This is a genomic window from Pseudomonas sp. KCJK9111 (assembly GCF_046231935.1).
GTDB classification, from domain to species: Bacteria; Pseudomonadota; Gammaproteobacteria; order Pseudomonadales; family Pseudomonadaceae; genus Aquipseudomonas; species Aquipseudomonas parafulva_B.
In genome coordinates this window covers 112,911-170,581 of record NZ_JBJJMO010000003.1, presented here as the reverse complement: position 1 = coordinate 170,581, position 57,671 = coordinate 112,911, and the positions used below count along the sequence as shown (strand labels likewise).

Annotated in this window: 49 protein-coding genes and 1 pseudogene (2 of these 50 cut by a window edge); 28 read left to right on the top strand and 22 right to left on the bottom strand. The window is 62.8% G+C overall.

What is annotated here, in order from left to right; genetic code table 11:
- A protein-coding gene (locus ACK59L_RS02710; RefSeq protein ID WP_409271692.1) for a putative bifunctional diguanylate cyclase/phosphodiesterase crosses the window boundary here: on the top strand, positions 1–19 show its 3' portion. It extends 1,928 nt beyond the left edge of the window; the window shows 19 of its 1,947 coding nt (coding positions 1,929–1,947); its start codon lies beyond the left edge, outside the window; the stop codon is at positions 17–19.
- 54 nt (positions 20–73) lie between these two features.
- Here the strand turns inward: ACK59L_RS02710 and ACK59L_RS02705 are convergent, their stop codons facing one another.
- On the bottom strand, positions 74–1,009 hold the full coding sequence (locus ACK59L_RS02705; protein ID WP_409271690.1) for a LysR family transcriptional regulator: 936 nt from the start codon (positions 1,007–1,009) through the stop codon (positions 74–76).
- Positions 1,010–1,147: 138 nt separating this feature from the next.
- Here ACK59L_RS02705 and ACK59L_RS02700 point away from each other — a divergent pair, with 138 nt between their 5' ends.
- The 3 genes and pseudogenes from ACK59L_RS02700 to ACK59L_RS02690 all read left to right on the top strand — a co-directional run bounded on the left by ACK59L_RS02700 (position 1,148) and on the right by ACK59L_RS02690 (position 4,552).
- Complete coding sequence (locus tag ACK59L_RS02700) at positions 1,148–2,377, top strand: FAD-dependent oxidoreductase (RefSeq protein WP_409271688.1); 1,230 nt, start codon at positions 1,148–1,150, stop codon at positions 2,375–2,377.
- Between the two features lie 174 nt (positions 2,378–2,551).
- Positions 2,552–3,433: pseudogene (locus tag ACK59L_RS02695) on the top strand (cache domain-containing protein); the annotation flags it as partial.
- Complete coding sequence (locus ACK59L_RS02690; protein ID WP_409271723.1) at positions 3,419–4,552, top strand: methyl-accepting chemotaxis protein; 1,134 nt, start codon at positions 3,419–3,421, stop codon at positions 4,550–4,552. The pseudogene ACK59L_RS02695 and the gene ACK59L_RS02690, both read left to right, overlap by 15 nt.
- Before the next feature lie 296 nt (positions 4,553–4,848).
- Here ACK59L_RS02690 and ACK59L_RS02685 read toward each other — a convergent pair whose 3' ends face one another.
- Positions 4,849–5,742, bottom strand: a complete 894-nt coding sequence (locus ACK59L_RS02685) for a LysR substrate-binding domain-containing protein (RefSeq protein WP_409271686.1) — start codon at positions 5,740–5,742, stop codon at positions 4,849–4,851.
- Between the two features lie 142 nt (positions 5,743–5,884).
- Here ACK59L_RS02685 and ACK59L_RS02680 point away from each other — a divergent pair, with 142 nt between their 5' ends.
- Positions 5,885–7,285 (top strand): amidohydrolase family protein, encoded by a 1,401-nt coding sequence (locus ACK59L_RS02680; RefSeq protein WP_409271684.1) that lies wholly within the window; start codon positions 5,885–5,887, stop codon positions 7,283–7,285.
- A gap of 11 nt (positions 7,286–7,296) precedes the next feature.
- On the top strand, positions 7,297–7,770 hold the full coding sequence (locus ACK59L_RS02675) for a DMT family transporter (protein WP_409271682.1): 474 nt from the start codon (positions 7,297–7,299) through the stop codon (positions 7,768–7,770).
- A 170-nt stretch (positions 7,771–7,940) separates the two neighbouring features.
- Here the strand turns inward: ACK59L_RS02675 and guaA are convergent, their stop codons facing one another.
- The 4 genes from guaA to ACK59L_RS02655 form a co-directional block, all read right to left on the bottom strand.
- Positions 7,941–9,518: a glutamine-hydrolyzing GMP synthase gene (guaA, locus tag ACK59L_RS02670; RefSeq protein WP_058604467.1), complete on the bottom strand. Its 1,578-nt coding sequence runs from the start codon at positions 9,516–9,518 to the stop codon at positions 7,941–7,943.
- 110 nt (positions 9,519–9,628) lie between these two features.
- Positions 9,629–11,098 (bottom strand): IMP dehydrogenase, encoded by a 1,470-nt coding sequence (gene guaB, locus ACK59L_RS02665; RefSeq protein WP_058604466.1) that lies wholly within the window; start codon positions 11,096–11,098, stop codon positions 9,629–9,631.
- Between the two features lie 132 nt (positions 11,099–11,230).
- Positions 11,231–11,782 carry a sugar ABC transporter ATPase gene (locus tag ACK59L_RS02660; RefSeq protein WP_409271679.1) on the bottom strand — a complete coding sequence of 184 codons (552 nt, stop codon included), beginning with the start codon at positions 11,780–11,782 and terminating at the stop codon, positions 11,231–11,233.
- A 47-nt stretch (positions 11,783–11,829) separates the two neighbouring features.
- Positions 11,830–12,591 (bottom strand): sulfite exporter TauE/SafE family protein, encoded by a 762-nt coding sequence (locus ACK59L_RS02655; RefSeq protein ID WP_058638593.1) that lies wholly within the window; start codon positions 12,589–12,591, stop codon positions 11,830–11,832.
- 100 nt (positions 12,592–12,691) lie between these two features.
- Between ACK59L_RS02655 and ACK59L_RS02650 the strand changes: the two genes are divergently transcribed.
- The 4 genes from ACK59L_RS02650 to leuA all read left to right on the top strand — a co-directional run bounded on the left by ACK59L_RS02650 (position 12,692) and on the right by leuA (position 17,966).
- Positions 12,692–13,627: a LysR family transcriptional regulator gene (locus tag ACK59L_RS02650; RefSeq protein ID WP_409271677.1), complete on the top strand. Its 936-nt coding sequence runs from the start codon at positions 12,692–12,694 to the stop codon at positions 13,625–13,627.
- Positions 13,628–13,675: 48 nt separating this feature from the next.
- The gene (gene xseA, locus ACK59L_RS02645) at positions 13,676–15,055 is read left to right on the top strand and encodes an exodeoxyribonuclease VII large subunit (protein ID WP_058638594.1); all 1,380 of its coding nucleotides are present in this window, start codon (positions 13,676–13,678) and stop codon (positions 15,053–15,055) included.
- Positions 15,056–15,058: 3 nt separating this feature from the next.
- Positions 15,059–15,886 carry a peptidoglycan DD-metalloendopeptidase family protein gene (locus tag ACK59L_RS02640; protein WP_409271675.1) on the top strand — a complete coding sequence of 276 codons (828 nt, stop codon included), beginning with the start codon at positions 15,059–15,061 and terminating at the stop codon, positions 15,884–15,886.
- A gap of 406 nt (positions 15,887–16,292) precedes the next feature.
- A complete protein-coding gene (leuA, locus tag ACK59L_RS02635) occupies positions 16,293–17,966 on the top strand; it encodes a 2-isopropylmalate synthase (protein ID WP_409271673.1) in 1,674 nt (557 codons plus the stop codon).
- Positions 17,967–18,160: 194 nt separating this feature from the next.
- Here the strand turns inward: leuA and ACK59L_RS02630 are convergent, their stop codons facing one another.
- From ACK59L_RS02630 to zwf, 3 genes are read right to left on the bottom strand one after another with little or no spacing between them, the layout of a single operon-like run.
- Entirely contained in the window at positions 18,161–18,841 is a 681-nt protein-coding gene (locus tag ACK59L_RS02630; RefSeq protein ID WP_058637547.1) for a bifunctional 4-hydroxy-2-oxoglutarate aldolase/2-dehydro-3-deoxy-phosphogluconate aldolase, read from the bottom strand.
- A 17-nt stretch (positions 18,842–18,858) separates the two neighbouring features.
- On the bottom strand, positions 18,859–19,599 hold the full coding sequence (gene pgl / locus ACK59L_RS02625) for a 6-phosphogluconolactonase (protein ID WP_409271721.1): 741 nt from the start codon (positions 19,597–19,599) through the stop codon (positions 18,859–18,861).
- On the bottom strand, positions 19,571–21,040 hold the full coding sequence (gene zwf, locus ACK59L_RS02620) for a glucose-6-phosphate dehydrogenase (RefSeq protein ID WP_409271671.1): 1,470 nt from the start codon (positions 21,038–21,040) through the stop codon (positions 19,571–19,573). Before zwf ends, pgl begins: the two co-directional genes overlap by 29 nt.
- 210 nt (positions 21,041–21,250) lie before the next feature.
- On the opposite strand from zwf, the gene hexR reads away from it, so the two are divergent.
- On the top strand, positions 21,251–22,114 hold the full coding sequence (gene hexR, locus ACK59L_RS02615; RefSeq protein ID WP_178091267.1) for a DNA-binding transcriptional regulator HexR: 864 nt from the start codon (positions 21,251–21,253) through the stop codon (positions 22,112–22,114).
- Here hexR and ACK59L_RS02610 read toward each other — a convergent pair.
- The 11 genes from ACK59L_RS02610 to edd all read right to left on the bottom strand — a co-directional run bounded on the left by ACK59L_RS02610 (position 22,107) and on the right by edd (position 35,396).
- Positions 22,107–22,961, bottom strand: a complete 855-nt coding sequence (locus ACK59L_RS02610) for a D-hexose-6-phosphate mutarotase (RefSeq protein ID WP_100852149.1) — start codon at positions 22,959–22,961, stop codon at positions 22,107–22,109. The two genes, hexR and ACK59L_RS02610, sit on opposite strands and share 8 nt — an antisense overlap.
- A gap of 116 nt (positions 22,962–23,077) precedes the next feature.
- Entirely contained in the window at positions 23,078–24,370 is a 1,293-nt protein-coding gene (locus ACK59L_RS02605) for a carbohydrate porin (protein WP_409271718.1), read from the bottom strand.
- Positions 24,371–24,470: 100 nt separating this feature from the next.
- Complete coding sequence (locus tag ACK59L_RS02600; protein ID WP_409271668.1) at positions 24,471–25,625, bottom strand: ABC transporter ATP-binding protein; 1,155 nt, start codon at positions 25,623–25,625, stop codon at positions 24,471–24,473.
- A gap of 3 nt (positions 25,626–25,628) precedes the next feature.
- Positions 25,629–26,474 carry a carbohydrate ABC transporter permease gene (locus tag ACK59L_RS02595; protein WP_023533435.1) on the bottom strand — a complete coding sequence of 282 codons (846 nt, stop codon included), beginning with the start codon at positions 26,472–26,474 and terminating at the stop codon, positions 25,629–25,631.
- Positions 26,467–27,375 (bottom strand): carbohydrate ABC transporter permease, encoded by a 909-nt coding sequence (locus tag ACK59L_RS02590; protein ID WP_058604453.1) that lies wholly within the window; start codon positions 27,373–27,375, stop codon positions 26,467–26,469. The genes ACK59L_RS02595 and ACK59L_RS02590 overlap by 8 nt, the downstream gene beginning before the upstream one ends.
- Positions 27,376–27,596: 221 nt before the next feature.
- Positions 27,597–28,883 (bottom strand): ABC transporter substrate-binding protein, encoded by a 1,287-nt coding sequence (locus ACK59L_RS02585; protein ID WP_409271665.1) that lies wholly within the window; start codon positions 28,881–28,883, stop codon positions 27,597–27,599.
- 103 nt (positions 28,884–28,986) lie between these two features.
- Entirely contained in the window at positions 28,987–30,237 is a 1,251-nt protein-coding gene (locus ACK59L_RS02580) for an AGE family epimerase/isomerase (protein WP_409271663.1), read from the bottom strand.
- 141 nt (positions 30,238–30,378) lie between these two features.
- Positions 30,379–31,833 (bottom strand): ATP-binding protein, encoded by a 1,455-nt coding sequence (locus ACK59L_RS02575; protein ID WP_196136717.1) that lies wholly within the window; start codon positions 31,831–31,833, stop codon positions 30,379–30,381.
- Complete coding sequence (gene gltR, locus ACK59L_RS02570; RefSeq protein ID WP_058604449.1) at positions 31,814–32,539, bottom strand: two-component system response regulator GltR; 726 nt, start codon at positions 32,537–32,539, stop codon at positions 31,814–31,816. The genes ACK59L_RS02575 and gltR overlap by 20 nt, the downstream gene beginning before the upstream one ends.
- Positions 32,540–32,610: 71 nt before the next feature.
- On the bottom strand, positions 32,611–33,573 hold the full coding sequence (locus ACK59L_RS02565) for a glucokinase (protein ID WP_409271660.1): 963 nt from the start codon (positions 33,571–33,573) through the stop codon (positions 32,611–32,613).
- Positions 33,570–35,396 (bottom strand): phosphogluconate dehydratase, encoded by a 1,827-nt coding sequence (edd, locus tag ACK59L_RS02560; RefSeq protein WP_409271658.1) that lies wholly within the window; start codon positions 35,394–35,396, stop codon positions 33,570–33,572. The genes ACK59L_RS02565 and edd overlap by 4 nt, the downstream gene beginning before the upstream one ends.
- A 263-nt stretch (positions 35,397–35,659) precedes the next feature.
- On the opposite strand from edd, the gene gap reads away from it, so the two are divergent.
- The 6 genes from gap (at position 35,660) to ACK59L_RS02530 (ending at position 42,384) form a co-directional block, all read left to right on the top strand.
- Entirely contained in the window at positions 35,660–36,661 is a 1,002-nt protein-coding gene (gene gap, locus ACK59L_RS02555) for a type I glyceraldehyde-3-phosphate dehydrogenase (protein WP_027913781.1), read from the top strand.
- 205 nt (positions 36,662–36,866) lie between these two features.
- A complete protein-coding gene (locus ACK59L_RS02550) occupies positions 36,867–37,382 on the top strand; it encodes an RNA polymerase sigma factor (RefSeq protein WP_196136720.1) in 516 nt (171 codons plus the stop codon).
- A gap of 79 nt (positions 37,383–37,461) precedes the next feature.
- Positions 37,462–38,424: a FecR family protein gene (locus ACK59L_RS02545; protein ID WP_409271655.1), complete on the top strand. Its 963-nt coding sequence runs from the start codon at positions 37,462–37,464 to the stop codon at positions 38,422–38,424.
- Positions 38,425–38,592: 168 nt separating this feature from the next.
- A complete protein-coding gene (locus ACK59L_RS02540; protein ID WP_409271653.1) occupies positions 38,593–41,181 on the top strand; it encodes a TonB-dependent receptor in 2,589 nt (862 codons plus the stop codon).
- 144 nt (positions 41,182–41,325) lie between these two features.
- Complete coding sequence (locus ACK59L_RS02535; protein ID WP_409271651.1) at positions 41,326–41,919, top strand: biliverdin-producing heme oxygenase; 594 nt, start codon at positions 41,326–41,328, stop codon at positions 41,917–41,919.
- A gap of 51 nt (positions 41,920–41,970) precedes the next feature.
- A complete protein-coding gene (locus ACK59L_RS02530; protein ID WP_058604441.1) occupies positions 41,971–42,384 on the top strand; it encodes a YbaN family protein in 414 nt (137 codons plus the stop codon).
- Here the strand turns inward: ACK59L_RS02530 and arcD (ACK59L_RS02525) are convergent.
- Positions 42,364–43,791: an arginine-ornithine antiporter gene (gene arcD / locus ACK59L_RS02525; protein ID WP_196142812.1), complete on the bottom strand. Its 1,428-nt coding sequence runs from the start codon at positions 43,789–43,791 to the stop codon at positions 42,364–42,366. The genes ACK59L_RS02530 and arcD (ACK59L_RS02525) overlap by 21 nt on opposite strands.
- 426 nt (positions 43,792–44,217) lie before the next feature.
- Between arcD (ACK59L_RS02525) and arcD (ACK59L_RS02520) the strand changes: the two genes are divergently transcribed.
- The 7 genes from arcD (ACK59L_RS02520) (at position 44,218) to gltS (ending at position 52,386) form a co-directional block, all read left to right on the top strand.
- The gene (gene arcD / locus ACK59L_RS02520) at positions 44,218–45,645 is read left to right on the top strand and encodes an arginine-ornithine antiporter (protein WP_058604439.1); all 1,428 of its coding nucleotides are present in this window, start codon (positions 44,218–44,220) and stop codon (positions 45,643–45,645) included.
- A gap of 31 nt (positions 45,646–45,676) precedes the next feature.
- Positions 45,677–46,930, top strand: a complete 1,254-nt coding sequence (gene arcA / locus ACK59L_RS02515) for an arginine deiminase (protein ID WP_409271648.1) — start codon at positions 45,677–45,679, stop codon at positions 46,928–46,930.
- Positions 46,931–46,996: 66 nt separating this feature from the next.
- Complete coding sequence (locus tag ACK59L_RS02510) at positions 46,997–48,007, top strand: ornithine carbamoyltransferase (protein WP_058604437.1); 1,011 nt, start codon at positions 46,997–46,999, stop codon at positions 48,005–48,007.
- Between the two features lie 88 nt (positions 48,008–48,095).
- Positions 48,096–49,025, top strand: a complete 930-nt coding sequence (gene arcC / locus ACK59L_RS02505; protein ID WP_409271645.1) for a carbamate kinase — start codon at positions 48,096–48,098, stop codon at positions 49,023–49,025.
- 48 nt (positions 49,026–49,073) lie between these two features.
- On the top strand, positions 49,074–49,442 hold the full coding sequence (locus ACK59L_RS02500) for a DUF5064 family protein (protein ID WP_409271643.1): 369 nt from the start codon (positions 49,074–49,076) through the stop codon (positions 49,440–49,442).
- A gap of 71 nt (positions 49,443–49,513) precedes the next feature.
- The gene (locus ACK59L_RS02495) at positions 49,514–51,022 is read left to right on the top strand and encodes a sigma-54-dependent transcriptional regulator (RefSeq protein WP_058604434.1); all 1,509 of its coding nucleotides are present in this window, start codon (positions 49,514–49,516) and stop codon (positions 51,020–51,022) included.
- A 164-nt stretch (positions 51,023–51,186) separates the two neighbouring features.
- Complete coding sequence (gltS, locus tag ACK59L_RS02490; RefSeq protein WP_100852163.1) at positions 51,187–52,386, top strand: sodium/glutamate symporter; 1,200 nt, start codon at positions 51,187–51,189, stop codon at positions 52,384–52,386.
- A 79-nt stretch (positions 52,387–52,465) separates the two neighbouring features.
- On the opposite strand, the gene ACK59L_RS02485 is transcribed toward gltS, so the two are convergent.
- Positions 52,466–52,546 carry a bacteriocin immunity protein gene (locus ACK59L_RS02485; protein ID WP_145255828.1) on the bottom strand — a complete coding sequence of 27 codons (81 nt, stop codon included), beginning with the start codon at positions 52,544–52,546 and terminating at the stop codon, positions 52,466–52,468.
- A 265-nt stretch (positions 52,547–52,811) separates the two neighbouring features.
- Here ACK59L_RS02485 and gcvH point away from each other — a divergent pair, with 265 nt between their 5' ends.
- The 4 genes from gcvH to ACK59L_RS02465 all read left to right on the top strand — a co-directional run.
- A complete protein-coding gene (gene gcvH, locus ACK59L_RS02480) occupies positions 52,812–53,195 on the top strand; it encodes a glycine cleavage system protein GcvH (RefSeq protein WP_100852164.1) in 384 nt (127 codons plus the stop codon).
- Positions 53,196–53,206: 11 nt separating this feature from the next.
- Positions 53,207–56,062 carry an aminomethyl-transferring glycine dehydrogenase gene (gcvP, locus tag ACK59L_RS02475; RefSeq protein ID WP_409271640.1) on the top strand — a complete coding sequence of 952 codons (2,856 nt, stop codon included), beginning with the start codon at positions 53,207–53,209 and terminating at the stop codon, positions 56,060–56,062.
- A gap of 81 nt (positions 56,063–56,143) precedes the next feature.
- The gene (gene gcvT, locus ACK59L_RS02470; RefSeq protein ID WP_409271638.1) at positions 56,144–57,265 is read left to right on the top strand and encodes a glycine cleavage system aminomethyltransferase GcvT; all 1,122 of its coding nucleotides are present in this window, start codon (positions 56,144–56,146) and stop codon (positions 57,263–57,265) included.
- 358 nt (positions 57,266–57,623) lie between these two features.
- Positions 57,624–57,671, top strand: the 5' end (the start) of a protein-coding gene (locus ACK59L_RS02465; RefSeq protein WP_023533319.1) for a cold-shock protein. Its footprint extends 165 nt past the window's final position; the window shows 48 of its 213 coding nt (coding positions 1–48); the start codon lies at positions 57,624–57,626; the stop codon falls past the right edge of the window.

The following is a 57,671-nucleotide window of genomic DNA, read 5'->3' as shown; positions in this document are numbered from 1 at the left end:
CAGGGTGCAGGCGATCTGACTGGCCGCGCTTTGGGCCGTGACAGCCTGCCGGTGTAACCGCGCTTCTCGCCGATCAACCTGCGCTGACAGAACCGCTTGGCGAGCTGTGCAACGCCTCCAACCGCTCCTGAATGAACGCCAGCAGGGCTCGCACCCGCGCCGTCACTGAATGGCGGTGGCTGTATGCCGCCAGCAACTGCAAGGGTGCCGGGCACAGGTCCAGCACCACCTCCTGCAACCGGCCAGCCGTCAGATCCTCCTGGCAGGGGTGAGCCGCCACAATCGCAAAGCCTATCCCCTGCCGCGCGCCTGCCACGGCCAACTCACCGCTGTTGACGCGGTAACGGCTGCGCACCGGCACCTTGACCGTTTCGCCCCTGGCGCCCTGAAACTGCCAGGGCTGACCTCCGAGCGCGCTGAGCGTGGTGATGCAAGGCAGCGACTTCAACGCTCGCACGTGCTGCGGAATACCCGTGCGCGCGAGCAGAGACGGGGCAGCGACCACGATGCTCGGCAAGCAGGCGAGCTGGCAGGTGATGAACTCGCTGTCTTCCTGGCGGCCACGGTGAAAGAGGATGCACAGGTCCACGTCCTCACGCAGCACTTCCAGCCCAGTCACGCGGGTATCGCACTCAAGCTCGATGCCAGGGTGCAGGCTGCAGAATTCGGCCAGGATGGGCGCCAATAGCCTGGGGGCCTCACCCGGCATGCACAGCTTCAGTGGCCCCCGCAGCTCGCGCTGTACAGCACCGAGTTCTTCCTGGGTGCAGCGCAAGGCGTCGAGCAAGGGCTTGGCTCGCGCGTACAACAGCCGCCCCGCTTCGGTCATGCGCAGATGCCGGGTGCTGCGCTCAAGCAGGCGCGTACCGAGCTGTCGCTCCAGTGAAGCGACATGGCGACTGACATTCGAAGACGGCATGGCCAACACACGCGAGGCCCCGACAAAGCTCTGCTCATCCACCACTGCTGCATAGACACGGACTGCATTCAGATCGAGCTCATTGCGCACTGACTATCCCACCTGAGGTATGAAAACGTCCCATTTTTGCACGCTAGTGATCTGGGAAGGGGAAATCTACGATGATCCTTTGCCCCAGGCGTCCAGTGACCTGGCGCGGGGCAGCGGATGAACAAGGAGGGCTGGAACGTGGACATTGCGATAGTGGGTGCAGGCATTGCAGGGCTGAGCGCAGCGTTGGCGTTGCGCAAGCAGGGCTTCAGCCCGCGGGTCTTTGAGCGTCGTAGGGTGCCAGCAGCCGGAGGCGCCGGTGTGACGCTTTGGCCCAATGCCAGCTTTGTGCTGGAGCAGCTCGGCGTGTTGCAGGACATCCAGGCCGTTGGCGGCAGGCCCCTTGCCATGCGCCGGTACGATGCAGCCGGCAATGCGTTGGGAGGCCTGGACATCGAACTGCTGGACCGAACCATGGGCTACCCCACCGTTACGGTGCTGCGCCGGGATTTGCAGGACGTGTTGCTCTCCCATGCACGACGGATGGGGATTGCAGTCGAATTCGGGCACCAGGCAATGGCCATCGACCTGGATGCCCAGGGCAAGGCGGTGGCCCGCTTCGAGACGGGTACACGCATCTGCCCGGAGGTGCTGATCGGTGCAGACGGGCGCATGGCCTCGGTGACGCGCCAGTTCGTCGCGGGTGACAACACCCCGCGCTATCAAGGGTTCGTGAACTGGATCGGCGTGGCACAAGGGTCGGGGGCGCTGGTGGGCGATGTGTCGATCCAGGATTACTGGGGAACGGGGCAGCGCTTTGGTGCGGTGGCAGTTCGACCGGACCTGGTGTATTGGGCCGCAGCGCAAGCATGCCCGTTGAACGAAGGGGCTGGCCAAGCCGATGATCGGGCGCAGGTCGAGCACAGGTTCGCCCAATGGCCCGAGCCCGTTTCACGCATCATTCGGGCAACCCCCGAACAGGCCATCCGGCGCATCGCGGTCCACGACCTGGAACCGCTGCACACGTGGAGCCGCGCGAACGTGCTGTTGATCGGCGACGCCGCGCATGCGCCATTGCCTACCTCCGGGCAAGGCGCCTGCCAGGCCCTGGAAGACGCCTGGCACCTGGCTCGCTGCCTGGCCGTTGCCGGCAACGAACCCACCGAGGCTTTTGAGGTATTTACCACGATGCGCGCCCCTAAGACCGCACGGCTTTCGGAACAGGGCCGGGGCTTTGCGCGTGCCTTGTTCGCGACAGACGCCGAGACGTGTCGGTTGCGTGATGCGAGGGTCAGTGCGTGCGACCCAGCGCGGGACGTGCAGGTATTGGCTGCGGGGTGGGCGCAGGGTTTGCCGATGGCAGGAAGGGTGCTCAATTCGCCATGGACGGAAGACGGCCGGGACAGCGTTTATCGTTTGAGAGGATGACGATGCTTCATGCACATCAGAAGGTGTGCGCGGATTTGGCTGATTCCCCCTCGATTCATCGCCTTTTTGTCGCCATCGGTCGTCCGCTCATGCGAAACATGATGTAGCACCTCATCTATCGGGCTGGGCTGCCGTAATCATTGAAAGCCAACCTAAATTTTGTGGAGCTTCAGCATGTCGCTACTTCCCAATCGCATCTCCGGGCGCATGACGCTGGGAATCCTGACGTTGCTGGCACTCACCGCCTTGGCGATCTATTCGGTCATGACCCTGGGCGGCAAACCTGAGTTGGTGGCAGCCGGCACCGAGGCGGCCGAACAGTCGGCCAGCGCCATCACCCGCCAGCTGGCCATGCAGGTGAACCGCATCGAGGGCACCGCGACAGCCATGGCGCATCTGGCCGAGACCCTGCCCCGCGACGAAAACCTGATCAAGGCCAACCTGCCCAATGTGATCGACAGCCAAGGCGATACCGCCATCGCAGGCGGCGGGCTGTGGCCAGAGCCCAACGGCTTCGTTGCCGGTACCGAACGCCGCAGTTTCTTCTGGGCACGCAACGCCAGCAACGGGTTGGATTACTCGGACGAGTACAACGCTGCGCAAACGGCGCCGTATCAGGCTGAGTCGTGGTACACCGGCGCCAAAGCCGCGCCCTTGGGTCGCTGTGTCTGGTCGGACGGGTACCAGGACCCGGTCAGCGGCGTAGCCATGACGACCTGCAGCGTGCCCTACCACGCCCAGGGCGCGTTTGCCGGGGTCGCCACCATTGACCTGAAGCTCGACGGTCTTGCCGCCTTCCTCAAGGCCAACGGCAATGTCACCGGTGGCTACGCCTTTGCGGTGGACGCGTCCGGTAATTTGCTGTTCTTCCCCGATGCAAAGAGCGCCAAGGGCTTGCCGACCATTACTGGCCTGAGCCAGGAACAACCGTGGTTCAAGCCAGTGGCCGATAGCCTGGCGAGCAAGCCGGCTGGTACCACCACCCTCTACCTGGATAACGATGCGCGCCTCGATGGGCCGGCCTACGTCACCTTGGCCACCATGGAAGGTACGGGCTGGCGCATTGGCCTGGTCACCCCCGAGGCCCGTGTGGTCGGCCTGGCGAACAAGCTCACTGGCCAGATCCTGCTGTTTCTGCTGCCATTGCTGGCCGTTTTGCTGGGGCTGGCATGGTTGGCTGGCAAACGGCTGCTCACCCAGATCGACGAAACCACGGCGCAAATCGAGAGCCTGGGTCAAGGCGGCCAGGCGGGTGCTCAACTGGAGGTTATGCGCAATGACGAGCTGGGCGCGCTGCGCACGGCCGTCAACCAGTACGCAGGCTCTCTGCAGGCCATGCTCCGTCACATTGCCGAGGAGTCGGTGTCACTGGAAGAGCGAGCCAACGAGCTGGCGCAACTGTCCACCGGCCTGGCCGATCGGGCGGAGGCGCAACGGGTGGACAACACCCTGCTCGCTACCGCCATCACCGAAATGTCGGCCAGCGCCAATGAAGTCGCGCGCAACACCACGGACTGCTCGGACACGGCCCGCAGCTCATTGGTCGAAGCGCAGAAGAGTCAGGACCAGGTCAACCGCAACGGTGAATCCATCGAAAGCCTGGCGACCGACATCTCGGGCGCGGCCACCGCGATCACCCAGCTGGGCGAAGACATCGAGCGCGTAGGCGGCGTGCTGGAGGTGATCAAGTCGATCTCCCAGCAGACCAACCTCTTGGCGCTCAACGCTGCCATCGAGGCCGCACGCGCTGGCGAACAAGGTCGCGGCTTTGCAGTGGTAGCCGATGAGGTGCGCACCCTTGCCGGCCGCACGCAGACGTCTGCCAACGAAATCCAGGAAATGATCACTCAGTTACGCGAGGCATCGAACGCTGCCGTCACCACCATGCAGAACGGCGCGCAGCGCACCCGCGAGTCGGTGCAGCAAGCCGTGGGCGTGGCCACTACCCTGGGCACCACAGTGGGCAGTTTCGACGACATCGTCCAGCGCGCCCAGCAGATCGCCGTCGCCGCCCAGGAGCAGAGCCACGTAACGCAGGAAATCAACGAGCTGGCGGTACGGATCCATGCAGCCAGCGAGGAAGGTGCCCGGGATGCAAGTGCGCTCAGGGAATTGGGCAAGGGGATGCAGTCGATTTCGGCGCGGCTGGGCGGGTTGAGTCGAGGTGGTCGTTAGGGCCTAGGGCCTGACCGTCAGGCGTTGAGGGCGCTAGCCTACCGCGCAGTGCTCAGGCGCTGCCAGGTATACGTGAACAGGGTCGCTAAGCGGCCCTTTCCATTCTGAATAGGGCTCGGACAAACTACCGCTGCCAATGAAGCTAACTGCCGGCACCGACCACTGCATGTCATCTGCCTGAGCCCGGCAGATTCAGAATACGTTCTCGAGATCGTAGCTCGAGCCTCCCATAGCGGGCAAAGCAGCAACTCGGCAAGACGACTGCAGGACTCAGGGTACTGTGAAGGGGCAATCACTCATTTGTTTCCGATCAGCCCGCCTATCCAATCAGCGAACGAACTCACAGCGGGCGAAAGAAATCGCTGGTGTGGGTATAGCAGGCTCACCTGCACCGGAGCCGGCTGCCAATCGGCGAGCACTTCAATCAACCGCCCTTGCTGCAGATGCTCGCTCACCACGTTCTCGGCGAGCTGAATCAACCCGAACCCATCAAGGCACATTTTGATGTAGAGCCCGGTCTCGTTGACGGCGGCCGTACCGCTTACCAAAACCGAGAGCTTTTCCGTATCGCGTGCGAAGCGCATTTCACCTGCGTGTTTCGCGCCACCCGAAAAGTAGTGAATAGCTCGGTGGTGCGATAAGTCATAGGGTGTTTGCGGAACACCGTTTTCCTTGAGGTAGGCGGCTGACGCACAGGTTACCCAACGAAATCGGCCGAGTGGGCGCGCAACCAAGGTTGAGTCATGGAGCTCACCTGTACGAATAACGCAATCGATACCCTCCTGAAGCAGATCAACCTGTCGATCGTTCACGCCGATCATCAGATAGATATCCGGATAGCGCCGATAAAAGTCGCGCAGGTTCGGCATGACAATGGAGTGCGCAACGCCACCAGGCATGTCGACGCGCAAACGCCCCTGCGGTCGTTTTACGGAATCCGCCAGGCTGCTCTCCGTGTGTTCGATCAGTTCAAGAATCTCCCGGCATTGCGCCAGATATTGTGCGCCTTCAGGTGTAAGGCTGACCCGCCGCGTTGTTCGGTTGAGCAGACGCACCTGCAAGTACTTTTCCAGGTTCTTGACACTGCTGGTCACAGTCGAAGCGGATAAGGAGAGCGTCTGCGCCGCTTGGGTAAAGCTTCCCGCTTGCGCTACGCGTACGAAAATCTGCATCGCCTGAATTCGATCCACGACGGTTAATAACCTCAAACAGTGATCAAGGACGGCCTTATTATTCGTCCAAATTGAATAATAAAAACAGTTTATCCATCTTTTTCCCGCAGTGTTGCCTTGCGTACATTTCTTGCAATCACATTTGAAGAGGTGTACCTCAATGGCTGAATACAATCGCGGCATCGTACAGGCGCAGACCGCACCGGTTACCCGCACACTCATCCAAGGCGCCACTGTACTGAGTATGGATGGCGACATCGGCAATCTGGTACGCGGCGACATTCTCATCGAAGGCAGCACCATCAAGGCCATTGGTGAACATCTCGAAGTTGGCGACGCTATGGTGATCGATGCATCCGGCATGATCGCCATGCCCGGCATGGTCGACACGCACCGCCACTCGTGGGAAGGGCAACTGCGCCGGATCAATCCCAACGCAGCCACATTGGAAGACTACTGCAACGCCACTCACTTCTCGTTCGCCAAATACTATCGCCCGGCGGACATGTACATCGGCAACTTGCTGAGTGCGTTAGGGTGCATCGATGCCGGCATCACGACCTTGGTGGACAACTCGCATAACAGCCGCACCGGTGCACACTCCGACGCCGCCGTCGAGGCGCTGCTTGATGCAGGTATACGCGCCGTACATGCCTCCGGGGCGCCGGTGGCGGGTGAGTGGGATAAAGCCCACTGGCCGGGCAACCTGGAGCGTTTGCAGGAAAAATACATCAAGCACGGTGATAACCCGTTGCTTTCGCTGGCGGTGATGGCGCAGCTGGAACCTGAGCTGTGGGCTGAAGCCAGACGCCTGGGGCTGCCGATCATCACCGAGTTTTTTGGTGGGGGCATGGCGGCGCAATTGCCAGAATTGCATCGTAAAGGTCTGCTGCGATCCGATAACATCTTCAACCACTGCACCGCGCTGCCGGACGCCGGCTGGGAAATCCTTCGCGAAGCTGGGGTGCGAGTCAACGTATGCCCACGCTCAGATGCCCATTACGGCATTGAAGATGGAATGTTCGCCATGCAGTCGGCCCAGCGTCACGGCATCAGCCCGGGACTGAGTGTTGACAACGAAACCTCCTACAGCGGCGACATGTTCATGGAAATGCGGGTGGCGTTCTACCTGCAACGTGTCATAGGCATGCACCAGCAACGTTGCTGCGGTGAGGACCATCATCCGGTGGTGACGCTGCCCGCCCACAGTCTGCTCAAATCCGCGACTATCGACGGCGCCTTCTGTGCCGGCTTGCAGGACAAAGTCGGTAGCCTGGTTGCGGGCAAACAGGCAGACCTGATCCTGATCAACGCACAGGACATCAACCTCTACCCTGTAGGCAATGCCTTCGGCACCGTGGTACATGCCGCCGAGCGCAGCAATGTCGATACGGTCATGATTGGCGGGCGAATCGTCAAACGCGACGGCAAGGTATTGGGCGTGGACAGTGAGAGGCTGCGTGCGGCGATCGATGAGTCACGTGAGCATCTGTTCGCTGCAGCAGGCTATGCGCCGGATATGTTTGCCGAGACGTTCCTCCCGCTCGACTCAGCCAACTAAGAGGGCACGAGATGAACGTAGCCTACTATGTGTTGGCCATCGCTGCGGGGCTCGGCATTACCCTGCAGACCACACTCAACGGCCAGCTCGCTAAAGGTGTAGGTGGAGACTCCGTTGCGGCGGCACTGTTCTCGTTCACTGCCGGCGCAGTGTGCCTGTGCATTTACGCATCGATGCGCGGAGGAATAGCGGCCTCACTGGCCGCGATTCCTGCCCAGCCCCTGTGCAGCCTGCTGGGCGGTTTGCTAGGGGCGAGTGCGCTGCTTAGCTATGTGGTGCTTGCACCGAAGATAGGCCTGTCCGCCCTGCTCGGCCTCGCTATCGCCGGGCAAATCGTTTCATCACTGGTCATCGATCATTTCGGCTTGATGGGGGCATTGGAAAGGCCAGTGTCTCCCATCAAGTTGGCTGGGGCGGTGGTGATGCTCGCAGGCTTGGCTATCGCGTTGTTCGGTGACAGGTGGTCAGCGGTTTTCTCTAACTGAGCGTCTTGATTACGCCGGATCCAGCTGGTATCCCGCACCATGCCAAAAAATCATGCTGATGCTGGGAAACATTGCCTGAACTTGCCAGACCCAAAAAGCCAAAAGCCCGCAATTACGCGGGCTTCAGGGCATTTTTTGCTAGATTGTGCCGGACAGTGCCGGACGCGGGATCATTCCCACTCAATCGTCGCCGGCGGCTTGCTCGACACGTCGTAGGTCACCCGCGAGATACCGTCGATCTCGTTGATGATCCGGCCGCTGACGGTCTCCAGCAGTTCGTAAGGCAGATGAGCCCAGCGAGCAGTCATGAAGTCTACGGTCTCGACGGCGCGCAACGCGACGACCCAGGCGTAGCGACGGCCGTCACCGACCACACCGACCGATTTCACCGGCTGGAACACCACGAAGGCCTGGCTGGTTTTGTGGTACCAATCAGCCTTGCGCAGTTCTTCGATGAAGATGTGGTCCGCGCGACGCAGAATGTCGGCGTACTCTTTCTTCACCTCACCCAGGATGCGCACACCCAGGCCCGGGCCTGGGAACGGGTGGCGATAGACCATGTCGTAAGGCAGGCCGAGCTCCAGACCGATCTTGCGCACTTCGTCCTTGAACAACTCACGCAGCGGTTCGACCAGCTTGAGGTTCATTTCCTCCGGCAGGCCACCGACGTTGTGGTGGGACTTGATCACGTGGGCCTTGCCGCTCTTGGCGCCGGCCGATTCGATCACGTCCGGGTAGATGGTGCCCTGGGCGAGGAACTGGATGTTCGGCAGCTTGCTGGCCTCGGCATCGAAGATGTCGATGAAGGTGCGGCCGATGATCTTGCGCTTCTTCTCCGGGTCGGCCTCGCCGGCCAGGTTGTCGAGGAACTGCTTTTCAGCGTCGGCACGAATCACCTTGACGCCCATGTTCTCCTTGAACATGGCCATCACCTGGTCACCCTCGTGCAGGCGCAGCAGGCCGTTGTCGACGAAGACGCAGGTCAGCTGGTCGCCGATGGCCCGGTGCAAGAGGGCCGCGACCACCGAGCTGTCCACGCCGCCGGACAGGCCGAGCAGGACGTTGGCCGAACCCACTTGCTCACGCACCTGGGCGATGGCGTCCTCGACGATGTTGGACGGGGTCCACAGGGCTTCACAGCCGCAGATGTCCTGCACGAAACGGGACAAGATGCGACCGCCCTGCTTGGTGTGGGTCACTTCCGGGTGGAACTGCACGCCGTAGTAGCCGCGTGTGTCGTCGAACATGCCGGCGATCGGGCAGCTCGGGGTGCTGGCCAGCACGTGGAAACCGGTCGGCAGCTGGGTGACCTTGTCACCGTGGCTCATCCACACGTCCAGGCCCAGTACGCCGTCGGCGTCGATATGGTCCTCGATGCCGTCGAGCAGGCGGCTCTTGCCGACCACGTCTACGCGGGCATAACCGAACTCACGCAGGTCAGACCCTTCGACCTTGCCGCCCATCTGCTCGGACATGGTCTGCATGCCGTAGCAGATGCCCAGCACAGGCACATTCAGGTCGAACACGGCCTGGGGTGCACGGGGGCTGTTGGCTTCGTGAACCGACTCGGGGCCACCGGCGAGGATGATGCCGCGCGGGTTGAATTCGCGGATCGCTTCATCGTCCATGTCGAACGGGTGCAGTTCGCAGTACACGCCGATCTCGCGCACGCGGCGGGCGATCAGCTGGGTGTACTGGGAGCCGAAATCGAGGATGAGGATCCGGTGAGCGTGAATATCGAGGGCCATGGGGAATCTCTGATTCAGCTGCGAGCTTGAAGCTGCAAGCTGCAAGTTGATCGGGGAAAACGCAGTGGCTGCGCGAACGCAGCCACCGTCTGGAGCTTACCGCTGAGCTATCAGCCAACCCGGTAGTTGGGGGCTTCCTTGGTGATCTGCACGTCGTGAACGTGGGATTCGGCCATGCCGGCGCCCGTGATGCGCACGAACTCCGGCTTGGTGCGCATCTCGTCGATGGTGGCACTGCCGGTGTAGCCCATGGACGAACGCAGGCCGCCCATCAGCTGGTGAATGATCGCAGCCAGTGCGCCTTTGTACGGCACACGGCCTTCGATACCTTCGGGGACCAGCTTCTCGGCACCGGCCGAGGAGTCCTGGAAGTAACGGTCGGAGGAGCCTTGCGATTGCGCCATGGCGCCCAGCGAACCCATGCCACGGTAGGCCTTGTAGGAGCGGCCCTGGAACAGCTCGACTTCGCCTGGGGCTTCTTCGGTACCGGCGAACATCGAACCCATCATCACGCAGCTGGCACCGGCGACGATGGCCTTGGACAGGTCACCAGAGAAGCGGATGCCGCCGTCGGCGATCAGTGGCACACCGGTGCCTTCCAGGGCAGCGGCGACGTTGGCGATGGCGCTGATCTGCGGCACGCCAACGCCGGCTACGATACGGGTGGTGCAGATCGAGCCAGGGCCGATACCGACCTTGACCGCATCCGCGCCGGCCTCGGCCAAGGCCTTGGCAGCAGCGCCGGTGGCGATGTTGCCGCCAATCACCTGCACCTGCGGGTAGGTTTGCTTGACCCAGCGCACGCGCTCGATCACGCCTTTGGAGTGCCCGTGAGCGGTGTCGACCACTACCACGTCAACGCCAGCGGCTACCAGGGCGGCGACACGCTCGCCGGTGTCCTTGCCGGTGCCGACCGCTGCGCCAACGCGCAGACGACCCTGGTCGTCCTTGCTGGCCAGTGGGTAGGCCTTGGCCTTCTCGATGTCCTTGACGGTCATCATGCCCTTGAGGCTGAAGTGCTCGTCGACGATCAGCACTTTCTCGAGGCGGTGCTTGTGCAGCAGCTCGCGCACCTCGTTCTTGTCCGCGCCCTCGCGGACGGTGACCAGGCGTTCCTTGGGCGTCATCACTTCGCGGACCTTGGCGTCCAGGCGGCTTTCGAAGCGCACGTCGCGGGAGGTCACGATACCGACCAGGTCACCGTTTTCCAGCACGGGCACGCCGGAAATGTTGTTCAGGCGCGTCAGGTCGAACAGGTCGCGCACGGTGGCGTCGGCCTCGATGGTGATCGGGTCCTTGACGACACCAGCCTCGAACTTCTTGACCTTGCGTACTTCGCCGGCCTGCTGCTCGATGGTCATGTTCTTGTGGATGATGCCGATGCCGCCTTCCTGGGCCATGGCGATGGCCAGGCGCGCTTCGGTGACGGTGTCCATGGCAGCGGAGACCAGCGGGATGTTCAGCTCGATGCCACGGGTCAAACGGGTCTTGAGACTGACTTCATTGGGCAGTACCTCGGAATAACCAGGTACAAGGAGAATATCGTCGAAGGTCAGGGCTTCTTGGCTGATACGCAACATCGCGGGGGCTCCCGGGCGGGAAAAATGGAAGCGCGCCATTATACTCATGCGTGCCCTGCCACTCAATGTAAATCAAGCCTGAAGTTACAAGTGGCCGTTGCCGCCCTGCGCACCAAAGCCCTGCCCCCCTCGTCAGGCGAGCCGGACCTGCACCACGGCCACCGGTTGGTCCAGCCAGTCGGCGAAGCTGTCGATGAAGGCCTGGGTGAACCCGGCATCGCCCCAGTTGTTGAAGATGAAGCCCAGGTTGGAGAAGGCGCAGGGTTGCAGGAACAAAAAACCGTTGATGTCGTCTTCGAACCCGCACAGCGGGCACGTGAAGTTGTCACTGACCCCGGGCATCCACTCTTCCAGGCTGTCGAACAACGGCTCGCCCACTTCCCGCCGGCACTGCGGGCAGCCCGCCTCCTCCTTGAAGCCTTCGGTGGGCGTATAGATGCAGCGCTTGAGCATCACCTCAAGGCCGTTGACCGGCGCATCGAAGGGCAGTTTTTCGGGGTGCAGCGCCACCTGGCGGGCACCTGGCCCAAGGGCATGGGCCATACGGTTGCCGGTACGCCCGCAGGTGGTCAGCTGCTCTTGCACGATCTTTTCGCGGACCAGCCAGCGCAGGATGGCGCGGGCGCGGGCCTCGTGCACCGGGACGGTGGACTGCCTGGGAACGATGATGATTTGGGTATTCATGAGCGGACAAGCCTTGGATCGGGTAGTCGGCCAATTCTAACCCCTGCTCAAGCGCTCACATAGCGAGCGATGAGCGCCAGGCCGCTGGCCAACACCAGCCAGGTGACCAACCGGACGAAGGCCTCGCGTGACAGCCTGTGCGTGAGCCTGCGCCCAGCCCATAGGCCGATGACCATCACCGGCAGCAGGCAGGCCGCCATCAGCAGCAGTTGTCGATCGGCGTAGACACCGGCGACAAGGAACAGCGTCAGGCGCACCAAGGTGCTGCAACTGATCAACGCGCTCTGGGTGGCGCGCACCTGCTCCTTGTCGGGCAGGCGGGCGCTCAGGTAAAGGGCGTAGAGAAACCCGCCGCTGCCGAACAAGGCGCCGAACAACCCGCCCACGGTACCCATCGGTGCCGCCCACCACCCGGCAAGCGACGCCGGGCGTACCTTCAGCGCCAGGCTATAGAGGGCATAGGCCGTGATGAACAGGCCCATCAGCAGCATCAGCAGGTCCGACTTGAGCTGCAGCAGGAACGCAACGCCCAGGGTGCACCCCAGCGCCATGAACGGCAGCAGGCGCAGCAGTTCGCCCCGTACCACATCGCGCCGTGAGGGCAACAGGTTGCCGAACGCCGCTACGAAATCGAGCAACACCAGCAAGGGAATGATCTGCGACAGCGGCATGAAATGGATCAGCACCGGGCCTGCCACTAACGCCGTGCCGAAGCCGGCGATGCCGAACACCACATAGGCTGCCGCGGTACCCAACACGATGGGTAGCCAGTCAAGCCCCGAGAACGGTATAGCGAGGTCAGCGAGCATTGGCGCATTGTCCTTGAAGGTTCAGCGCACCATAACCAAACCCGCGCCATCCCGGCTAATATGCAATCTCGCCCTGATCCATCTCGAAATGGCATCGCTCATGATCTCGACCCGCCAGCTGCGTTACTTCGTGGAAATCGCCGAATGTGGCAGCTTCAGCGCCGCCGCCGAACGACTGTATGTCGCCCAGTCCGCCCTCAGTCGCCAGGTGCGCGAGCTCGAACTGCAGCTGGACACCGCGTTGTTCGAGCGCACGGCCAGGTTGCCTCGCCTGACCGATGCGGGCCGGGCGTTCCTGCCGCGCGCGCGCAACCTGCTGCTGGACCTGGACAAGGCTGGCGAGTTGGCCCGAGCCGTCGGCCAGGGCCTGTGCGGCAGCCTGAACATCAGCCACTCCAGCACGGTGCCGCTGACCGGTCGGCTGCTCGAGCACCTGGGTGATTACCTGCGGACAAACCCTGATGTGAGCATGGAGATCGCCCAGTTGTCCTCCGAAGGGCAGCTTGCAGCACTGGCCGAAGGTCGCCTGGACATCGGGCTGCTGAGGCTGCCGGTGCTGCGCCAGCACGATGGGTTGAGCATCGAGCCGTTGTTCGAAGAGCCCCTGTTGCTGGCGCTCGCCCCTACCCATGAACTGGCGGGGCGCGATTGCATTGCCTTGGCGGAGCTTTCCAGCCAGCCGTTCATCTCCATTCCCCACCACCAACGCGGTGGCCTGAGCTACCTGTCTGCCGAGCTGTGCATGGCGGCGGGGTTCTTTCCCCAGCCTGCGCGGGTGGTGTCGCGCAAGACCACCCAGTTGCAGCTGATCCAGGCGGGGTTCGGGGTGGCCTTGCTGCCACGCTGCATGCAGGACATCGCCCCTGCGGCGCTGCGGTTCATCCCCCTGACGGACCCCGGCTGCGTCAGCACCGTCGCCATCGCCCACCGCCGCGATGCCGGGCCACTGGTGAGTCAGTTCGTCGAGCACATGACCTGCGCAGCGTCGGCAATCGGTACGCCAGGGCAGGCACCGGCGACCCAGGCCAGCTCCTGATCGACCGGGCACGACACCCGGCCCCCTCATCCTTTATAGTGCCTTCCCATGATCAAAGACCCTTTCGAACGCCTCGGCCTTGACCGTGATGTGCTCACCGTCAGCCAACTCAATGGCCGCGCCCGGGTGCTGCTGGAAGACGTGTTCCGCAGCGTATGGGTGGAGGGCGAGATTTCCAACCTGGCCCGGCCGGCCTCCGGCCACATGTACTTCACCCTCAAGGACAGCGGTGCCCAGGTACGCTGCGCCCTCTTCCGGCAGAGCGCCACGCGGGTGCGCCAGGCGCTGCGTGACGGCCTGGCGGTACGGGTGCGCGGCAAGGTGTCCCTGTTCGAAGGCCGTGGCGACTACCAGCTGATCCTCGATACCGTGGAGCCTGCCGGCGATGGTGCACTGCGCCTGGCCTTCGAGGCGCTCAAGGAAAAGCTTGGCGCCGAGGGCCTGTTCAGCACCGACAGCAAGCGAGCGCTGCCTGCACATCCCCAGCGTATCGGCATCATCACCTCCCCGACCGGGGCCGTGATCCGCGACATCATCAGTGTGTTCGCCCGCCGCGCGCCCCAGGTGGAGTTGAACCTGATCCCCACCGCCGTGCAGGGCCGCGAAGCCATCGCCCAGATCGTGCGGGCCATTCGCCTGGCCGACAGCCGCGGTTTCGACGCCTTGATACTGGCCCGCGGCGGCGGTTCACTGGAGGACCTGTGGTGCTTCAACGAGGAAGCCGTGGCGCGTGCCGTGGCCGCGTGCAAAACGCCGATCGTGAGCGCCGTGGGCCATGAAACGGACGTGTCGATCAGCGACTTCGTGGCCGATGTGCGTGCCCCGACCCCGTCTGCTGCGGCCGAGTTGCTTGCGCCCGACAACAGCGGCCTGCAGCATCGCCTGGACGGCCTGCAACGGCGCCTGACCCTGCGCATGCAGAACCGGTTGGTGCATGATCGCCTGCGCCTGGAGTCCCTGATTCGCCGCCTGCGCCATCCGGGCGAGCGCCTGCGTCAGCAGGCTCAGCGCCTGGATGACCTGGACATGCGCCTGCGCCGTGCCTTCCTGCATAACCTCAATCAACGCCGCGAGCGCCTGGTGCGCCTGGAGACACGTCTGGCCGCGCAACATCCCGGGCGTACTCTGGCTTTGCTGGGCCAGCGCCTGGACAGCCTGGCCGAGCGACTGCCCCGGGCCATGCGTGACGTGCTCAAGGACCGGCGCCAGCGCTTCCAGGCCCAGTTGCAGACCCTGCAGATCGTCAGCCCGCTGGCGACGCTGGCGCGCGGCTACAGCATCCTGCTCGACGAACAAGGCCAGGCCATCCGCAGCGCCGAACAGACGCGCAACGGCCAGCGCCTGACTGCACGCCTGAACGAAGGCGAGCTGCAGGTGCGGGTCGAAGACAATCACCTGACTCCGGTCACGCTCTCACTTCTGGACTGACACATGCCCCGCTTGCTCACGTCACTGCTCGCCCTCGCCTTCACCGTCCTGAGCGCCACAGCCCAGGCTAGCTACATCACGCGCACGCTGAACAAACCGGTGCCCGGCGGCGTTGCCGTGGTCGACCTGGGGCCGGCAGCCAGTGCTCCCAGCGCGCGCTTCGACGGCAAGCCGGTGCTGGTGGTCAAGGAGCAGGACAACTGGCTGGCCATCGTCGGTATCCCCCTGACCCAGAAGCCTGGACAGGCGGTGGTGCAGCAAGGCAGCCGAAGCCTGCCCTTCACCGTGGGGCACAAGCAGTACCCCGAACAGCGCATCACCTTGAAGAACACCCGCCAGGTCAACCCCAATCCGGCCGACCTCAAGCGCATCGATCGCGAACTGGCCGAGCAGATCAAGGCCTACCGCAGCTTCAGCCCGGCCTTGCCAAGCAACCTGATCCTCGACAAGCCGGTCAACGGGCCGCTGTCGAGCAAGTTCGGCGTGCGCCGGTTCTTCAATGGCGAGGAACGCAACCCCCATGCGGGGCTGGATTTTGCCGTACCAGCGGGGACGCCGATCAAGACGCCTGCCAACGGCAAGGTGATTCTGGTGGGCGATTACTTCTTCAATGGCCGCACGGTGTTCGTCGATCACGGGCAGGGCTTTATCAGCATGTTCTGCCATATGTCCCGTATCGACGTGCAGAACGGGCAGTCGCTGCGCCGTGGTGATGTGGTCGGCCGCGTGGGCTCAACGGGGCGCGCTACCGGGCCGCACATGCACTGGAACATCAGCTTGAACGATGCGCGTGTTGACCCGGCGATCTTCATCGGTGCCTTTCAGCCCTGAGGCAGGGCTGACACTGCGTTGAGCGACGTTTGAGCCGCCCCGCAATACGGGCGGCGCTTGCCCACACTGCAGGACTCAGGAGGCTTTTGCGGCGACTGACACACCATTGCGCCAAAGAAAAATACCGCGCAACAAAACCTAAGTATTTTACTGCTATCAACAAGCAGATCTCGCAATATCACTTTTTTTAAGCATTCCTCTCAATTTTTTTTCAACGCTTGCCAACCCTCAGTCCACTGGTTAGGGTTGAAACCATGAAAACCTTCAGCACCCTCATCTTGCTCCGACAACATCGCAGCCTCTGCCTGGTCAGCGCTCGACTACCAGGCTGAATCGCGTCGCCTCGCCCCCACCTCGTTACTGCTCGGCAGGCCCGATCTCGGCCGCACATAAAAGGATTGCTTCCATGACCATGCTCAAAGACCCTTCGAAGAAATACCGCGCCTTCCCTATCATCAATCTGCCTGATCGTACCTGGCCGTCCAAGACCATCACCGAGGCGCCGATCTGGTGCAGCTCGGACCTGCGTGACGGCAACCAGTCGCTGATCGAGCCGATGGATGCGGAGAAGAAGCTGCGGTTCTGGAAGACCTTGGTGCAAGTGGGCGTGAAGGAAATCGAAGCCTCCTTCCCTTCGGCCTCGCAAACCGACTTCGACTTTGTCCGCACCTTGATCGAAGACGGTCATATTCCAGAGGACACCACCATCCAGGTGCTGACCCAGGCGCGGGAAGACCTGATCGCCCGGACCTTCGAGTCCCTGCGCGGGGCCAAGAAGGCCATCGTTCACCTGTACAACGCCACCTGCCCGGCCTTCCGCCGCATCGTCTTCAACCAGGACAAGCAGGGCGTCAAGGACATCGCGGTCAATGCAGCCAAGCTGTTCGTCAAATACGCCGCACAGCAGCCCGATACGCACTGGACATTCCAGTACTCGCCCGAAACCTTCAGCGCTACCGAGATGGAATTCGCCAAGGAAGTGTGCGATGCGGTGATCGAGGTGTGGAACCCCACGCCCGAGCACAAGATCATCCTTAACCTGCCGGCCACCGTCGAGGTCGCCACGCCCAACGTGTATGCCGACCAGATCGAATGGTTCTGCCGCAACATCAATCGCCGTGACAGCGTGATCATCAGCCTGCACTGCCACAACGACCGGGGAACCGGCATCGCCGCGACCGAGCTGGGCCTGATGGCCGGCGCCGACCGTGCCGAGGGCTGCCTGTTCGGCAATGGTGAGCGCACCGGCAACGTCGACCTGGTGACCCTGGCCTTGAACCTGTACACCCAGGGCATCGACCCGGGCCTGGATTTCTCCGACATCGACGGTGTGCGCAAGGTCGTCGAGGAATGCAATCAGCTGCCGGTGCACCCGCGCCACCCATACGTAGGTGACTTGGTGCACACAGCCTTCTCCGGCTCGCACCAGGATGCCATTCGCAAGGGCCTGGCCAAGCAGCAGGAAGGCGAGTTGTGGGAAGTGCCGTACCTGCCGATCGACCCGGCCGACATCGGCCGCAGCTACGAGGCCGTGATTCGCGTCAACAGCCAGTCCGGCAAAGGCGGCATCACCTACCTGCTCGAGCAGGAATACGGCATCAGCCTGCCGCGCCGCATGCAAATCGAATTCAGCCAGGTCGTGCAGGGCGAAACCGACCGCCTGGGCCTGGAAATGACTGCCCAGCAGATCTACAGCTTGCTGCACAAGGAATACCTGCAAGCCAACGCACCGTACGCGCTGGTCAGCCATCGCCTGCAGGAAGAAAACGGTCACAGTGCCGTGGAAGTGGAAGTAGCCGGCGAAGGCGAGACCACGCTGCACTGGCGCGGCAAGGGCAATGGCGCCCTGGAAGCCCTGGTGGCCGGCCTGCCGGTTGCCGTCGAAATCATGGACTACAACGAACACGCCATCGGCGCGGGCACCAACGCCAAGGCAGCGGCCTATATCGAACTGCGTGTAGCCGGCGGGCGTCCTGTGCATGGTGTGGGCATCGATGAAAACATCACCACAGCCAGCTTCAAAGCCCTGTTCAGTGCGTTGAACCGTTCGCTGAGCCAGCAAGAGGCCAAGGCGGCCTGAGTACCGTTAGGGAGAAAGCGGCCTCTTTAGCTGATGCTGTTGACTTGAGATTGTTGGGGCCGCCTTGCGGCCCCAACGACCTAAGGGCGCGCTTACCCTTCGTATACGCGCACATAACCCGCAAACGCCAATCACCAGGCAAAAAAATGGGCGCCGACCAAGCGCCCAAAAAGCCGTAAAGCACACAACGAAATTCAGTGACCGTCCACCAGCGCCATGGCCTCGGCACTGCAGGCCTCGATGCGGGCCCAGTCGCCATTCTTGATCCAGCTGCTGTCGAGCATCCAGGTGCCCCCTACACACATCACATTGGCCAGTGCCATGTAGTTGCGCACGTTGGCCGGGTTGACGCCGCCGGTTGGGCAGAAACGGATGTCGCCGAACGGGCCAGCAAACGCTTTGATCGCCGCCACGCCTCCGCTGATTTCGGCGGGGAACAGCTTGAAACGGCGGTAGCCCAGCGCGTAGCCCATCATGATTTCGGACGGGGTGCTGATACCCGGCAGCAAGGGGATCTCGCTCTCCACGCCCGCTTGCAGCACATCCTGGGTGATGCCGGGTGTGACGACGAACTGGGCGCCTGCGGCCTCGACGGCTGCGAACATGGTGCGATCGAGCACTGTCCCGGCGCCTACGCACAGCTCGGGGCGCTGCTCACGCAGCACTTCGATGGCCTTCAGGCCATGCTGTGAACGCAGGGTCACTTCCAGCGTGCGGATGCCGCCGGCCGCCAGGGCGTCGGCCAGGGGCAAGATGTCCTGCTCGCGGGCGATGGTGATCACCGGCAGGATGCGCGCCGCTTCGCAGATGGCGTCGACCCGGGCGGCCTTGTCGGCCATCGAGAGCTTGGGCTGTGGACGTTCGAGGGTGATCATTGCTGTGGATCCTTGGCTCATGGGCACCAGTAGATGTCCAGGGGTGCGTGAAGAAAAGCGCGAATGGGCATTTCGGCGAGATCGTCATCCGCCAGCGCGGCGCGCAGGGTAGCGAGTTTGCCTGGCCCTTGCACGGACAATGCGGTGAACCCTGCGGTGGCCAGCAGCGCTCGGGTCATGGAAAGGCGCTGATGGGGAACGGTTGGCGCCATTAGCGGTAGGCAACGGCGAGGCGTGTTCGGATCCAGGCCCTCGGCCAGGTTAGGACTGGCTGGGAACAGCGAGGCCGTGTGGCCATCGTCACCCATGCCCAGTACCAGTACGTCGATGGGCGGCAGATCGGCCAGGGCGCGGTCAGCCTTGTCGGCGGCCTCTTCCAGCGAAGGCGCCTGCTGGTACAACCCGATGAAACGCGCCTTGGCGGCCTGCCCTTTGAGCAGATGCCGGGCCAACAGGCCGGCATTGCTGTCGGCGTGCTCCACCGGCACCCAGCGCTCATCGGCAAGACTGACCGTCACCTTGCTCCAGTCCAGGTCCTGCTTGGCCAGTTGCTCGAGAAAAGGCACCGGGCTGCGCCCACCGGACAGCACGACGCAGGCTTGGCCTTTATCGTCGATGGCTGCACGCAGGCGCTCACTCACATCCTTGGCCAATGTGCCAGCCAACGTGCTGGCGTCGGGCAGTTGATGCAACTCGGTGCTCGCCGGAAACTGCAATTCGGACAATGCTTCAGATGTCGCCATACCAGGCCCTCCCATCGCGGGTGATAAGTGCAATCGAGCTCATTGGCCCCCAGCTGCCCGCAGCATAGGGCTTGGGGGCGTCGCCCGTGTTGCGCCAACCGGCAATCAGCTGGTCACACCACTTCCAGGCGTACTCGATTTCGTCCTTGCGCACGAACAGGTTCTGGTTGCCCCGCATCACTTCAAGCAGCAAGCGTTCATAGGCATCCGGAATCCGCGCGCTACGCCAGGCGTCGGAAAAATTCAGTTGCAGCGGGCCACTGCGCAGTTGCATGCCCTTGTCCAGGCCTTGCTCCTTGGTCATCACGCGCAAGGAGATACCTTCGTCCGGCTGCAAGCGAATGATCAGCTTGTTGCCCACTTGCAGACGCTGTTCCGGGGCAAAGATGTAATGCGGCGTTTCCTTGAAGTGAATGACAATCTGCGACAGCTTTTGCGGCATGCGCTTGCCGGTGCGCAAGTAGAAAGGCACACCCGACCAGCGCCAGTTGCGGATGTCGGCGCGCAGGGCGACGAAGGTCTCGGTGTCGCTCTGGCTATTGGCATTGTCTTCTTCAAGGTAACCCGGCACCGGCTTGCCATCGCTGTAGCCGGCAATGTACTGCCCGCGCACCACCCGCGTGCTCAGCCCGTCTCCGGTGATCGGGGCCAGCGCCTTGAGTACCTTGACCTTCTCGTCGCGGATGGCGTCGGCCGACAGCTCGCTCGGCGGGTCCATGGCAATCAGGCACACCAACTGCAACAGGTGGTTCTGGATCATGTCGCGCAACTGCCCGGCCTTGTCGAAGTAGCCCCAGCGACCCTCGATACCCACCTTCTCCGCCACCGTGATTTCCACGTGGGAGATGGAGTTCTGGTTCCATTGGGTTTCGAACAGGCTGTTGGCAAAGCGCAGGGCGATCAGGTTCTGCACCGTCTCCTTGCCCAGGTAGTGGTCGATGCGATAGACGCGGCTTTCGGGAAAGAATCGCGCCACGGCATCGTTGACCCGGCGTGAAGACTCAAGGTCATGACCGATCGGCTTTTCCAGCACCACACGGGTGCGCTCGCTCAAGCCCACCTTGTCCAGGTTTTCGCTGATGGCACCATACACGGCGGCGGCCGTGGCGAAGTAGGCGATCAGGGGGTGCCCGTCGGGCACTTGCGAGGCCAGTGCCTGGTAGCCCTCTGGCTGCAGAAAATCCAGATGCTGGTAATCGAGCCTTGCCAGGAAGCGCTCGAGGGCCGCGGCCTCGATGTCAGCCTCGGGCACATGCTTGCGCAAGTGGGCCTCGATGCTGTTCAGGTGCTCCTGGGCACTGCCGGCCTCCCGCGCCAGCGCCAGCAGGCGCGTCTGTGCGTGCAATAGCCCGGCGCGGTCGAGCTGGTAGAGCGCAGGGAACAGCTTGCGCAAGGCCAGGTCGCCCAGGGCGCCAAACAGGGCAAATGTGCAAGGTTCGACACTGATTGCAGCCATGATGTTGGTTCTTTCCTAAAGTTGATTTAGAAATACCGTTTTCAGTTAGGGTTTTCAAGGACAAATGTAGTAAAAACCATAACATTAGTCGGATGTATGACAGACAAGTGGTGCGCAACCGGCGCCGCCAGTACGATAGACGACCCTGTAAACAGGCCTGCTGCTCCCTCAGCCGGCTGTCTTCCCGACCCAAGGACACCCATGGACCGCGTGAGAAACCTCCTGGAACAAATCCAGGGACGCCTCGACGAGCTGAACAAGGCCGAACGCAAAGTCGCCGAAGTCATCCTGCTCAACCCGCAACAAGCCACACGCTTCAGCATCGCGGCGCTGGCCCAGGCGGCCAAGGTCAGCGAACCGACTGTCAACCGCTTCTGCCGCTCATTCGGCGTGAGCGGTTACCCGGAGCTGAAACTGCAACTGGCGCAGAGCCTGGCCAGCGGCGCGGCCTACGTGAGCCGCGCGGTGGAGGCCGACGACGATCCGGCGGCCTACACCCAGAAGATCTTCGCCAGCGCCATCGCCTCGCTCGACAGTGCCTGCCAGCAGCTCGATCCCCAGCAGGTCAGCCGCGCGGTCGACATGATGATCCAGGCCCGCCAGATTCACTTCTTTGGCCTGGGCGCCTCTGCACCGGTGGCGCTGGATGCCCAGCACAAGTTCTTCCGCTTCAACCTGGCCGTGTCGGCGCACGCCGACGTACTGATGCAACGCATGCTGGCGTCGGTGGCCCATACCGGCGACCTGTTCGTGATCATTTCCTACACCGGGCGTACTCGCGAGCTGGTGGAAGTGGCTCGCCTGGCCAGGGAAAACGGCGCCTCGGTGCTGGGTCTGACAGCGGCCGGGTCGCCGCTGGCCAACGCCTGCAGCCTTAGCCTGCACATTCCTCTGCCCGAAGACACCGATATCTACATGCCGATGACCTCGCGCATCATCCAGCTGACCGTGCTCGATGTGCTGGCGACCGGCATGACCCTGCGCCGGGGTGTGGATTTCCAGCCACACCTGCGCAAGATCAAGGAAAGCCTCAACGCCAGTCGCTACCCCATCGAGGACGACGAACTCAGCTGAGCCGGTGCGCCTGCAGACTCAGATGCGCGCGCTGCCCCGGTGCCAGGCTCAGGCCGTCGTCGCTGCCGCTGGCAGCCTCCACACACACGAAACGCTGGCATTCGCGCCCGGTAACCCCCAATAAGGGCCGGCTGCCGGGGTGCCACACGACCGTATCGTCGCTGTCGCCGGTGTCGATACACAGCTGGCGCTGCCAGGCCGGATCATGCAGTTGCACACCGGGAATGCCTGGATAGACCCGCTGACAGCCGCCCTTGGGCTTGAGCGCCCCTTCCTGGCGGCATGCCTGACGGTTGAGGTGGTCGTACCCCTCGATGTCTTCAAGGCCAGACAGCGCTACCTCCGAGACGTCACTGATGCGCCAGTAGGCCAACAAGGCGTGACTCAACTGGCACGGTTCGCTGTCCTGGTGCTCGGTGCTCAGGCTCAACTCCATGCGGCTGCCCAGCCGCGCCTCCAGGTCGACCTGCCAGTCGCACAGTTCCAGGCGCCACTTGAGTACCACGCCCTGCGCGTCTTCATGGCTGTCCATCAGCTTCCAGTCCAGCAGGCGGGCCCAACCGTGGGCAGGCCACAGGTCTTCGCTGGGATGGCGACCGTACCAGGGCCAGCAGACCGGCACGCCGCCGCGAATGGCGCCCACCTGTGGCCATTGTTCGGCGCACCACAGCCAGGGCCGCTCACCTGTGGGTTGGAAATGCAGCAACTGCGCGCCCTGGCGACTGAACGCCGCCTGGCACAGGGGGTGATCGATGATCAGCACATCGCGCTGCTGGTAGCGCTCCCATTCGAACGTCGGCCGGGGCCGCCGTGCGGCGAAGAAGCGATGGAGCGGATGCTCAGGCATGGTGCAGGGCTCTTATTGTTTGGGGTAGCGCTGTCTTGGCCTGTCCACGGCAACCACTGCAGGTCAGTGGTTGCCGGGCGCCAAACGGGATTGGCGTAAATTTACAACAAATGGGCTTAGAAAGACGACTGAATCTTCAAGCCCGCCACCAGGGCATTGTCCACTTCATCCACGCCGCCGGGGCTCTTGATGTACTGAAGGTTCGGCCGCACGGTCAGCCAGTTGGTGACGTGGAAACCATAGTACAGCTCGGCGTTGTACTCGGTACGTTGCAGAGGGACGAAGCCTGGGTTGTCGTATTCGTTGATACCGCTCATGTCGTTGAGCTGGCGCGCACGCTTGCGCACATCGTCGTTGACGTGGATGCGGGCGATGCCGAAACCGATGTCGTCCTTGGGCCGGGCGTCGAAGGCACCTTTGTAGACCATGCCCACCTGCTGGTAGTTGTCCACCACGTTGGTGGCCTTGTCGTGCACCGTGAAGTTGGCGAACAGGCTCAGCCCACGGTTGACGTCGCCCGCCTGGGCCGTGACCTGCTGCTGCGCCACCACCCACCAGCCATGCTTGCTGGAGTGAGACTTGAAGCCCGAACCACTAAGCCCCTGGGCGTTGCCGTTGACGTCCTTGTATACATCCTCGGCATCGGCGGTGCTGTAGTAGTAGCCCAGGCGGTATTCGCCCGGCAGGCCGTTGAGCTTCGGCGTCCAGACCATTTCCACCGGCAGGATCGCGCCCTTGGTGCCGCTGCCGCTCAGCTTGAAGCCATTGCCGGTTTCCAGGTTGGACGGGTTCTGCTCATAGGCACCGACTTGTACGTAGAACTCGGGGGTGACGTTGTACTTGACGCGCGTCGCCCATTGGCTGACGGGCCAGTTGTACCAGATGCCGCCCACCCAGTTACCCACTTGCGAGCCGCAGAACGCCAGGTTCTGGAAGTCGCAGGGGAAACTGTTGAAGTCCTCACCCGGCCCGAAGCGGCCGAATTTCACGTCCAGCGCGCCGTCGAAATACTTCTGCTTGAACCACATCTGGGTCAGGCGCCAGGTCTGGCCACGCCCCCACACTTCCTGCACCGAACTGAACTGCCCAGCCCGTGGGTCGCTGATGCGGTCGTTGGACAGGTTGCGACCGCTTCGCTCGGTGATGGCCAGCTTGAATTCGGCATCGTGCCAGCCGAAGATCTTCTGCAGGTCCAGGTGCGCACCCAGGGCGAACTGATCGCTGTAGCGGGCGGTCTTGTCGTGGTTGTAGCCACCGTGAAGGTTGCCGGCCACTTCGCCGACATAATCGACGGTGAAGTCGTAGCCTTTTTCCAGCAGCTCGGTGCGGGTACCGCCCCAGTCACCGGTCATCCATTTCGACTCGCTGGAAAAAGCTTCGGCAGCCTGCAGGCCACTGCTGACGGCCATCGCCAGCGGCGCAAGCAACGCCAGTGAGCCCCAGGTGGTAGTACGATTGCGCTGTTCCATTGCGTTGCGTCCTCTTTTTCTTATTGATGGTGTAGACGGTTCAACGGCCACCGAGGGCGGCCATGTTGTCCTTGACGGTGGTGGCGATACGGTTTGCCTGCAGGCGTTCGCCGCTCTGGGCGTCGAACAGCAGCACCCGTGCCGGGTCCAATTGCAGGGCCAGGGTGTCACCCACCTGGCAGGCCACGTCAGGGGCCAGTCGGCAGCACACTTTGGTCTGGTTGAGGGTCACGAACACCAGCATGTCCGGACCAGTGGGCTCGGTGACCTGTACCTGGGCGCGAATGCTTGGCCCGCCGCTGCCGCCCTCCGCGCCCAGGGCAATCTGCTCGGGTCGAATGCCCAGGACGATTTCGCGCCCCTCCAGACCCAGGTCGGCGCCGGGCAGGGGCAGCTCGCAGCGTGCCTGGCCACTGTCGAGCACTGCATGCAGCTGACCGCCCTGGGCCACCAGCCGCGCCGGCACGAAGTTCATGGGCGGCGAGCCAATGAAGCTTGCGACGAACTGGTTGGCCGGGTCGTTGTAGATCTGCTGTGGCGTACCGAACTGCTGGATGATGCCGTCTTTCATGACCGCCACCTTGTCACCCAGGGTCATGGCCTCGATCTGATCATGGGTGACGTAGACGGTGGTGGTTTTCAGGCGCTGGTGCATCAGTTTCATTTCGGTCCGCATCTCGACCCGCAGTTTGGCATCGAGGTTGGACAAGGGTTCATCGAACAGGTAGATCTTCGGTCGGCGCGCGAGCGCCCTGCCCATGGCCACGCGCTGCTGCTGACCGCCAGACAGCTGCGCCGGCTTGCGCGCCAGCAGGTGCTCGATCTGCAGCAGCTTGGCCACCCGCGCCACCTCCTCGTCGATGGCGGCCTGGGGCATCTTGCGGATTTTCAGGCCAAATTCGATGTTCTCGCGCACGGTCATGGTCGGGTACAGCGCATAGGACTGGAACACCATGGCGATGTCACGGTCCTTGGGGCTCATGCCGCTGACGTCCTGCTGGTCGATCAGAATAGCGCCGCCGGTGATCTGCTCGAGGCCGGCGATGCAGTTCATCAATGTCGACTTGCCGCAGCCCGAAGGGCCGACCAGGATCAGGAACTCACCGTCCTTGATCGACAGTTGGATGTCCTTGAGGGTATCCGGCAGCCCGGCACCGTAGGTTTTGTTCACGTTGCGAAGTTCGAGCGTTGCCATGACTTACCCCTTTACCGCGCCGGCCGTGAGCCCGCGCACGAAATATTTGCCTGCCACTACGTACACCAGCAGGGTCGGCAGGCCGGCGATCATCGCGGCGGCCATGTCGACGTTGTATTCCTTGGCCCCGGTGCTGGTATTGACCAGGTTGTTCAAGGCCACCGTGATCGGTTGCGAGTCGCCACTGGAGAACACCACGCCAAACAGGAAGTCGTTCCAGATCTGGGTGAACTGCCAGATCAGGCAGACCATGATGATGGGCGTGGACATGGGCAGGATGATGCGCCGGAAGATGGTGAAGAACCCTGCCCCGTCCAGGCGTGCGGCCTTGACCAGGGCATCGGGGATGCTGACGTAGAAATTGCGAAAGAACAGTGTGGTGAAGGCCAGGCCATAGACCACATGCACCAGCACCAGGCCAGTGGTGGTACTGGCCAGCCCCAGCTTGCCCAGGGTGAACGAGGCCGGCAGCAGCACCGTCTGGAAAGGCAGGAAGCAGCCGAACAGCAGCAGACCGAAGAACAGCTGCGAGCCACGGAAGCGCCACATCGACAGCACGTAGCCATTGAGCGCGCCAATGGTGGTGGAAATCAGCACCGCAGGCACGGTGATCAGGATCGAGTTCCAGAAGTAGCCGCTGACGGTGCCCCAGGCCTTGACCCAGCCAATGGCGGTGATCGCTGTCGGCCAGCTGAGCAGGTTTCCTGTGCTGATGTCCTCGGGGGTCTTGAAGCTGGTCAGCAGCATGACCACCAGTGGCACCAGGTACAGCACCACGGCGATCAGCAACACGGCATGAATGGCAAGCCGGCTGGGGCTGAGCGCGGGTTTGTCGACAGGACTATGCATGGCGTTTGCTCCGCAGCTCCGAATACAGGTAAGGCACCAGGATGGCCAGGATCGCCCCCAGCATGAGGATGGCACTGGCCGAGCCCATGCCCATTTGCCCCCGGCTGAAGGTGAAGGCATACATGAACATCGCCGGCAGGTCGGACGAGTAGCCAGGCCCGCCTGCCGTCATCGCGGCGACCAGGTCGAAGCTCTTGATGGCAATGTGGGAAAGGATCATCACCGAGCTGAAGAACACCGGGCGCAAGCTGGGCAGCACCACGCGCCAGTAGATGCGCGGCAGGCTGGCACCGTCGATCTGGGCGGCGCGGATGATCGATGGATCGACGCCCCGCAGGCCGGCGAGGAACATCGCCATGATGAACCCCGATGCTTGCCACACCGCCGCGATCACCAGGCAGTACACCACCCGGTCCGGGTCCAGCAGCCAGTCCAGGCGAAAGCCCTCCCAGCCCCAGTCACGCAGCAGTTTGTCCAGCCCCATGCCTGGGTTGAGCAGCCACTTCCAGGCCGTGCCGGTCACGATCATCGACAGGGCCATGGGATACAGGTAGATGGTGCGGATGAACCCTTCGCGACGAATGCGCTGGTCCAGCAGCACCGCCAGCAGCACGCCGATCGCCAGGCTGATGGTGATGAACAGCCCGCCGAACACCAGCAGGTTCTTGCTCGCCACCCACCAGCGGTCGTTGTCGAACAGGCGCATGTACTGCGCCAGCCCCGCCCATTTGTAGGTGGGCAGGAACGTGGACGTGGTGAAGGACAGCACGAAGGTCCAGAGGATGTAGCCGTAGAAGCCCACCAGCACGATGAACATGCTCGGCGCCAGCACCAGCTTGGGCAGCCAGCGCTGTAGCGCATCCATGGGAGAGGCCCGCAGACGGGCGGTGGTAGTGGTCATGGTTCACCTCGAAGGCGCTGCTGCGCATGGCGCGCGGCAGCGACTGTCTTGCTCAGGTTAGAAGGTCGCTTGGGCGCTGCGTGGCGCCGTGTCGCGTGGCTGCGCGAGTTTGACGCAGCCACAATTCGAAGGCCCCCGAAGCCTGCGTTTCACGCAGGGCCCGATGGCGCAGCGCCCCGTCAGGCACGCCCGGCACCGGGCCGCATTAGCCCGCCCGTGGGCTATTTGGCTGCTCGGATGGCGGCTGCCAGTTTCTTCGCAGCGTCAGCCGGATTGGCCTTGGGGTCATTGATGTAGTTGGTCACCACATCAAAGAATGCGCCCTGCACGGCCAGCGTCGTGGCCATGTTGTGCGCCATGCTCGGTTGCAGCCCGCCGGTCTTGGCGTCGGCGAGGAAGTCCTTGGCCGAGGTCTGGGCACACGCATCGAACCCATACTTGCCCATGTCGGCGAGCATGTCGTTGCGCACCGGGATTGAGCCCTTGTTGGTGCTGAACACCTTCTGGAACTCCTCACCCAGCACCTTGCGGGCGATGTCCTGCTGGCCGGCAGCAGTGCCCTCATTGCTCTGCTTGAACACCACCAGCGAATCGATGTTGTACAGGAAGGTCTTCTCGGTGCCAGGGAACGGCACGCACTGGTAGTCCTTGCCGGCGGTTTTCTTGGCCAAGGTCCATTCGCTCTTGGCCCAGTCGCCCATGATCTGCATGCCGGCCTTGCCGTTGATGACCTTGGCAGCTTCCAGGTTCCAGTCCTGGCCTTTGCCATCAGGGTCCATGTACGTGGCGACCCGCTTGAGTTCGGTCAGGGCCTTGATCATGTCGGGGCCGGTCAGGGCGTCGTTGTCCAGGTCGACCAGGGCTTTCTTGTAACCGTCGACACCCATCACCGACAGCACGACGCTTTCGAAGACCGTGCTGTCCTGCCACGGCTGGCCACCGTGGGCGAGCGGGATGATGCCTGCAGCCTTGAGCTTGTCGGCAGCGGCATAGAACTCATCGAGGGTGGCGGGCGCCTTGTCGATCCCGGCCTTCTTGAAGGCTTCAGGGTTGATCCACAGCCAGTTGGTACGGTGGATGTTGACGGGAACGGCTACATAGTCGCCGTCGTACTTCACGGTGTCGGCGACTTTCTTGTCCAGCAGTGCATCCCACTTTTCCTGCTTGGCCACATCCTTGAGCACGTCGCTGTCGAGCAGGCCGGTCGCGGCCCAGTCCTGGATGTCGGGGCCCTTGATCTGCGCGACGCCTGGCGGATTGCCAGCCACCGCTCGGCTTTTGAGTACGGTCATGGCGGTAGCGCCGCCACCGCCGGCCACGGCCCCGTCCTTCCAGGTGAAACCATCTTTCTCGACCTGGGCCTTGAGCACATCGACGGCCGCTTTTTCACCACCGGACGTCCACCAGTGCACCACTTCGACGGTGCCCTTGGCATCGGCAGCGTGCGCAGTCAGGGGGAACAGGGAAGCCAGGGAGATCGCGGCAGCGAGACGAAGGTAGGAAGTCATTTCTACACCTTATTGTTGTTATGCCGTGCAAGTCGTTCGCTTGCGTTGCATGGAGTCTAAACAGCGTGCGCGCACCGCCAGGTAACGAAGCGATGCGCGAATGTCATCGTTTGGTTACATTCAGGGCCACACCAGTCGCCAGGCTGCGTGCCAAGGGCAGGCCGGGTAGCAACAGGGCCTGGTAGGCATGGTACAGGTCGGGCTTGCCGGGCCAGATCGTGCCGGCTGGACGGTTGTCGGCATCGAGTTCGTGGTGCCAGCTGCCGCCTGCAAGGTCGATGAAATGCTCGGATATGAAGTCCCAGCAGCGCCGGTACCACTGCTCGAAGCGCGCCTGCCCCGTGCGCTGCAACAGGGCCGCTGCGCATGCGCAGGCTTCAGCGTGAACCCAGTGCAGCCGCGCGCGAACCCGCGGTCGGTCATCCCAGCCAAGGGTGTAGACGAGGCCAGCCTGGCCATCAACGCCCCACGCCTGTTCGCAGGCGGTGTCGAACAGGGTGCGGGCACTGTCGACCATCCAGGGCGGGGGCGTGTGCCCGCAGCGGGCCAGGCTGGCCTCCAGGTGAAGCAAAAGCCTCGCCCACTCGAAGGCATGCCCTGGCGTGGTGCCATAGGGGCGAAAGTGGTCGGCCGGGTGTGCTTGGTTGTAGTCCTTGAGCGGCTGCCAGGCAACGTCGAAGTGTTCCACCACCCGGTAGCCGTTGGCAGCGGCGTGGGTATGGATGATGCGCTCGGCAATGCGCAGGGCGCGTTGCAGCCACACAGGGTTGCCGGTTACATCGGCCAGGGCCAGGAACGCCTCGGTCGCGTGCATGTTGCTGTTGGCGCCGCGGTAGGGCTCAGGCGTCTGCCAGGCGCGATCATAGGCTTCGCGAAGCGCACCTTCCCCTTCGCTCCAGAAATGCCGCTCGATGACGTCGATGGCGTCGGTCAGCAATGCCTCGGCGCCCTCGACGCCCGCCACGACGGCGGAGCTGGCCGCCAAGGCGACGAAAGCATGCAGATACGCTGCCTTGCCGCTTCCCTCGCAGCCCCCCGCCTTGGCAAACCAGCCGCCGTAGCACGCATCCCTCAGGGGGCCACGCAGGGCAGTCACACCGTGGGCAGCCAGCCCCAGGCAGCCCGGTATGCCCTGAAGGTGAGCCAGGGCGAAACAGTGGGTCATCCGGGCAGTGGTCAGGGTCTGGGCGCTTGCATCATCGGCAAGCCTGCCTGCCGCATCCAGGTCACCAAACCCTTCTGCCAGCTTTGCAGCCCTGGCGAAGGCCAGTAACCGCTGCCCCTCGGCCAGACGCCATGCAGTGTGCCCAGGCGCTTGGAGCCAGGACACCTGTGAAGAAAGATCATCGTTCATCGCCAGCGAGGTCCTTGCCAGTCGTGTGCCGATTCTAGCCAGCCAGGCCACGGGGGATGTCACGAACGCGGGTATGATTGTCACGTGCCTGTGACGTTCGACCATCTGCGCGCAGTTGCACGATCAACGCGTGCAGGTGCGTCAATCCACGCCCCGTGGCAGGTACAAGGTCACCCGCAAGCCGCCTTCGCGCAGGTTGAGCAGGCTGACCTCGCCGCCATGGCTGTGGGCGATATTGCGGGCAATGCCCAACCCCAGCCCGTAGCCTTGCTGATGACCGGCCAGCCGCACATGGGGCTCGAACACCTGCTCCATCTGCTGTTGCGGCACCCCCGGCCCTTGATCATCGACCTGCAGCACGAAACCTGCGGCACCGTCGATGATGCGCAGCCGCGCCCGCTCGCCGTACTTGATGGCGTTGTCGATCAGGTTGCCGATGCAGCGCCGCAATGCCAGCGGCTTGCCTGGATACGGCGCCAGGGCATGCCCTTCCAGGGTGATTCGGCCGTCTCGCAGGTACGGCTCAGCCAGCAGTTCGAGGACCTGATTGAGGTCCACCGGCTCGATGTTCTCGTGAATGTCGGTGTCCTTCACGCATTGCAGCGCGCCCTTTACCAGCAGCTCCAGTTCGTCCAGGTCCTGGCTGAACTTGGCTTGCAGGTGTTCGTCTTCAAGCAGCTCGACACGCAGGCGAAGCCGGGTGATGGGCGTGCGCAGATCATGGGAGATGGCGCTGAACAGTTGGCTACGCTCGGTGAGGTAACGGCTGATGCGTTCGCGCATGCTGTTGAAGGCCCGGCCCACCTCCACCACCTCGCTGCCGCCGCCTTCGGCCACTGGCGCCACATCGGCGCCCAGTGACAGCTCGCGCGCTGCACGGGCCAGGCGCTTGAGCGGCCAGCTTTGCCAATGCACCAGCAGCCCGATGAACAGCAACAACAACGCTGTGGTCAGGACGATGAAGCCGATCTGCTGACGCGGCAGACGCTCGGCTTCCAGGCTGGTGTAGGGCTCGGGCAACAACGAGGCGATGTACAGCCATTCGCCTTCGGCCAGACGAATCTGGGTGACCAGCACCGGCGGGTTGAGCGGTTCGAGGGTGAGTGAGTAATGCGCCCATGACCTTGGCAGCTCCTCGAGCTTGAGCCCACTGTTGAAGATGCGCAGTTCATCGGGGTCGACGAATTCGACGGAGATGTCCATCTGCGGCCCGAGACGCTCATGCAGCACCTGCTGGAACACCTCCACCACGGCCTGCTTGCGCGGCGTGACAGGCAGTACCTGCATGTCCAACGGCTTGGCGTTCAGGGAAACGAAAAACCGCGTGCCCCCCATGCTGCGCAACTGGTCGAGCACCATCGGCCGGTAGGCCACGGGCAGTGAGCGAAAGTAACTGACGCTGGCGCTCATGGAGTGGGCCAGGCTGCTGGCACTGGCACGCAGCCCTTGCAACTGGCTGGCGCGCAGCTGGGCCACCCAGATGATGCTCGATAAGCCTTGCGCCAGCAGAACCACCAGCAAGGTCAGCAGCAGCATGCGCCCCAGCAGCGAGCGTGGCAGCAGGCGCCAGCGCCGCTCAGGGTGCAGTGCAGACATGGGTCGCCAGCAGGTAGCCGCTGCCGCGCACGGTGCGGATCAGCCGGGGTGGCTTTTCGGTGTCGCGCAAGCGCTGGCGCAGACGGCTGACGGCCATGTCCACGATGCGGTCCAATGGCATCGGCTCTCGCCCTCGGGTGGCGTTGCCGATGGTATCGCGGTCGAGAATCTGCTGGGGGTGGTCCAGGAACAGCTTGAGCAGCGCAAAGTCCGCACCCGAGAGAATCACCTCCTCTCCATCGCGATGGAACAGGCGATGGCTGACCGTGTCGAGCCGCCAGTCGTCGAATGCCAGCACCGCCCCGCCCGGCGCTGCCTGCCCGAACTCGGCGCGGCGTAGCAAGGCTTTGATGCGGGCCTGCAGCTCGCGCGGGCTGAACGGCTTGCCCAGGTAGTCATCGGCGCCAAGCTCAAGCCCGATGACCCGATCGGTTTCGTCCGAGCTTGCCGTCAACATGATGATGGGCACCCGCGCCTGGCGCGGGTGCTGGCGTACCCAGCGACACAGGCTGAAACCGTCCTCGTCCGGCAGCATGACGTCCAGGATCACCAGGTCACACGCTGTGGTGTCCAGGGCATGACGAAACCCGGCGCCATCGGCCTGGGCATTGACCTGAAAGCCCGAACGGCTGAGGTAGGTTTGCAACAATTCGCGAATTTCCTGATCGTCGTCAACCATCAGGATGGATTTGCCGGCAGTGCTCAAGGGTATGTCCTTTTGTGCTGGCGGGTCTTGTTGCCCGCTGACCTGTGTCGCCTTGCAGGGTGCCCAGGCGGTTAACCTTGATCCAGGGCCTGCTGCAAGGCCACACCAGCGCCCAGCAGCCCGGAAAACTCGGCCGTCACCAGCCACACGGGCACGCCTTCGAAGTAACCGCTCATGCAGCCTTTGTCGCCGAAGCTGGCGGTGAAACCGCTGCGCAGGAACAGCTCGGCAAAACGCGGGATCACCCCGCCGACGATATATACCCCACCGCGCGCACCCAGGGTAAGCACGTTGTTGCCCGCCACCCGCCCCAGGAATCGGCAGAACTGCTCGATCACCGCTCGCGCCCGCGGCTCGCCGCCCAGGGCTGCATCGGTGATCTGCGCCGGTGAGGTGTGCCGCGGGTTCTCGCCATCCAGGGCGCAGATGGCCTGATACAGGCGCACCAGCCCGCCGCCGCTGAGCACCGTCTCGGCACTGACATGGCCGATCTGGCTATGGATGTGCTGATGGATCGCCGCCTCCCGGGCATTGCCCACGGGCAGATCGACGTGCCCGCCCTCGCCTGGCAAGGCATGCCAGTGCTTGCCCCCCAGGCGCAACAGCGAGCCGACACCCAGGCCTGTACCCGGGCCGATGACCAGCGCCGGGCGCAACGGATCGGCCTGCCCTGGGCATACCTCTCGAAACTCACCTTCGCGCAGGCGGGTCATGCCAAGGGCCATGGCGGTGAAATCGTTGATCAGCAACAGGTGCCCGATCTGTAACCGCTGGCAAAAGGCGGTCCGGCTCAGGCGCCAGTGGTTGTTGGTGAAGCGAAATTCATCACCATCGACCGGGCCGGCTACGGCCAGGCAAGCGGCGGCTATACCACCACGGGGGATGGCCAGGGCTTCTAGATACGCCTCGATGGCCTGTTCGGGGCTTGTGTAGTCCTCGGTGGCGAAAACCTTCACCTCGTGCAGCTGGTTGTCACGCCATAACGCAAAACGGGCATTGGTGCCGCCGATGTCGCCAACCAGCAGGTCATTCATTTCAGGTTCTCCAAGGCAGAGGTAAAGGCGCTGGCGCCCTGCTCTGCCGGGCTGAACGCCATGCGCATGAAACCGAAGAGCTCGCGTCCGCAACCCAGGTCATTGCCTTGGGGCGCGGTCGCCAGGTCACGCTGGGCCTGCTCGTCGGCCGGTACCATCACCCGCAACGTACCTTCAGCGCCATCGACCCGCACGATATCACCATCGCGCAGCCGTGCCAGCGGGCCGCCATCATAGGCTTCGGGGCACACGTGAATGGCGGCGGGTATCTTGCCCGATGCACCGGACATGCGCCCATCGGTCACCAGGGCTACCTTGTAACCGCGATCCTGCAACACGCCAAGGAATGGGGTGAGTTTGTGCAGTTCAGGCATGCCGTTGCAGCGCGGGCCCTGGAAGCGCACCACCGCGACGAAGTCCCGCTCCAGCTCGCCTGCCTTGAAGGCATCGGCCAATGACTGCTGATCGTGGAAGATGCGCGCCGGCGCCTCGACCACACGGTGCTCCGGTGCCACGGCGGAGACTTTCATCACGCCACGCCCCAGGTTGCCTTCCATCACCCGCAATCCACCTTCGGCGGAGAATGGCCGCGCCACGGGCCGCAGGATGCTTTCGTCCAGGCTCTGCTGCGGCCCTTCGCGCCAGACCAGCTTGCCGTCCTCCAGGAACGGCTCCTGGGTATAACGACGCAGGCTGGGGCCGGCGACGGTGTTGACGTCCTCGTGCAGCAAGCCGGCATCGAGCAGCTCGCGGATCAGGAAGGCCATGCCGCCGGCGGCCTGGAAGTGGTTGATGTCGGCCTTGCCGTTGGGGTAGACGTGGGACAGGGTCGGCACCACGTCGGACAGGTCGGCCATGTCCTGCCAGGTCAGTTGGATACCGGCGGCCTGGGCGATGGCCGGAATGTGCAGGGTATGGTTGGTGGAGCCGCCTGTGGCATGCAGGGCCACGATCGAGTTGACCAGCGCCTTCTCGTCGACGATCTCGCCCAGGGGCATGAAGGTGCCGCTGGCCTTGGTCATACGCGTGACCTGTTGTGCAGCCTCGGCGGTCAGTGCGTCGCGCAGCGGCGTGTAGGGGTTGACGAAGGAGGCACCCGGCAGGTGCAGCCCCATCACTTCCATCACCAGCTGGTTGGTGTTGGCCGTGCCGTAGAAGGTGCAGGTGCCAGGGCCGTGGTAGGACTGCATTTCCGATTCCAGCAGTTCCTCCCGGCTGGCCTTGCCTTCGGCATAACGCTGGCGCACATCGGCTTTCTGCTTGTTGGAAATACCCGAGACCATTGGCCCGCCCGGTACGAACACCGTGGGCAAGTGACCAAAGCGCAAGGCCCCCATCATCAGGCCCGGCACGATCTTGTCGCAGATGCCCAGCATCAGGGCCGCATCGAACATGTTGTGGGACAACGCCACGGCAGTGGACATGGCGATCACTTCACGGCTGGCGATGGCCAGTTCCATGCCCGGCTCGCCCTGGGTGACGCCATCGCACATGGCCGGCACACCGCCAGCGAACTGGCCCACCGAGCCGACTTCGCGCAGGGCATGCTTGATCTGTTCGGGAAAATGCAGGTAGGGCTGATGGGCCGACAGCATGTCGTTGTAGGCCGAGACGATGGCCACGTTGGCCGCGTTCATCAGGCGCAGGGTCTGTTTGTCCTCGCTGCCGCAACCGGCCACGCCATGGGCGAAGTTGGCGCATTGCAGGCTGGCACGCATCGGGCCCTCGCTGGCGGCCCCGCGGATCAGCTGCAGGTAGCGTTCGCGGGTGGCGCGACTACGCTCGACCAGCCGTTGGGTGACCTCAAGGATGCGCGGGTGCATGTACTGGACTCCAGGCTAATTGTAAGGGCGGTTTACCAAGTGACCGTGCCCTGCCGATTGCCGCCTAGGCTCAAAGGGACAGGCGCGCACTGCTTCGGAAGGCTCACGATCGAACCGCTCGTTGTAGGTTTAAACAAAATACTGCCACTAAAAAGGCTTGTTTTCTATCTGCAACTGAATAATCTTGTAATTCCAACAACAAAACCGTTTCAGTGAAGCACCTTTGTGCCACAGGTTTGACTCGGACTGCCAGAGGTATCGCCATGACCCTTCGCATCGCCATCAACGGATTCGGCCGCATCGGGCGCAATGTCCTGCGCGCACTCTATACCCAGGGCTACCGCCAGGACATGCAGGTCGTCGCCATCAACGACCTGGGCGACAGCACCATGAACGCCCACCTGCTCAAGTACGACAGCGTGCACGGCACCTTCGAGGCCAGCGTCGAAGCGGACCACGAAAGCCTCACCGTCAACGGCGACCGCATCGCGGTCAGCGCCATTCGCAACCCGGCCGAACTGCCCTGGAAAGCCCTGGCGATCGATGTGGTCTTCGAATGCACGGGGCTGTTCACCGAGCGCGACAAGGCTGCTGCACACATCGCCGCCGGGGCTGGCAAGGTGATCGTCTCGGCGCCAGCCAAGGGCGCTGATGCCACCGTGGTGTATGGCGTCAACCACGACGTGCTGCGCGCCTCGCACCAGGTCATCTCCAACGCTTCCTGCACCACCAACTGCCTGGCGCCCATCGCCCAGGTGCTGCACCGCGAGTTCGGTATCGAGCAAGGCCTGATGACCACCATCCACGCCTACACCAACGATCAGGTGCTGACCGACGTGTACCACAGCGACCCTTATCGCGCCCGTTCGGCCACCCAGTCGATGATCCCGAGCAAGACCGGCGCCGCCGAAGCCGTGGGCCTGGTATTGCCGGAGCTGGCTGGCAAGCTCACTGGCATGGCCGTGCGGGTACCGGTGATCAACGTGTCGCTGGTGGACCTCACCGTCAACCTCAAGCGCGAAGCCACGGCCGAACAGGTCAACCAGCTGTTCCTGGAGGCCAGCAAGCATTCGCGGGTACTGGGCTACAACGCCCTGCCCCTGGTCTCGTGCGACTTCAACCACAACCCGCTGTCGTCGATCTTCGATGCCAATCACACGCGGGCCAACGGGCGCATGCTCAAGGTGCTGGCCTGGTACGACAACGAGTGGGGCTTCTCCAACCGCATGCTGGACAACTGCCTGGCGCTCTGCCGCGCTCAGTAACGGCTGTGCCAGCACGTGCTGGCCACTGGAATGGGCCACATGGCTGGCACTCAATGCTGGGGGGTATATAGCCCGTATCGTCGTAGCCGCTTCGCGGCTTCGGCGAGACCCGCGGCGCCGTTACGATTTGCCTACATATTGCAGCTTGACCTCAAGTAGGGATGATAAGCATTATCATTGACCGCTTGTCAGGTCAGGTCGCTCCGTGAGTCAGTCCCGGTTCAATTCCGTATTCCTCAGCCAGAGGCCCATCTTGCTGCGCACGCTCCAGCGCATGGTCGGCAACCGTTGTACCGCCGAAGACCTGCTCCAGGAAACCTACCTGCGCGTCTCACGCGCACTGGGCGAGCGTTCGGTCCAGCACATCGAACCCTTCGTCTTTCAGACCGCGCGCAATCTTGCGCTCGACCATTTGCGTGCCCGCCGCGTACAGGCCCGAACCCTGGTCGACGACGTGTCTGACGAGGTGGTAAACAATGTCGCCGTGCCCGCCAGCAGCAACGAAGAGGCTGCGCATGCCGAGCACCTGCTCCGTCACCTGAGCGAAAGCCTGAAGCAACTGACCCAGCGCCAGCAAAGGATCTTCACGTTAAGCCGGCTGCAGGGCGCCACCTATCTTGAAATCGCCCAGCAGCTGGGGGTTTCTGCGAGCACGGTGCAAAAGGAACTGAAGTTGATCATGGGTATCTGCCTGGGTGTTGCCCAGCGCCTGGACGACTGACGGGCCGCCGCGATGAGGCCTGCTTGCCACATCACGCCAGCGCCCTGATCATCTGCGCACGCCCGCTCAAGGATTCACCGTGACCGACAGCCCCGAACATCCTCCATCACCTGCCACGCCCGATGCGCGTCGTCGCGCCACGGACGAGGCCTTGGCATGGCTGGTCCGTCTTGAAACCGCCGAGCCTGCCGACCACCTTGCCTTCGAAACCTGGCTGCACGCCAATCCTGAAAATGCTGAAGCGTTCGTGCAGGCCGAGGCCTTGTGGAACGGTGCAGCGCTCAAGCAGGCCGCTGCACAGCTGCAGGGCCATCCACCGCGCCCTCTCGCCGGTCGTCTGCGTCGCCATTGGAAACCACTGGCCACCGCCGCCGCGCTGCTGGTAGGCCTGCTCATGTTCGGCAACGTGCCGGTGCGCCTGCAAGCTGATCACCTGACGGTCGTGGGGGAACGCCACCGGGTGGAACTGCAGGACGATGCCCGGGTGCTGCTCAATACCCAATCAGCGTTTGCCAGCGAGCGCGGCGACGGGCAACAGGTCGCCCGCCTGCTGCAAGGCGAGGCATACTTCCAGGTCCCCAAGGGCGCGCCGGCCCCGCTTGAGGTGCAGGCCGGCCCACTGCGTGCCCAGGCACGCGACACCGATTTTGCCGTCCGCCTGCTCGATGGCCAAGCTTGGGTCAAGGTGCAGCGCGGCGACGTCGACGTACAAGGAGGTCGCGATCAGCGTATCCGTTTGCAGGCCGGCGAGAGTATTCGCGTCGGGCCCGACGGGTTCGGTGCACGCAGGCAACTGGACATGCGCAAGGACCTGGCCTGGGTCGATGGGCGCCTGGTCTTCGAAAACTGCCCCTTGAGCCAGGTGCTGGCCGAGCTGCGCCGCTATTACCCCGGGTGGATCATCAATCGCAATGAGCGGCTGGAGAAGATCGCCGTCACCGGCAACTACCGCCTCGATCAGCCGCTTGAGGCGCTACGTGCGTTGGCCCACATCACCTCGGCACAACTGCATGAGTATCCGGCGCTGGTCATCCTCAACTAAGGCGCCTGCCCACGCGCGACAGCGCGCCACACGCCCAGCTGGGCGCAGGCGATTTATTTTTACGCGATAGCACCCCCCTGTCCGTCTCGTCATAGCCAATGCAATTGATTCTTGTTCAATCAAGAACGCACACCCTATGAACAGTTCGCGCGTCAGGGAGCGCTTTCGATGCCCACCAGTCCTATCCGTTCGACCCTACGTCCCCGCCTGAAGGGGCAACTGTCCCTGTTATCACTCGCCTTGCTCACCACAGGCGCCTACTCCCTCCCCACGCTGGCGGCCGAGCCAGCGTCGGTGAGCACCTCGCGCGTGGGTGCTTACCACTTCGGCATCGCCCAACAGCCGTTGGTATCGGCCATCAATGCCTTCAGCCAGGTCACGGGCTGGCAGGTGGGCTTCGACGCCCGCCTGGCCGAAGGGGTCGCCTCCCCCGGCATACAAGGTTCACTGCCCCCGGAGCAGGCACTCAAACGCCTGCTACAGGGTACTGGCCTGGTCCCGCGCACCATCAGCCGCGGCAACGTGGTGCTCGAGCGCCAGTCAGGTCGCGGGGCCATAGCCCTGCAACAGGTGACCGTCAGCGCTACCCGCAGTGCCCAGGACGTGAGCCAGGTCCCCAGCACGGTCAGCGTGCAGACCCGAGAACAACTCGACCGGCAGAACGTCAACACCCTCCAGGACCTGGTGCGCTACGAGCCGGGTGTCTCGGTGGCGGGGACCGGGCAGCGTAGCGGCCTGAACGGCTACAACATTCGCGGCATCGACGGCGAACGGATACTCACCCAAATAGACGGTGTGGCCATCCCGGACAGCTTCTTCTACGGGCCCTACGCCCAGACCCAGCGCAATTACGTCGACCCGGAGATCATCAAGCGTGTGGAAATCCTGCGCGGCCCAGCCTCGGTGCTCTACGGCAGCAATGCCATCGGCGGTGCGGTGAGCTATTTCACCCTTGACCCTGAAGACATCATCAAGCCCGGCAGAGACGCTGGCGCACGACTGAAAACCGGCTACAGCTCAGCCGATGACAGTTGGCTGACGTCCGCCACCGTAGCGGGTCGTGAGGGCAGCCTGGACGGCCTGCTGCACCTGAGCCAGCGCAACGGTCACGAAACCCAGAGCCATGCCGATCACGGCGGCGTAGGCCTTGCACGCACCCGCGCCAACCCGGTGGATGCGCGCACCACCAACGTGTTGGCCAAGCTGGGCTGGGACTACGCCGACGACGCCCGGCTGGGCGTGACCTACGAACGCTTCAAGGACGACCGCGACCAGAACCTGCTCAGCGCCGTAGGCGGGCCGTTCATCCCGGGTTTTGGTGCCATGAATTCGTACCGCATGCGCCAGGGCAACGACACCATCACCCGCGAGCGCTTCGGCCTGAACCACCGTTTCGGCCTGGACAGCCTTTTCGCGGACGAGGTCAAGTGGAGCCTGAACTACCAGATCGCCAAGACCGATCAGCGCACCGACGAGCTGTACGTCGCTTCGGGGCGTCAGGTACTGCGCGACCGCCAGACCACCTACAAGGATCGCCAGTGGATCTTCGATGCCCAGCTGGAGAAGGCCTTCAGCCTAGGCCAGACCGATCACTCGCTGACCTATGGCACCACCCTCAAGCACCAGGACGTCACCGGGGCGCGCAGCGGTACTGGCACGTGCGTGAACATCGGCGGCACTTGCCGGGGTATCGGCCAGGACAGCCCGCGCGACGGCCAGGCGCTGGTCAGCGACTTCCCGGACCCGACCGTCAATACCTACAGTTTGTTCGTTCAGGACGAGGTTCGCTGGGGCAACTGGACGTTCCTGCCAGGTGCGCGCTACGACTACACACGCATGGCGCCTCACTTTACCGACGCCTTCCTGCGCGGGCTTGACGCCAGCGGTACGGCCCCGGCTTTCCAGGATGATTCGGACAAGAAGTGGCACCGCGTGTCGCCCAAGCTGGGGGTGACCTATGCCTTCAACGACCACTACACCGGATACGCGCAATACGCCCAGGGCTTCCGCACGCCCACGGCCAAGTCCATGTACGGCAAGTTCGTGAACCTGGAGCAAGGCTACCGCGTGGAGGGTAACCCTGGCCTGCAGCCTGAGCGCAGCAAGGGCCTGGAAACCGGCCTGCGCGGCCGCTTCGACGCGGGCAGCTTCGATGTGGCGGTCTACTACAACAAGTACCGCGACTTCATTGACGAAGACGCCGTGCAGAGCGCCAACCTCGAGCAGACATTCCAGGCCAACAACATCAAGCGCGCGACCATCAAAGGTGCCGAGGTAAAAGGCCAGCTGGAACTCGACCGGTTTGGCGCGCCAGCGGGGCTGTATGCACAAGGCTCCCTGGCGTACACCTACGGCCGCAACGACGACAGCGGCCAGCCGCTCAACACCGTCAACCCGCTCAAGGGCGTCGTGGGCCTGGGCTACACGCAGGGCGACATGGGTGGACTGCTGAGCTGGACGCTGGTCAAGCGCAAGACGCGGGTCGACGACAGCACCTTCTATTCGCCCGATGGCTCGGCGTCGAAGTTCCGCACGCCCGGCTATGGCGTACTGGACCTGACCGGCTTCTACAACGTCACCGATGACATCACGGTGAACGCTGGCCTGTACAACCTCACCGACAAGAAATACTGGCAGTGGGACTCGGTGCGCAGCTACGACGGCCAAGGGGAGGCCGCGGTGACCCAGCCGGCCAACATCGACCGCCTGAGCATGCCGGGCCGTAACTTCGCCATCAACGTGGTGTGGGATATCTGAGGCGCTGGCGCAGCTGGGGCCGGCCGGGCCGCTGTGCACCCGGCTTGGCTCCCAGCACCCACGCCTGCTCCTGCAGGCTTTTTACGCCCCCGCTCTTGTTGATTCGTCTTGTATTGAAACGCTTCGCTTTCCAAGGACTGCATCATGAACAACCGCGCTTCTTCGCTTACCCAACGCCTGAACCTGGTGACCCAGGCGCCCCATGCCGCACTCGACGCCCTGGTCAAATCCCATGCGCCATTCGATAGCCGCGAAAGTTTTGCCCGCTTCGTGGTTGCCCAGTACCTGTTCCAGGCCGAACTGCAGCCGCTTTACAACGACCCGCAATTGATCGCCCTCCTACCCGACCTTGCCGAGCGCTGTCGAGCCCGTCAGGCGCGTCAGGACTTGGCGGACCTGGACATGCAGGCGCCTGCCGAGCTACCGGGGGCGGTGCAAGGCCCAAGCATGGCAGAGGCATTAGGCTGGATCTTCGTGTCCGAAGGCTCCAAACTGGGCGCCGCGTTTCTGATCAAGCGGGCCGCGGCGCTGGGCTTGTCGGAGACCTTCGGCGCCCGTCACCTGGGCGAGCCCGCCGGTGGGCGCGCCGAAGGCTGGAAGCAGTTCACGCGAACACTCGATGGCCTGATACTGTCAGCTGAAGAAGAGGCGGCTGCCGAACACGGCGCCGTCGCAGCGTTCGAGCGCTTCACCGTCTTGCTCAAACAGGCCTATGCCATGAATGCCGAGCAGGCTTGAAACACTTTCAAGGCCCTCTGACCGGGGGCCGTTCGTTCTAGCAGTGAGCCCATGACCCAACCTGCCCGCTCCAAAATTGCCCGTCTGCTGTATGCGATCCTGGCTTACGCAAGCCTGGGGGTAGGCCTGGTCGCCATTGTCATTCCGGGCTTGCCGACCACCGAATTTATCCTGTTGTCGGCGTGGGCGGCCACGCGAAGCTCGCCTCGCCTGTCCGCCTGGCTCGAAAGCCACCGGTTGTTCGGCCCTATTCTGTACAACTGGCGCAACGGCAAGGTGATCCAGCGGCGGGCCAAGGTCAGTGCGACGGTCAGCATGTTGCTCTGCGCGGTTTTGATGCTGGTGTTTCTTGAGCATCACTGGCCGGTATTCCTGGCCATTGCCGGTATGAGCCTGGGCAACCTGTGGATCTGGTCGCGACCGGAACGGCCGTTCACAGCCGGCTCACAGGCTCAGCAACCCTGACCAGAGTGCATAGCCTGCCAGCGCCGCACCCGATAGCACGGCGGCGAAGATCAGCTTCTCTGTCAGCGTGAAAAGCTTAAGCCCTTGTTCATGCTTGGCCCGGGCAAACAGGATCACCCCCGGCGCGTACAACAGCGCCGAAAGTAGCAGGTACTTCAGGCCACCGGCATACAGCAGCCAGACGGCGTACCCAACCGCGAGCGCGGCCACGAGCAGGTCCTTGCGCCGCTGGGCCGGTTGGCCTTCGTAAGTCTCCCCCCGCACGGCCAGCGACATGGCGTAGGCGGCGGACCACAGGTACGGCGCCAGAATCATGGACGAGGCCAGGTAGATCAGGCTGGTATAGGTACCGGCGGACACCAGCGTGATCAGTAAAAAACCCTGGATCATGCCGTTGGTCAGCCACAGTGCATTGGCAGGTACCTGGTTGGCGTTCTCCTGGGCAAGGAAACGGGGCATGGTCTGGTCGCGCGCCGTGGCGTAGAGAATCTCGGCACACAGCAGCGCCCACGACAGTAACGCCCCCAGCAACGACACCGCCAGCCCCAGGCTGATCAGCAACGCGCCCCAAGGGCCGACGATGTGGGCCAGGACCGCCGCCAGCGAAGGGTTCTGCAAGCCGGCCAGCTCCGGTTGCGTCATGACCCCTAGGGAGAGGACGTTGACCAGTACCAGCAGTGCCAGCACACCCACGAAGCCGATGACCGTGGCCCTGCCCACGTCGGCCCGCCGCCGAGCCCTGCCTGAGTACACACTCGCGCCTTCGATACCGATGAAGACGAACACCGTTACCAGCATCATGTTGCGCACTTGCTCGAGCACGCTGCCGAACGCCGGATTGCCCAGCCCCCAGATGTCTTGGGTGAAGATATCCAGGCGAAAAGCGCAGGCCGCGATGACGACGAACAGCACCAGCGGCACCACTTTGGCCACTGTGGTCACCAGGTTGATGAACGCCGCCTCGCGAATCCCGCGCAATACCAGAAAATGCACCGCCCACAGCAACACCGAGGCACACCCGATGGCCACTGGGGTATTGCCTTCACCGAACACCGGGAAATAGAACCCAAGGGTGCTGAACAACAGCACGAAATAGCCGACATTCCCCAGCCAGGCACTGATCCAGTAGCCCCACGCCGAGGAAAACCCCATGTAGTCGCCGAACCCAGCCTTGGCGTAGGCATACACGCCTGAATCCAGTTCGGGCTTGCGGTTGGCCAGCGTCTGGAAGACGAAGGCCAGGGCCAGCATACCCACGGCAGTGATCCCCCAGCCAATCAGCACCGCCCCAGCCTGGGCACGGGCCGCCATGTTCTGGGGCAAGGAAAAAATGCCGCCACCGATCATCGAACCCACAACCAGCGCCACCAATGCCCCTAGACGCAGTTTCTGTCCTTGTTCGCCCATAGGTCTCCAAATATTTCCTGACAGTCGTGCAGTTGTAACAAGACGCTGTTTATTAATAGAGGTTGACCTCAATTACAGCCGCACTTTCATTTAGCCACTAAGCCATTAACGTCTAAGCGGGCGGTTGTTAAGAACTCCAGAGTGCCAACCGGTTCACACTATTTCGATAAAAGCATAAATACCGGTAAAAAATTGGCGCTCTGCCCAGAAGCGACTAGTTTCAACCTTCGCAGGCTAGAGGGATGAAGCGTAGCAAGACATGGAGGTGCCAGCGTACAAGGCCTGCAGCCATGGCAGTCGGCAATCTCCAGGAGTTCGGCAAGGTAATTCAACGGCCTTACCTTGCAATGCACTGATCCATATCAGCGTATGGCCACGGCATCAGATTTAATCTGGGGCCAACTTCCTCCTGGCAGGGGTTTTTAAATGTCTGATTCTCCCGCAAAACTAAAACTCGGTGCGTTAGTTGCGCTGGTCGTCGGCTCGATGATCGGTGGCGGCATCTTTTCCCTTCCGCAGAACATGGCCGCCAGCGCCGGCGTAGGCGCAGTGTTGATTGGCTGGGCTATCACCGCCGTGGGCATGCTGACCCTGGCCTTCGTATTCCAGACGCTGGCCAACCGCAAGCCTGACCTGGACGGCGGGGTCTATGCGTATGCCAAGGCCGGTTTCGGCGATTACATGGGCTTTTCTTCGGCCTGGGGCTACTGGATCAGTGCCTGGCTGGGGAACGTCGGCTATTTCGTGCTGTTGTTCAGTACCCTGGGCTACTTCTTCCCGGTGTTTGGCGAGGGCAACACGCCGGCCGCGATCATCGGCGCCTCGATCCTGCTGTGGGCAGTGCATTTTCTGGTGCTGCGAGGCATCCGTGAAGCGGCGTTCATCAACCTGGTGACCACGGTGGCCAAGGTGGTGCCCCTGGTGTTGTTCGCGCTGATCTGCCTGTTCGCCTTCCGGCTGGACATCTTCACCGCCGATATATGGGGCACCGGTACACCTGAACTGGGCGGCGTGATGAATCAGGTGCGCAACATGATGCTGGTGACGGTGTGGGTGTTCATCGGCATCGAAGGGGCGAGCATCTTCTCATCCCGTGCGGAAAAACGCTCCGATGTGGGCAAGGCCACCGTCATCGGCTTCATCACCGTGCTGTTGTTCCTGGTGCTGGTCAATGTGCTGTCGCTGGGCATCATGACCCAGCCTGAACTGGCAGGGTTGCAGAACCCCTCGATGGCGGCCGTGCTCGAGCACGTGGTCGGTCACTGGGGCGCCGTGCTGATCAGCGTCGGCCTGATCATCTCGCTGCTCGGTGCGCTGCTGTCCTGGGTGCTGTTGTGCGCCGAGATCATGTTCGCCGCTGCCAAGGACCACACCATGCCGGCCTTCCTGCGCCGCGAGAACGCCAACCAGGTGCCTGCCAATGCCTTGTGGCTGACCAACGCCATGGTGCAGATCTTCCTGGTGATCACGCTGTTCTCCAACAGTACCTACCTGTCGCTGATCTACCTGGCCACTTCGATGATCCTGGTGCCCTACCTGTGGTCGGCGGCCTACGCCGTGTTGCTGGCGGTGCGCAGTGAAACCTACCAACAGGCGCTGGCCGAACGCCGCAAGGACCTGTTCATCGGCAGCGTCGCCCTGCTCTATGCCATCTGGCTGCTGTATGCCGGCGGAGTGAAATACCTGCTGCTCTCGGCGCTGCTGTATGCCCCTGGCGCCATCCTGTTTGCAAAGGCCAAGCGTGAAGTGGGCCAACCCGTCTTCACCCCCGTGGAAAAACTGATTTTCGCAGCCGTGGTCGTCGGTGCCCTGGTGGCAGCCTTCGGCCTGTACGACGGCTTCCTGACGCTGTGATCCCTCTTCGACTCAATGGAGGATTGAAACCATGTCCGCTGAAAAACAGAAATACGGTGTGCATTCCGAAGCCGGCAAGCTGCGCAAGGTCATGGTGTGCGCGCCGGGCCTTGCGCACAAGCGCCTGACCCCGACCAACTGCGACGAGCTGTTGTTTGACGATGTGATCTGGGTGGATCAGGCCAAGCGTGACCACTTCGATTTCGTCACCAAGATGCGCGAGCGGGGTGTCGATGTGCTGGAAATGCACAACCTGCTGACCGACATTGTGAAGCAACCCGAGGCGCTCAAATGGATACTGGACCGCAAGATCACCCCCGACACCGTCGGGGTAGGCCTGACCAATGAGGTGCGCAGTTGGCTCGAAGGCATGGAGCCGCGTCATCTGGCTGAATTTTTGATTGGCGGTGTGGCTGGCCAGGATCTGCCGCAAAGCGAAGGCGCCGAAGTGGTCAAGATGTACAACGACTACCTGGGCCATTCCAGTTTCATCCTGCCACCGTTGCCCAATACCCAATTCACCCGCGACACCACCTGCTGGATCTACGGGGGCGTCACGCTCAACCCCATGTACTGGCCGGCACGGCGCCAGGAAACGCTGCTTACCACCGCCATCTACACGTTCCACCCGCAGTTCACGGGGGCCGACTTCCAGGTCTGGTACGGGGACCCGGACAAGGACCATGGTCAGTCCACCCTCGAAGGCGGTGATGTCATGCCCATCGGCAACGGCATCGTGCTGATCGGCATGGGCGAGCGCACCTCTCGCCAGGCCATCGGCCAGTTGGCACAGAGCCTGTTCGCCAAGGGCGCCGTGCACAAGGTCATCGTCGCCGGCTTGCCCAAGTCCCGCGCCGCCATGCACCTGGACACCGTGTTCAGCTTCTGCGACCGCGACCTGGTCACGGTCTTCCCCGAGGTGGTCAGCGAGATCGTACCGTTCATCATCCAGCCCGACGAAAGCCGGCCCTATGGCATGGACGTACGCCGCGAGCACAAGTCGTTCATCGAGGTTGTGGGCGAACAGCTGGGTGTGCGCCTGCGGGTGGTCGAAACCGGTGGCAACAGCTTCGCCGCCGAACGCGAGCAATGGGATGACGGCAACAACGTGGTGGCGCTGGAGCCAGGCGTGGTCATTGGTTACGACCGCAACACCTACACCAATACCTTGCTGCGCAAGGCCGGGGTCGAAGTGATCACTATCAGTGCTGGCGAACTGGGCCGCGGCCGCGGCGGAGGCCACTGCATGACCTGCCCTATCGTTCGCGACCCCATCGATTACTGACGTCCATCAACCAGGCCGCCCCTACCCGGTAGCGGCCCGGCGTTCACCACACCCAGGAGAAAAGTCATGGCGTTCAACATCCACAACCGCAACCTGCTCAGCCTGGAACACCACAGCACCCGTGAGCTGCGTTACCTGCTGGACCTGTCCCGCGACCTCAAGCGGGCCAAGTACACCGGCACCGAACAGCAGCACCTCAAGGGCAACAACATTGCGCTGATCTTTGAAAAAACCTCCACGCGTACCCGTTGTGCTTTCGAAGTGGCCGCTTACGACCAAGGCGCCAACGTCACCTACATCGACCCGAACTCCTCGCAGATCGGCCACAAGGAAAGCATGAAGGACACCGCTCGTGTGCTCGGGCGCATGTATGACGCAATCGAATACCGCGGCTTCAAGCAGGAAATCGTCGAAGAACTGGCCAAGTATGCCGGCGTGCCAGTATTCAATGGCCTGACGGATGAATACCACCCTACCCAGATGATTGCCGACGTGTTGACCATGCGCGAACACAGCGACAAGCCGCTGCATGACATCAGCTACGCCTACCTGGGCGATGCGCGCAACAACATGGGCAACTCGCTGCTATTGATCGGCGCCAAGCTGGGCATGGACGTGCGCATCGCTGCGCCCAAGGACCTCTGGCCCCACGATGACTTGGTGCAACGTTGCAAGCAGTACGCCGAGCAAAGCGGTGCCCGCATCACCCTCACCGAAGATGCCAAGGCCGCCGTCAAGGGCGTGGACTTCATTCATACCGACGTGTGGGTATCGATGGGTGAACCCATCGAAGCCTGGGGCGAACGCATCAAGCTGCTCAAGCCCTACCAGGTCAACGCCGAGCTTATGAAGGCCAGCGGCAACCCCAGGACCAAGTTCATGCACTGCCTGCCGGCGTTTCACAACTGCGAGACCAAGGTGGGCAAGCAGATCGCCGAGCAGTACCCGGACCTCACTAACGGCATCGAAGTGACCGATGACGTGTTCGAGTCCCCGGCCTGCATTGCGTTCGAGCAAGCGGAAAACCGCATGCACACGATCAAGGCGATCCTGGTGTCGACACTGGCCGATCTGTAGATCGCCGCCTGCCGTGGCATTGCGGCTGTTAGCGGGCCGCAATAGCCGTCCTGCAGCCGCTCACGACTTTCGACAAAGGACATTCTCCATGCGTATCGTTGTTGCACTAGGCGGCAATGCCCTGCTGCGCCGTGGCGAGCCCATGACCGCGCAAAACCAGCGCGCCAACATTCGTACCGCTGCCGAGCAGATTGCCAAGATCCACCCTGGTAACGAGCTGGTAATCGCCCATGGCAATGGGCCGCAAGTGGGCCTGCTGGCCTTGCAAGGGCTGTCGTACAAGCCCGACGAGGCCTATCCGCTGGACGTGTTGGGCGCCGAAACCGAGGGCATGATCGGCTACATGATCGAACAGGAACTGGGCAACCTGCTGGACGTGGGCGTGCCGTTCGCCACCCTGCTGACCCAGGTCGAAGTGGACGCCGAGGATCCTGCGTTCAAGGACCCGAGCAAGTTCATCGGCCCGGTCTACAGCAAGGATGAAGCCCAGCGCCTGGCCGCTGAAAAGGGCTGGGTGGTCAAGCCTGACGGGGAAAAATACCGCCGGGTGGTGGCAAGCCCCAGGCCCAAACGCATCTTCGAAATCCGCCCTATCAAATGGCTGCTCGAAAAGGGCAGCATCGTGATCTGTGCCGGCGGCGGCGGCATCCCGACCCTCTACGATGAACACCGTAAACTCAAGGGTATCGAGGCGGTGATCGACAAGGACCTGTGCTCTGCACTGCTGGCCGAACAGCTCGAGGCCGACCTGCTGATCATTGCCACCGATGTGGAGGCGGCGTACATCGATTTTGGCAAGCCGACCCAACGCGCCATCGCCCAGGCCCACCCTGACGAGCTGGACACACTGGGTTTCGCGGCAGGCTCGATGGGGCCCAAGGTGCAAGCGGCCTGCGACTTTGCCCGGCACACGGGCAAGGTGGCGGTGATCAGCTCGCTGGCCAACATCGAGCGCATCGTGAGCGGTACCGCCGGCACGCGGGTTTCGACCGCTGCCCCTGGGATCAGCTACCGTTGAATACCGTCGGCGGGCCATGTGCCCGCTCAATCTCATACAGGAGAGCCCATGGCCAAATATGAACCCGGTCACGTCCACATCGAGCGCACTGCGCTCAACAGCAGTGACCACAGCTATGACCTCACGGTGGACTACGAGGCCTTCACCGACCCCCGTGAAGGCAGGGGCATTCAGTTCCGCATGAAGGGCAGTATCGAGGGCAAGCCTGTCGACGAGGCTTTCTTTCTGCCCAAGGATCAGGTGCTGCCCAGTTTTCTGATGCAACTGAGTCGCCGCGCCCAGGCTTACCTGGCCCCACCGAAGAAATTCGAAAGCCTGGCTTCACCCCACAGGATCTACGACTGGATGTTCGAGGACATCCGCGCCAAGCTGGACGTGAAGTCCGGTGACCCCATCAAGCCTGAGCATCTGGAGTAGGACGCGACCCGTCACGAGCAGGATCCGCTTGAGGCATACTAGCGCCCTACCCGGCCAATTCGTATCGCCCCATGCGTATCCATGTCAGCTTCATCGACCGCGTCGGCATCACTCAGGAAGTCCTGGCGCTGCTCGGTGCGCGCAACCTCAACCTCGATGCCGTGGAGATGGTGCCGCCGAACGTCTACATCGACGCACCGACCCTCAGCCCCGCCGTGCTGGAAGAGCTGCATGACGCCTTGTTCGACGTACAGGGTGTGAAGGCAGTGGAGGTGGTCGACATCCTGCCGGGGCAACGTCGTCACCTGCAGCTCGATGCACTGCTGGCCGCCATGAGCGACCCGGTGCTGGCGGTGGACAGGGCCGGCAAGGTGTTGCTGGCCAACCCTGCGCTGGTGGCGTTGTGTGGTCGGGAGTCGGCCGGGCGCTGCGTAGGCGAGTTGTTTGGCGACCCGGGCCTGCTGCAAGCGTTGCTCGACAGCAACTTTCACCTGCCCATGCGCGAAATGCAGCTCAATGGCCAGAGCCTGCTGCTCGACGCCATGCCAATCACCCATACCGGCGGCCTGTTGACCCTTTACCCGCCCACGCGATTGGGTGAGCGGCTATCGGCCCTGCGCCATGACCATGCCGAGGGTTTCGACGCCCTGCTGGGCGAATCACCCGCCATCCGTACCCTGAAGGCCCGTGCCTTGCGCGTGGCCACCCTGGATGCACCGCTGTTGGTGCATGGCGAGACCGGCACAGGCAAGGAACTGGTGGCCCGCGCCTGCCACGCGATCAGCAGCCGTCACGCGGCCCCCTTTCTGGCCCTGAACTGCGCCGCCTTGCCTGAAAGCCTGGCCGAGAGCGAACTGTTCGGTTATGCACCAGGCGCCTTCACTGGCGCTCAGCGCGGCGGCAAGCCAGGGCTGATGGAGCTGGCCAACCAGGGCACGGTGTTTCTCGATGAGATCGGCGAGATGTCCCCCTACCTGCAAGCCAAGCTGCTGCGTTTTCTCAGTGACGGCAGTTTCCGCCGCGTGGGGGGCGACCGGGAAGTGAAGGTCAACGTGCGTATCATCAGCGCGACCCACCGTAACCTGGAGCAGATGGTGGCCGAGGGCACGTTCCGCGAGGACCTGTTCTACCGCCTCAACGTGCTGAACCTGCAGGTTCCCCCCCTGCGTGACCGCGGCCAGGACATCCTGATGCTCGCGCACTTCTTCATGCAGCAGGCCTGCACGCAGATCCAGCGGCCTGCCTGCAGGCTCACCCCCGCCACCCACAGCGCCATGCTGGCTAACCCTTGGCCGGGCAATGTGCGGCAATTGCAGAACGTGATCTTTCGCGCCGCCGCTATCTGCGAAAGCAACCTGGTGGACATCGGCGATTTGGACATCGCTGGCACGTCTGTCAGTCGCACCCATGAGGGCGATGTGGCCAGCCTGGAACAGGCCGTGGGTGATTTCGAGCGTGAACTGTTGCAACGGCTGTATACCAGCTACCCCTCGACCCGATTGCTGGCGGCCCGGCTGCAGACCTCACATACCGCCATTGCCCAACGCCTGCGCAAATACGGAATTCCTGGAAAAACCTGAGGTTGACGACAATTCCCTCTGTTTTAGCAGACTTTTCCTAGGCGTTCCCCGGATACGTCTTTCCTCACGCCTCGTAGAATGGCGCCAGTGCAATCCTGCCTGTCACCCCGCCAGACCGCCCCAGAGCGGTCAGCGGTCCGTTATGGATTCAACGAGAGTACCTGATGTTCGAACTCGATTTTTACGGCACGCTGGTGGCCGCTTCCCTGGTGCTGCTGCTAGGTCGCGGTCTGGTCGCACGCATAGGTTTTCTGCGTGCCTACAACATCCCTGAACCGGTCGCCGGCGGCCTGGTGGTCGCGATTGCCCTGCTGGTGCTGCGCACCTTCGATGTGCAAGTTCACTTCGACACCTCCCTGCAGACACCTTTGATGCTGGCATTCTTCGCCACCATCGGCCTGAACGCCGATTTTGCCAGCCTGAAAAAAGGTGGGCGTGCGGTGGTCGTGTTCCTGGCGGTGGTGACCGGCCTGCTGGTGGTGCAGAACGCCCTGGGCATCGGTCTGGCCACAGCGCTGGGGTTGGACCCGCTGATGGGCCTGCTGGCCGGCTCGATCACTCTGTCGGGAGGCCATGGCACCGGTGCTGCGTGGGGCGCCACCTTCACTGAAAAGTTCGGCCTGGCCTCAGCCTCGGAGCTGGCATTGGCCTCCGCCACGTTCGGGCTGGTATTGGGCGGCTTGATTGGCGGTCCCGTGGCCCGCCTACTGATCAAACGGGTCGCGACCCCTGGCTTGGCTAACAACACGCCCCAGTTGCCCTCAGGCTTCGAGCAGCCGGAGAAAGAACGCCTGATCACCTCGTTTTCCGTGATCGAGACGCTTGCTTTGATTGCAGTGAGCCTGTTGACCGGCACTGTATTGAATGAGCTGCTCAAGGGCACTGCCTTCGAGTTGCCAAACTTCGTCTGCGTATTGTTCGTGGGCGTACTGCTGCGCAATGGCCTGTCAGCCTTCGGCTTTTACCAGGTGTTCGAGCGGGAAGTGTCGGTACTGGGCAATGTGAGCCTGTCGTTGTTTCTGGCCATTGCGTTGATGTCGTTGAAACTGTGGGACCTGGCTGCACTGGCACTGCCGTTCTTCGTGCTGCTGGCGGCGCAGACCCTGCTGATGGCGCTGTTTGCCATCTTCATTACCTTCCGGGTCATGGGCCGCACCTACGACGCGGCTGTCCTGTCCGCCGGCCACTGCGGCTTCGGGCTGGGTGCAACGCCTACCGCCATCGCGAACATGCAGGCGGTGACCCAACGGTTCGGGCCTTCGCACGTGGCATTTCTGGTGGTGCCGATGGTGGGGGCGTTCTTCATTGACTTGATCAATGTGGTGGTGATCAAGGTGTATCTGGCGCTGCCGTTTTTTCAGTAATGAAGCCGTGATGGCGTTGCCGAACCGGTAAGCTGAAAGACTCCCGCACGATGAGCTGCGGGAGTCGTCTGTTTTGGGCTCAAGATGGCTTGAAACCTGGAAGCCCCTGCTCAGCGCGCCACCGTTTCACCTCGTCAACTACCGCTGAGGATGCAGGCAGGCCAGTTAGCCGTAACTAATTCAATACACTGTAATTGAATCGTTACAAATGCGGTGATGACGTAAATCACGGCGATCACAACCACCACAAAAATAAAGAGCGACTTAATGTAACGATTTCACTCCAAAAGCCGCTTGCGCCACTTCGAGTCCTCACTCCAGGAAGCTGATATAGCTGGCCTGTGCACAGTTGGCCACCTTATTGCTTACTGAAAACCCACCAGAGCGCGAACCTAATCGTGCCACCCGGTCCACGAGGATTTTTCATGAGCGAGTTGCGTTTCACCGACGACCACGAATGGCTGCGTGTAGAAGCCGATGGCAGCGTCACCGTAGGGATCACTGCCTACGCCCAGAATGCACTGGGCGATGTGGTGTTCGTGCAGCTGCCGGAGCTGCAGCACTATGACAAAGGCAGCGAAGCGTCCACCGTCGAGTCGGTCAAGGCTGCCAGCGGCGTGTACATGCCGCTGGCCGGCGAAGTGATTGAGGTCAACGCCCAGCTTGAAGATAGCCCCGAGCTGGTCAACGAGGACCCGCTGGGCGAAGGCTGGTTCTTCCGCTTCAAGCCTGCCGACGCCAGCGCTGTGAGCGCCCTGCTCGACCAGGGTGCCTACGACCGCCTGCTCAACGCCAACGACGACGCCTGAGGAACCACGCCATGACTATCAACCTCGGCACTGCCAATGAGTTCATTGCCCGTCACATCGGGCCACGCAGCGAAGATGAGCAGGCCATGCTCGCCACCCTGGGCTTCGATTCACTGGAGGCCATGACCGACGCCGTCATCCCCGCCAGCATCAAGGGCACCAGCGTACTGGGCACGGACGATGGGCACAGCGAAGCGGATGCGCTCGCCGCCCTGAAGGCCATCGCCGGCAAGAACCAGCTTTTCAAAAGTTACATAGGCCAGGGTTACTACAACACCCACACGCCCGCGCCCATCCTGCGCAATCTGCTGGAAAACCCCGCCTGGTACACCGCGTACACGCCCTACCAGCCAGAAATTTCCCAAGGCCGGCTGGAAGCCTTGCTCAATTTCCAGACCCTGATCAGCGACCTCACAGGGTTACCGATCGCCAATGCTTCGCTGCTCGATGAAGCTACGGCGGCTGCCGAAGCCATGACGTTCTGCAAGCGCCTGTCGAAGAACAAGGCCAGTAACCGCTTCTTCGCCTCGATGCATTGCCATCCGCAGACCCTCGATGTACTGCGTACCCGCGCAGAGCCCTTGGGCATCGAGGTGGTGATAGGCGACGAGCAGGCGCTCGATGATGCCAGCCCATTCTTCGGCGCCTTGCTGCAGTACCCCGCCAGCACCGGTGGTATCTTCGATTACCGAGAGGTGGTGCAGCGGTTCCATCACGCCAATGCATTGGTGGCCGTGGCGGCAGACCTGCTGGCCTTGACCCTGTTGACCCCACCTGGCGAGTTCGAGGCCGACGTGGCCATCGGCAGCGCCCAGCGTTTTGGTGTGCCCCTGGGCTTCGGCGGGCCGCATGCGGCCTACTTCGCGACCCGCGATGCCTTCAAGCGTGACATGCCAGGGCGCCTGGTCGGCGTGTCGATCGACCGCTTCGGCAAGACGGCCCTGCGCTTGGCCATGCAGACACGGGAGCAGCACATTCGCCGCGAAAAAGCCACCAGCAACATCTGCACCGCCCAGGTGCTGCTTGCCAACATTGCCAGCATGTTCGCCGTCTATCACGGCCCTGAAGGCCTCAAGCGCATTGCACAACGTACCCACAGCTTGACCGCCATCCTGGCACAGGGCCTGCGGGCAATGGCTGTGACAGTGGTGAACGACACAGCATTCGACACCCTGACCCTGGCCACTGGCGATGCCACCCTCGGCCTGCACGAGAAAGCACGCGCCCAAGGCATCAACCTGCGCCAGGTCGATGCCGGCCATGTAGGCGTATCGCTGGACGAAACCACCACCCCGGCCGATGTACAGGCGCTGTGGCAGCTGTTTGGCGAGGGTCAACTGCAGCCTGACTTCCAGGCGCTGGCCGCCAGCAGCGGTACGCTGCTGCCCGAGGCCTTGCTGCGTCGTACGACGTTCCTCGAACACCCCGTGTTCAACCGCTACCACAGTGAAACGGAGTTGATGCGCTACCTGCGCAAGCTGGCCGACAAGGACCTGGCTCTGGACCGCAGCATGATCCCACTGGGCTCGTGCACCATGAAGCTCAACGCTGCCAGCGAAATGATCCCGGTCACCTGGGCAGAATTCGGCAACCTGCACCCCTTCGCCCCAGCGCAGCAGAGCCAGGGCTACTTGCAATTGACGTCGGAGTTGGAGGCCATGCTCTGCGCAGCCACGGGCTACGATGCCGTCTCGCTGCAACCCAATGCCGGTTCTCAGGGCGAGTACGCGGGCCTATTGGCGATCCGCGCCTATCACCGCAGCCGTAACGAAGGCCATCGCGACATCTGCCTGATCCCTTCTTCAGCCCATGGCACCAACCCGGCAACGGCCAACATGGCCGGCATGCAGGTGGTGGTCACGGCCTGCGACGGGCGCGGCAACGTTGACGTCGCCGACCTGCGTGCCAAGGCCATCGAGCACCGCGAACGCCTGGCGGCGCTGATGATCACCTACCCGTCCACCCATGGGGTGTTCGAGGAAGCGATCGGCGAGATTTGCGCCATCATCCACGACAACGGCGGCCAGGTTTACATCGACGGCGCCAACATGAACGCCATGGTCGGCCTGTGCGCGCCGGGCAAGTTCGGGGGCGATGTGTCGCACCTGAACCTGCACAAGACCTTCTGCATTCCCCATGGCGGCGGTGGGCCGGGCGTAGGGCCGATCGGCGTGAAATCGCACCTGGCGCCCTTCCTGCCGGGCCATGCCGCCCTGGGCACTGCCGAAGGCGCGGTATGCGCCGCCCCCTTCGGCAGCGCCAGCATCCTGCCGATCACCTGGATGTACATTCGCATGATGGGGGGCGCGGGGCTCAAGCGGGCTTCGCAGATGGCCATCCTCAACGCCAACTACATCGCTCGCCGCCTGGAGGAGCACTACCCGGTGCTGTACACCGGCAGCAATGGCCTGGTCGCCCATGAGTGCATCCTGGACCTGCGCCCGCTCAAGGACAGCAGTGGCATCAGCGTCGACGACGTGGCCAAGCGCCTGATCGACTACGGCTTCCACGCCCCGACCATGTCGTTCCCGGTGGCAGGCACGCTGATGATCGAGCCGACCGAAAGCGAATCCCGGGAAGAGCTGGACAGGTTCTGCGAAGCCATGATCCAGATCCGCAAGGAAATCCGCGCGGTAGAGGACGGCACGCTGGACAAGGACGACAACCCGCTCAAGAACGCGCCGCACACCGCAGCGGAACTGGTGGGCGAATGGGCCCATGGTTACTCCCGCGAGCAAGCGGTCTACCCGCTGCCTGGCCTGGTGCAATGCAAGTACTGGCCGCCTGTGAGCCGGGTCGACAACGTCTTTGGCGACCGCAACCTGGTCTGTGCCTGCCCGTCGATCGAAAGCTACCAGGACGCCTGACAGCGCCGGATCGTGAGTGTGTCATTCGCCTGGCGGTCAATGTCCCCGGACATTGACCGAAACCCATGCAAGGAGTCATCGATGTCCGAAACACTGCTCAAAACCCCACTGCATGCCCTGCACCTGGAACTGGGTGCGCGCATGGTGCCCTTCGCGGGCTACGACATGCCGGTGCAGTACCCTCTGGGCGTGCTCAAAGAGCACCTGCACACCCGTGAACAAGCCGGGTTGTTCGACGTCTCGCACATGGGGCAAGTTCTGCTCAAGGGTCGCGACGCTGCCAGTGCCCTGGAAACGCTGGTGCCGGTCGACATCATCGACCTGCCCGTTGGCATGCAGCGCTATGCCATGTTCACCAACGAACACGGCGGCATCCTCGACGACCTGATGGTCGCCAATCTGGGTGACGAAACACTGCTGCTGGTGGTGAACGCCGCCTGCAAGGATCAGGACCTGGCGCACCTGCAGCGGCATATCGGCCAACGTTGCGAGGTCCAGCCGCTGTTCGACCAGCGTGCCCTGCTCGCCTTGCAAGGGCCGACAGCGGTCAAGGTCCTGCAGCGTCTGGCGCATGAAGTGGCTGACATGACGTTCATGCAGGTGCGTCCTGTCACGTTACTGGGCCATCCGTGCTGGGTCAGTCGATCGGGTTACACCGGGGAGGATGGTTATGAAATCTCCGTGCCGGTGGCGGGCGCAGAGACGCTCGCCAGGGAGCTGCTCAAGCAGCCAGAGGTCCAGCCGATCGGGCTAGGGGCCCGTGACTCGTTGCGCCTGGAAGCTGGCCTATGCCTGTATGGCCATGACATGAGCGGCGACACCTCGCCCGTGCAAGCCAACCTGATGTGGGCAATGTCCAAGCCACGTCGGGCCGATGGTGCGCGTGCCGGGGGCTTTCCGGGCGCGCAGGCCATCTTCGGCCAGCAGCGTGAGGGTGTAAAACGCAAGCGGGTCGGTTTGCTGCCCCAGGAACGCACACCTGTGCGCGAAGGCGCCGAGATTGTCGATGCAGAAGGTACCCCGGTCGGCACCATCTGCAGTGGCGGCTTTGGGCCCACACTCAGCGCCCCTGTGGCGATGGGGTATGTCGACACCGAACATGCCGCCCTGGACACACTTTTATATGCCCTCGTGCGCGGTAAGAAGGTGGCCTTGAAAGTCAGTAAAACGCCGTTTGTAGCATCCCGTTACTATCGCGGTTAAGGCAGCTTCATCGACGATGTGGCAGTGCTCGGTATCTTCGTTTACGAACGTGGCGCGCGCCAGTGCGAACATGGCGCCAGGCCAGGCGCCATGCACTTTTCGGCGATTTGACCAAGGGTTGTAAAACAGTCACTTTTACACCCGCTGCAAGGCTTGTTTTTCGCTCGGCAGTTGGCGTAGAGTCAATGCACTGTGTTTGCATGGGTCGCAACAGTTCGTGACCTGGGCCAGTAGCCGCAATCTGCTACAACCCGTTCGACGTCTCTTACTTTCCTGCAACCCAGCCCAGTACTCTTTTGCTTGTTTGAAAGCGAAAGAAAACTGTCATCCAAACCTAAGTTTCATAGGAAATAAGACCATGTCTCAGCGTCAGAACGGTACCGTCAAGTGGTTCAATGACGAAAAA

Excerpts from the sequence above, each read along its gene's own strand:
- ACK59L_RS02650 (WP_409271677.1), top strand. The coding sequence starts at position 12,692 with ATGATCTCGACCCGCCAGCTGCGTTACTTCGTGGAAATCGCCGAATGT.
- edd (WP_409271658.1), bottom strand. The coding sequence starts at position 35,396 with ATGCACCCGCGCATCCTTGAGGTCACCCAACGGCTGGTCGAGCGTAGT.
- ACK59L_RS02640 (WP_409271675.1), top strand. The coding sequence starts at position 15,059 with ATGCCCCGCTTGCTCACGTCACTGCTCGCCCTCGCCTTCACCGTCCTG.
- ACK59L_RS02540 (WP_409271653.1), top strand. The coding sequence starts at position 38,593 with ATGCCCACCAGTCCTATCCGTTCGACCCTACGTCCCCGCCTGAAGGGG.
- leuA (WP_409271673.1), top strand. The coding sequence starts at position 16,293 with ATGACCATGCTCAAAGACCCTTCGAAGAAATACCGCGCCTTCCCTATC.
- ACK59L_RS02605 (WP_409271718.1), bottom strand. The coding sequence starts at position 24,370 with ATGGCCGTCAGCAGTGGCCTGCAGGCTGCCGAAGCTTTTTCCAGCGAG.
- gltS (WP_100852163.1), top strand. The coding sequence starts at position 51,187 with ATGTTCGAACTCGATTTTTACGGCACGCTGGTGGCCGCTTCCCTGGTG.
- ACK59L_RS02610 (WP_100852149.1), bottom strand. The coding sequence starts at position 22,961 with ATGCCTGAGCATCCGCTCCATCGCTTCTTCGCCGCACGGCGGCCCCGG.
- ACK59L_RS02495 (WP_058604434.1), top strand. The coding sequence starts at position 49,514 with ATGCGTATCCATGTCAGCTTCATCGACCGCGTCGGCATCACTCAGGAA.
- pgl (WP_409271721.1), bottom strand. The coding sequence starts at position 19,599 with ATGGGAGGGCCTGGTATGGCGACATCTGAAGCATTGTCCGAATTGCAG.
- guaA (WP_058604467.1), bottom strand. The coding sequence starts at position 9,518 with ATGGCCCTCGATATTCACGCTCACCGGATCCTCATCCTCGATTTCGGC.
- arcC (WP_409271645.1), top strand. The coding sequence starts at position 48,096 with ATGCGTATCGTTGTTGCACTAGGCGGCAATGCCCTGCTGCGCCGTGGC.
- arcD (WP_196142812.1), bottom strand. The coding sequence starts at position 43,791 with ATGGGCGAACAAGGACAGAAACTGCGTCTAGGGGCATTGGTGGCGCTG.
- ACK59L_RS02680 (WP_409271684.1), top strand. The coding sequence starts at position 5,885 with ATGGCTGAATACAATCGCGGCATCGTACAGGCGCAGACCGCACCGGTT.
- ACK59L_RS02575 (WP_196136717.1), bottom strand. The coding sequence starts at position 31,833 with ATGTCTGCACTGCACCCTGAGCGGCGCTGGCGCCTGCTGCCACGCTCG.
- ACK59L_RS02660 (WP_409271679.1), bottom strand. The coding sequence starts at position 11,782 with ATGAATACCCAAATCATCATCGTTCCCAGGCAGTCCACCGTCCCGGTG.
- gap (WP_027913781.1), top strand. The coding sequence starts at position 35,660 with ATGACCCTTCGCATCGCCATCAACGGATTCGGCCGCATCGGGCGCAAT.
- ACK59L_RS02655 (WP_058638593.1), bottom strand. The coding sequence starts at position 12,591 with ATGCTCGCTGACCTCGCTATACCGTTCTCGGGGCTTGACTGGCTACCC.
- gcvT (WP_409271638.1), top strand. The coding sequence starts at position 56,144 with ATGTCCGAAACACTGCTCAAAACCCCACTGCATGCCCTGCACCTGGAA.
- ACK59L_RS02675 (WP_409271682.1), top strand. The coding sequence starts at position 7,297 with ATGAACGTAGCCTACTATGTGTTGGCCATCGCTGCGGGGCTCGGCATT.
- zwf (WP_409271671.1), bottom strand. The coding sequence starts at position 21,040 with ATGGCTGCAATCAGTGTCGAACCTTGCACATTTGCCCTGTTTGGCGCC.
- ACK59L_RS02565 (WP_409271660.1), bottom strand. The coding sequence starts at position 33,573 with ATGAATGACCTGCTGGTTGGCGACATCGGCGGCACCAATGCCCGTTTT.
- ACK59L_RS02595 (WP_023533435.1), bottom strand. The coding sequence starts at position 26,474 with ATGCATAGTCCTGTCGACAAACCCGCGCTCAGCCCCAGCCGGCTTGCC.
- ACK59L_RS02690 (WP_409271723.1), top strand. The coding sequence starts at position 3,419 with ATGGAAGGTACGGGCTGGCGCATTGGCCTGGTCACCCCCGAGGCCCGT.
- arcA (WP_409271648.1), top strand. The coding sequence starts at position 45,677 with ATGTCCGCTGAAAAACAGAAATACGGTGTGCATTCCGAAGCCGGCAAG.
- ACK59L_RS02580 (WP_409271663.1), bottom strand. The coding sequence starts at position 30,237 with ATGAACGATGATCTTTCTTCACAGGTGTCCTGGCTCCAAGCGCCTGGG.
- ACK59L_RS02585 (WP_409271665.1), bottom strand. The coding sequence starts at position 28,883 with ATGACTTCCTACCTTCGTCTCGCTGCCGCGATCTCCCTGGCTTCCCTG.
- xseA (WP_058638594.1), top strand. The coding sequence starts at position 13,676 with ATGATCAAAGACCCTTTCGAACGCCTCGGCCTTGACCGTGATGTGCTC.
- ACK59L_RS02535 (WP_409271651.1), top strand. The coding sequence starts at position 41,326 with ATGAACAACCGCGCTTCTTCGCTTACCCAACGCCTGAACCTGGTGACC.
- ACK59L_RS02600 (WP_409271668.1), bottom strand. The coding sequence starts at position 25,625 with ATGGCAACGCTCGAACTTCGCAACGTGAACAAAACCTACGGTGCCGGG.
- ACK59L_RS02630 (WP_058637547.1), bottom strand. The coding sequence starts at position 18,841 with ATGATCACCCTCGAACGTCCACAGCCCAAGCTCTCGATGGCCGACAAG.
- ACK59L_RS02500 (WP_409271643.1), top strand. The coding sequence starts at position 49,074 with ATGGCCAAATATGAACCCGGTCACGTCCACATCGAGCGCACTGCGCTC.
- guaB (WP_058604466.1), bottom strand. The coding sequence starts at position 11,098 with ATGTTGCGTATCAGCCAAGAAGCCCTGACCTTCGACGATATTCTCCTT.
- ACK59L_RS02590 (WP_058604453.1), bottom strand. The coding sequence starts at position 27,375 with ATGACCACTACCACCGCCCGTCTGCGGGCCTCTCCCATGGATGCGCTA.
- ACK59L_RS02530 (WP_058604441.1), top strand. The coding sequence starts at position 41,971 with ATGACCCAACCTGCCCGCTCCAAAATTGCCCGTCTGCTGTATGCGATC.
- arcD (WP_058604439.1), top strand. The coding sequence starts at position 44,218 with ATGTCTGATTCTCCCGCAAAACTAAAACTCGGTGCGTTAGTTGCGCTG.
- gcvP (WP_409271640.1), top strand. The coding sequence starts at position 53,207 with ATGACTATCAACCTCGGCACTGCCAATGAGTTCATTGCCCGTCACATC.
- ACK59L_RS02510 (WP_058604437.1), top strand. The coding sequence starts at position 46,997 with ATGGCGTTCAACATCCACAACCGCAACCTGCTCAGCCTGGAACACCAC.
- gcvH (WP_100852164.1), top strand. The coding sequence starts at position 52,812 with ATGAGCGAGTTGCGTTTCACCGACGACCACGAATGGCTGCGTGTAGAA.